The following is a 56645-nucleotide window of genomic DNA, read 5'->3' on the forward strand; positions in this document are numbered from 1 at the left end:
GGGGGGTGTTGTTCGGGCCCTTTTTCCCCCCCCCTGCAACAGGGTGGGGGGGGGGGCGCCCGCGCCCGCGTCTTGGTGTTGGGGGGGGGGGGGGGTGGCGGCGGCCGCCCCGGGCGGAGCCCGGACCGGCAGGTTGTTGGGGGGGGGGGGGTGGTGGTTTGTCCCCGCCACATTGTAACCGCGGTCGGGCAGGAGCAGCATCGTGCCCTTGTAGCTGTTGCCATCGCGGCTCCAGTCGGCCGGGTTCATCGCCATGCCCGAGCCGGAACCGAAGGTTTCACCGAACTTGTCACGCTGATTGGCCGGAATTCGCCCAACGCCGACCAGCCCCTTGTTGACGAGCGTTGCACCGCTGATCGCAACCGAATTATCGGCAAAGGCTGCGGCCGGAAGTATGGCCATGGAGGTTGCAAGCAACCGCAACAGGATTGATGGCAGATGGCGCATGGAAAAATCCTTTGGCAAGACAGTGTGGCGGGTGGTCTCGGGGTCGATCTTGGGAAGAGACCGCCCCCCGGAATCGCGCATGGAGACCTTTCCGGTAGGGTCTAGAACCGGAATGTAATACGCTCATGACAGCGGCGACTGCCCTGGGTCCCGCTGGCCATCAGCCGGGCAACCCGGCTCAACAATATTTGCGCTACCAAGACGGCGCACACGCGATAGTATGGTCCGTGCAACGGGATGATCGACGGGAGCGGACGGAATGGCTGGAGTTTCGGTTCACGGAACGCAGGACGGTGCGGGCGTCGCGACTGCTGCCGTTCCGCCGCGTGCCCCCGTCGAGATCGAGCTGAAGCTGCGGGCGCCCGTGGGCATGCTCGATGAAATTCGCGCCTCCGCAGCGGTTCAGCAGGCCGCCCGCAACAAGGGCTTGATCCGGCGGCTTGATGCCACCTATTACGACACCTCCGATCACCGGCTGTTTGCGGCGGGATTGTCGCTGCGTGTCCGGCGTGAGGGCCGTCAACATGTGCAGACAGTCAAGCGGGCAGCGGATCACGGTTCTTTGCAACGCAATGAGTGGGAGACGGTGGTGAGCGGCATGGCGCCCGACCTTGCTCTGTTGCCGCTTGCCGACATCGGCGCGCCTTTGGACGGAATGACGGTGGATGAGCTGGCACCGGTTTTTGCGACCAGGGTCCGGCGGCATCTGCTGATGCTCGACCATCAGGACGCCCGGATCGAACTTGCGCTCGACGACGGCGTCATTGAATTCGGCGCGTCGCGTGTGCCGCTGTCGGAAGTCGAACTTGAGCTGAAGCAGGGGAAAGTCGCGGCGCTCTATCAGTTCGGTCTCAATCTGATGGATGTTGCGCCGCTTTGCCTGGAAACGCAGAGCAAATCGGCGCGGGGGTATGCGCTGGCGCTTGGCGATGAACCATCGGCGGTCAAGGCGGCACCGTCCGGCTTCGTCAGGTCTGATACGGTCGATGAGGCGATTGCCAAGCTTCTGACCAATTGCCAGCAGCAGATCGTGGCCAATCTTAGCGCCAGTCAAACCGGGCAGGAGCCGGAAGGCGTCCACCAGTTGCGCGTCGCGCTCCGGCGATTGCGCGTGGCGCTGCATTTTCTCTGCCGCGAGTTGCAGGCGCCGTCGCTGGACAACCTCAGCACCGAGGCAAAACTGTTCGGGCAGGCGCTGGGTCCCGCCCGAAACTGGGACGTTTTCCTGCATTCGACCCTCACAGAGATTGAGGAAGCCAACCTGCCGCACGTCAATATATCCGCCTTCCGTGCGGCATGCATGTCCTCCCACGATCAGGCCTACCAGGCCGTCCGGCGTATCATCGGCGATCCCAGGACCAACCGGTTCCTGTTGTCCCTGGGGCTGGTGATCGAACAGAGGAGCTGGCGCAACGATATTGCCAGCGAGGATTTGCGCATCCTGACCGAGCCGCTGGCGCAGTTTGCGGCGCGGGTGCTGGACCGGATAGAACGGCAGGTCCGCAGGCGAGGGCACGGCTTTCGCCATCTTCACGCCGATGCGCGCCATCGGCTGCGCCTTGGCCTGAAGCGCTTGCGCTATGCCGTGGAGTTTTTTCTGCCGCTCTATTCCAGTCGGCCGGTGACCGCAAAATACCTGAAGCGCCTGTCGCGGCTGCAGGACCTTCTGGGTGAGGCGAACGATATCAAGAGCGCGCATGAGCTCATGGATACGCTCGACCATGATTCTCTCGGCGCGGAGGCAAACCGGGCCGTCGGGGCCATCATCGGCTGGCAGGGGCACCGCCAGGCGGCGGGCGGCAAACAGCTGATCGGCAGATGGCGGGCGTTCAAGGACACCGCGCCGTTCTGGGCACCACGGCCCTAGAATTTTTCCTGCACCAGTTCCTGCAGCGCGGCGGCACTGACCGGCTTGCCGTAAAACCATCCCTGACCGTCGATCGGCGTTTGCAGTTCGGCGAAGTAGTCCCGCTGCGTGGCTGTCTCGATGCCTTCGACAACGATTCCGAGGTTGAGGACACGGGCCATGTCGATGATCTGCGGGACAATCGAGACCGTCACCGAACCGGTTCCGATCGTCTGGGTGAATGACTTGTCGATCTTGATGCCATCGACATTGAGGTTGCCGAGATAGGCGAGGCTGGAATAGCCGGTGCCGAAATCATCGATGTAGATGTGGTGGCCGCGCGCGCGAAGTGTCCGGATGGCGTCGACCGCAGCGTCGGCATTGGCCGTTGATCGCTCGGTAATTTCAAGGCCGAGCTGTTCGCTTCCGATATTGGCCTGCCGCAGGCGCTGTTCCAGCGCCGAAGCAAATGCCGGATCGACAAGGTCGGCAGCGGATATGTTGACGTTGATGCGGAAGGTCCGGTCCGCTTGCAGGAAGGCATCCATATCGGCCAGAACGCGGTCGAGGACATAGAGCGTGATGCGCTTGATCAGCCCTTCGTCTTCGGCTACCGGAATGAAGATGTCCGGCGAGATGGTGTCCTTGCCATCCGTCCAGCGCACCAGTGCCTCGGCACTGCGCGGCGTGTTCGTCCCGATATCGAAAATGGGCTGGTACACGACGGTAAGACGCCGCTTGTCGAGGGCCTGGGCCAGTCTGGCGCCGAGCGAAAGGCGCTTGCGCTGCAGAAGGAGGATGATGAGGGCGAGCGCCCCGCCCAGGGTGCCGCCAAGGCCGGTGATGCTGGCCTCGATGGGGAACGCATCCTCCTCCAGGTCCTTGACATGGGCCTGCAGGGAAACGCATGCCCGTTCGCCGCAGAGATTGCGAAAGACGATATCGCCATCCCGCCCGGCACCCTCCGGCAGTTTTTCACGCCGCTTTCCCGCATTCAGCCCGCCGAACATCGCGACGGGGTTTTGCGCGCCGGGCGGCTTGAACAGGATGCCGAAACTATAGTTCGGATCTGTCATGGCGTCGAATGCGGTGGGGTCGAGCACGACATTCGCATTCCCCCTGCCGATGATGGGCGCCGGGGTGTTGGAAATGGCCAGCGGCGTATTGGCGTAGACAAGCGTGCCGTCATTCGTTGCAAGATCCGGCTTGGCAAGTGGGGTGGGCTTGGCTGAACCGAAGACGGCGGAACAATGAAATGCGCCATCCCGCACGCGTCCGATGTCCTTCAGATACTTCGTATCGAAAAGCACATCGCGCAGGTGGTTGATCTCATCGTTCGAACAGAATGGAAAACCGGTTTCATTTGCCTTGGACAGGATCGTATCAGCCTCGGCGAAAACGAAGTCGGCGCGTTTCAGCAGCTGGTTCGACAGGGACAGCATGTGCCCGCGGTCGCTGCGGATGATGACAAGCCTGCCGATCCACGATCCGGCGAGGCTTCCCAGCACAATGAGAGCAATGGCCAGAGTAATTTGCGGCACAATCCGCCATTTAAAGGATCGTATTACTGGCATTCGCGTGATCTCATCCGCACTATATTTGGGCGACTGTATCGCAGGCGGGATAACAAGTGGTAATGAACCAGATATTCTCTGCTCGGATTTCGGATGTATCAACCGCAACTGTTGCCGGGAGCGTGAGATCCCGATGCCGCTGCTACAGCATGTCCCGCAGCAGCTTTGCAGTGTGCGCGGCTCCGTTCAGATCGAGACGATGGCTGCCCGGTTTGGGCTGTGCGAGCGATGCCTCGATGGTCTCGCCGAGCAGGCGCCCGGTCAAGCCGTTTTCAGGCAGGGCCACGGCCAGCCCAAGCGCCGCGAGGCGGTTTGCCCGCACTGTCTGTTCGGTTTCGCCGCCCGCGGTGAATGGCACGAGGATTGAACGGCATTGCGCGCGCAGCACGTCGCAGACCGTATTGTACCCGGCTTGCGATATGGAAAGCGCCGCGCCGCGCAGCAGGGAAGGGAAGTCCTTGCGGAAACGCACCACGCTGACATTGTCGGGCACGGCGTGTGAAAGTGCCGCAAAATCGGCTTCCGGCAGATTGGGCCCGGTTATCAGGCACCAGCGGCCGCGATGGCTCGAGGTCCTCGCCGCTTCGAGGGCCGCGCGGATCAGATCAAGGCCGACGGCGCCGCCGCCGGCGGAAACGACGATGTCGAAGCTTTCCGCCGGGGGAGCGGCAACAGGCGCGGCCACGAGGCCGGTATAGATGATCTTGCCGGCGATCTCGGAGGCCAGCGGAAATGTCTCGGGCAGGGTGACGAAATCCGGGTCGCCATGGACGAGCACATGATCGAAATGCGCCTTGATCAGCGCAACGGTTTCCTCATCCCGTCCGGGTTTGGACCGTTCCTGCAATATATCCCGCACGGAGGTCAGGAGTTTGGGCCGGGGGGAGGTGGCCGCTATGGCGTCGAGCAGCGGCAGCAGTTCGAAGCGCATTTGCCTGCGGCCAAAGGGAAAGGCCTCGATGATGACGATATCGGGCCGGACGGCATGAAATGTCTCGAGCAGCAAATCCCGGCGGCGGTGGAGAAAGTCCTCGTCAACCGGGTTGCCGTGCTCGTCGGCCAAGCCGGAAAACCCGGCATTGCTGGCGACAACAGCGGGCAGGGCCACGGATTTGATGTCGGGGCCCGGAAATCCCGGAACAGGCAATCCGCCGGTGATGACCGTCACATCGAATGCATCGCGGGCCAGCGCTGCGGCAATGCGGCTGACGCGCGCGAGGTGGCCGATGCCGAGAAGATGCTGGACATAGAAGAGCACACGGGGAGCGGTCATTCCGTCCTTTGCCATTCGGTTTCAAACAGGTTGGTCAATTGCTGGATACTGGAAATATGGTCGAAGTGCTCGCGCACGCGCGCTTCGGCCGCCTGGCCGAGACGGTGGCGCAGGTCCGGCGCGCGGATTGCTTCCTCCAGCGCCCGGGCCAGGGATTCCGGATCTTCCGGAGGCACGACAAAACCGTTTTCCCGGTCGGTCAGCAGTTCCGGAACGCCGGAAATATTGGTGGAGATGCAGACAAGATTCTGGCTTGAGGCTTCCACGAGAACATTGGGCAGGCCGTCGCGGTCACCATCCGCAGCAATGCGGCAGGCCAGAGCGAAAATATCGGCGCGGCGATAATGCTCCAGCACCTCTTCCTGTGCGAGCGCGCCTTTCCAGGTGATGCGATCGGCAATACCAAGTTTCTGCGCCAGCGGTTTGAGCCTGGCCAGCTGGTCGCCGCCCCCGATATGGACAAACGTCCAGTTGAGATCACCGGGCAAGGCCGCCAGTGCGCGCATGAGGACGTCATAGCCCTTCTTTTCCACCGCGCGTCCGACGCTCAGGATCTGCACCGGGTCTGCCGGGTTCGAACCGTTGCGGCTGGATCGCGCGCCGGTGAAATGGCCGAACCGCGCCAGATCGAGACCGTGATAGCTCAGGTGCACCTGCTCCCGGCGATCGGTCAGCCCACGCATGTGTTCATAGCCGCTGCGGGTGCAGGTGACGCTCCAGCGGGCCTCCGCCAGCTTTTCCGTCAGTTCCCAGTCCGGCGAAGTCCAGATGTCCTTGGCGTGGGCCGAGCACGTCCACGGCACGCCGGTCATGATGCTGGCATAGGCGGTCACCGAAGCGGGCGTGTGGATGAAGTGCGCGTGCAGCCATTCTCCCGCATCGGGCCATTCATGGGCAAGCACAAGGGCCTGGCCCAGGCGGCGGAACCGGTTGCGGGTGACATCGCGGCGCAAATCGGTCCAGAAGCGCCGCAGCAGCGGTTTGAAGCCCGGCTTCGACCAGCCGGCAAACAGTGCACGCAGCACCCGCAGAGGCTCCTCGTGCAGATATTCCGGCAGATAGACGACCCGCGCCCTGATCTCGTCATGGATGGGATGGCGCTTCTTGTCCGTCGGCTTGCGCATCGAAATGAGCGTCAGGTCGAAACCGGCGCGTTCCAGCCCGAGCAATTCCTGGGCGATAAAGGTTTCCGACAGGCGCGGATAACCCTTCAGCACCACCAGTGTTTTACGGCGTATGGGCAAAATCGGCTCTTTACTCGGCAACGGCCAAAGGTTGTTCTTGCTGACGCTCATCCAGCCAATCGCCGACAATCGTCGAGATATGGACAAGCCCTTCCAAGCGCATGCCTTCGCCCTTGCCGCTTTTCGATGGCGGTGCCCGGTCAGGCAGACGCTTGAGCGCTTCGGCGAGCAGCTGGGGGTTTTCGGCCTCTTCCGGCAGGAGCATGTCGACAAGGCCGAGTTCCGAGGCGCGCTGGGCCCGGATCAACTGTTCCTCGCGCGGTTGGATGCGCGGGACGATCAGTGCCGGCTTGTCGAACGACAGGATCTCGCAATAGGTGTTGTAGCCGCCCATGGCCACGACCGCCTTCGCACCGGCAATCAGCTCTTCCATGCGGTTGTCGAACTCGATGACCTCGATATAGGGGATCTTGCCGCCCTTTTTCACCAGCTTGGCCCGTTGCTTGGCGGGCATGTAGGGCCCAAGCACGATAAAGGCCTTGTGTGTCAGTGTCGGGTCCTGCTGGTAGGCATGAATGACGTTGTGGACGAGGTCGGCGCCATCGCCGCCGCCGCCGGTCGTCACCAGGATGTAATCGCCCTCCGGCACATGCACCGAGGCTTTGTCGTGGGACAGGCTGCGCTGCAGGAAGCCGACAAACTCCATCTTGTTGCGCACGCCGGCCGGCACGTCGAGATCAACCAGCGGATCGTAGAAATCCGGCGGGCCATAGACCCACACATTGTCGTAATACTGGTCGATCTTCTGCATCACATTGGCTTTTTTCCATTCGGCCTCGAGCAGATGCGGCGCGTCCATGACTTCACGCAGGCCCAGCACAAGCGTCGTGCCGCGCGACTTGAGATAGGCCAGGGTTTCCTCGACCTCGCCTTTCAGGCCCATGGGCTCCTTGTCGACGATGAAAATATCCGGCTGAAACGTTTCAGCGGTGTGCCGGATGATCGACTGGCGCATTTTCAAGGTTTCATGCAGATCGATGTGCCGGGCAAGCGACGTGTACTCGCCGTTGCGCAGCTTGATCACGCTTGGAACCTTCACGAAGTCAACGCGGGCGCGATAATCGAATGCCCCGGCGATGGTCGCGCCGGAAATGATGAGTATATTGAGCCCGCGATAGTCCTCGACAAGCGAGTGGGCGATGGTCCTGCAGCGCCTGAGATGGCCGAGGCCAAACGTATCATGGCTGTACATGAGGATCCGAGCATCTTCAAAACGCCGCATCATGGTCAAAACCTCTTTGAGACGAATAGCTTTGGCAGGTTTAGCTGCACAGCACATTCGGGACGGCTGGGAGAATGCAAATCCATTGGTATGTCAACTTTCCACTTATCTGTAGGGGTCTGCGGCGTCGCGCAACCCATCTCCCAGAAAATTGAATGCCAAAATAACAAGAATGACCGGAATCATTGGGAAAAGTAGCCAGGGATAAAAAGCGATTACACTGACACTGCGGGCTTCGGTCAGGAGAATACCCCAGCTGGTGATGGGCGGACGAAGGCCGAGACCGAGAAAACTCAGCGCCGTCTCACCCAGAATCATGCCCGGGATGGATATGGTTGCCGTTGCAATCAGGTGTGACATGAATCCCGGAACGAGGTGACGCCCGATGATACGTCCGCTTTTTGCTCCCATCAACTGGGCCGCCAGAACATAATCCTCTTCGCGCAACGCCAGAATTTTGGAGCGCACCGCACGGGCGAGGCCCGTCCAGTCCAGCAGACCAAGAATGAGCGTGATACCGAAGTAGATGATGATCGGGCTCCATGTCACCGGCATGATGGCGGCAAGCGCCATCCATAGAGGCAGACTAGGCAATGATTGCAATACCTCGATGACGCGCTGAACGAGCAGGTCGAACCAGCCGCCATGGTATCCCGCGAGCCCGCCGATGATGATGCCGAGGACGAAGCTGATGGTGATGCCGATAAGACCGATGGTCAGGGAAATGCGCGCGCCGTAGATAATCCGGGAAAGCACATCGCGGCCCAGCCGGTCGGTTCCCAGAAGGAACAGCTGCCCGCCCTTGGCCGGGCAGACCAGATGGACATTGGTCGCAATCTGGCCCCAGAAGCGATAATCGTCGCCGCGGCAGAAGAAGCGCAGCGGTTGCACATCGCTCTTGTTGTCCGTGTATACGCGTTTCAGCGATTCCATGTTCAGGGTCATTTCACGGCCATAGACATACGGTCCGATCAGCTTCCCGTCATGGAACAGGCGGACCCGCTGCGGCGGGGCATGGATGAAATCAACATTGCGTGTGTGCAGGTTATAGGGCGCCAGAAACTCGGCAATGATGATCATGCCGTAGAGTGCGATCAGGAAAATGCCGGACGCCAGTGCAAGGCGGTGGCGTCTGAATTTCCACCACATCAGCCGCAATTGCGATGCGAGATGAACCTTGGCCTGAGCCTCGGTCATCGTCTCGATCGACATCGGATCGAATGGTGCGCTTGAGACGTAGTGCTGCAGGGGCGCGCCGGGGAGCGGGAGTTGTGCTGTCACTTCGTGCTCCTGCCCTGCAACCGGATGCGTGGATCAAGAAAGGCCAGGGCAATGTCGGATATGAGCACACCGATCACCGTGAGAAACGCCAGGAACATGAGGAACGAACCGGCAAGATACATGTCCTGGCTCTGCAATGCCTTGATCAGCATGGGCCCGGTCGTTTCGAGCGACAGGACAATGGCGGTAATTTCCGCACCGGAAATGATATGCGGCAGGATCGAGCCGATATCGGCCACGAAGAAATTCAACGCCATGCGCAAGGGATATTTGACCAGGGTGCGGAAGGGATGCAGCCCCTTGGCCCGCGCCGTCATCACATATTGCTTCTGAAGCTCGTCGAGCAGGTTGGCGCGCAGGCGTCTGATCATGCCGGCCGTCCCGGCCGTTCCAACGATAATGACGGGAATCCACAGATGGGCGAGGATTGATCGCGCCTTTTCCCAGCTCATGGGCTCACTGAGATATTTCTGATCCATGAGATGGCCGATCGATGTGCCAAACCAGATATTGGCGAAATACATCAGGATCAGGGCCAGCATGAAGTTGGGTATGGCGATACCGAGCAAGCCGAAAAGCGTCAGCCCATAATCGCTCCAGCTGTACTGATGCGTTGCCGAATACATGCCGATGGGAAAGGCGAGCAGCCAGGTCACCAGAATTGTGACGAATGAAACGAGAACAGTCAGCCACAACCGGTCGCCTACGACAGCGGTGACCGGCAACTGATACTCAAAGGAGTAGCCGAAGTCTCCCTGCAGCATGCCGCCCAGCCAGTGGAAATAGCGCAGAACCGGCGGCTGGTCGAAGCCATATTGGTGGCGAAGCTGTTCCAGATCCTGCAGGTTGACGGTTTCGCCCTGCGCCTGCATTTCGGCGATCTGGCTTTCAAAGAAGTTGCCGGGCGGCAAATCGATGATGACGAAAACCAGCGCCGAAATAATCAGCAGCGTGGGCACCATCGCGGCAATGCGCCATAGGATATATCGCAGCACGTCTACGTCCCCCCGCTCATCCAGAAAGTATCGGGCATGTAAACCCCGAGCCAACAGGTCGGATCAAAGCCGTAGAGACCTTTTTCGGGAACATTCTGCAAGTGCGAGGAGCGCAGAATGGGTTGCAACGTGCCGTTGACCAACCCTATCGAAAACACCTGATCGGTGTAGATGGCCAGCATCTTGTGCCATATGTCCGCACGCTCGGCCGAATGGGCCGATTTCCGCCATTGGTTTTGCAGGGCGACGAGTTCCTGTGCTTCCGGCAGGTCGGGTGCCTGGCCGCTCTGCCCGAGCGACAGGTAATGCATGCCCCAAAGCGGCCATTGCCATTGATCGTCGGTGGTCGGCGCCAGCTGTCCCGGATTCATGTCCGGTGTTGCCACGCCATTGGCGATGCCAAACCAGATGGACATCATGATCCGGCCTGCCTTGGCGCGGCTGCGGAAGATATCGCGCTGGGAGGTTCTGGTGAACAGCGCCAGGCCGATCTTGCGCCAATGATCCACTATGAGCTCGAGAACATCGGAATCCAGCGTACTCTCGCCCGGCGTTTCGATGGTGATTTCCGCAAGGCGGCCATCGGGGAGCAGGCGGATGCCATCATCGTTGCGCCTGTGCATGCCCACTTCGTCCAGGAGCGCATTGGCCTTGTCCGGATCGAATTCAATCCATGCCTTGGCATAATCCGGTCTGAACAGCGGGCTTTCCGGCAGCACCGTGTCGGCGCTTGGTGTTCCCAGGCCGTAAAACACCGCCATGTTGATTTCATGCCTGTCGATGGCAAGCGACAGCGCGCGCCGGAAGCGCACATCGCGAAAAAGCGATCGCCATCCCTCATCCGCGCAATTGAGATTGGGCAGGATTGCGACCCGTGAACCCCGGGTCAATTTCCACAGGTCGACCTTCACCGGATAGCGCTTTTCGGCATCCTTGAGGAAGGTGTAGTCGGCAAAATCGATGCCGGTGGCCTGCAGCTCGCTTTCGCCCGCACCCGCCTTTGCCGGAATGATCGGCGATGAGCTGATGTTCAGAATGAAGCGGTCGATATAGGGCAGCTGCCGTCCGTTCTCGTCGACGCGATGGAAGAACGGGTTGCGCTCGAACACGAACTGTTCGGCCGGAGGGGTTGTCATGTTCCGCCAGGGATCGAGCACCGGCAGTTCGGGGTTTTCCGGACGGTACTGGCGCGCCATCTTGATGTGAAGATCGGCCCACTTCTTGACCCGGTTTTCTTTCATCAGGGCGGCAAGGCGGAACTTGTCCTGATAGTCCTTGTGGAATTGTTTCAGATAGAGCGACGGGCCAACCACAACCAGGGCTTGCGGGGCCGCCAGGCTGGGCAGGAAATCAGGATTCGGTGACTCCCAGGAATAGCGCACGGTCAGCGGATCGAGGACCTCGAACTTAGGCAACTTCCCGTCGATGCGCAGCTCCAGCGCGCCGCCAGCGGGCGTCAGGTCCGAATTCAGAAGAACATCGTTCCACCAGTAACTGAAATCATCGGTTGTCAGCGGCGAACCGTCGGACCATTTGTGCCCCTCGCGCAGTCTGAAGGTGAAAACGGTGTCGTTTTCCGATTCGAACGATTCGAGCACATCAGGCCGCAGAACGAGATGTTCGTCATATCCCACCAGACGGGCATAGCCGTAGATGGTCATGAACCGGATATCTTTCTGGCTGCCGATGATGGTGCGCAGCGTTCCGCCGTACTGTCCGGGGACGCGGCCCATTTCCTTCAGGTTGATAATCCGCGGCCGTTTGGGAATACGCTGGGCAAGCGGCGGCAGGCTGGTGGCACGCAGCCGGTCCTCGAGAAACTCCGGTTCGCGTTCGCGATCGGCCGCTTTGACCGAGACCGGAACCACGGTGGCGGCAAGGGCGCCCAGGACTGTCCGCCGCGTCACCACGAGCGTAGTTCCCGTGTATCGACATTGCGCCGCGCCAGCACCACGTGACCATTGCCGAGATCGGCGGGCGAGAGCGGATCATCGCTGTCGCCGCTGGAGAATTTCGGTCCCCAGGCACGTTCATCCGAGGCACCGCTGGCCTTGAGCGTCTTGAAATCCAGCGGCCGGTCGAGGTCCGGAAACGGGACGGCGGCCAGAAGCGCTTTCGTGTAGGGATGGACGGGATCGCGCAGGATAATTTCGCGGGGCGCAATCTCGACAATGCGCCCGGCACACATCACGGCGATACGATCGGCCATGTAATCAACCACCGCAAGATTATGGGAAATGAACAGATAGGTCAGGCCCAGCTCCTTCTGCAGGTCCTTCAGGAGGTTGAGGATCTGCGCCTGAACCGAAACGTCGAGCGCCGAAACCGGCTCATCGCAGATCAGCAATTGCGGTCCGAGCGCCAGTGCCCGTGCAATGCCGATGCGCTGGCGCTGGCCGCCGGAGAAGCTGTGCGGGTAACGGTTGAGGTACCGCTGGTCAAGACCGATCGCCTGCATCAGCGCGCGCACCGTTTCCAGACGATAGGCGCGATCCCCGCGCCCGTGAATTTCCAGGGGCTCGCTGAGGATGTTCTGTACGGTCATGCGCGGCGACAGCGACGAAACCGGATCCTGGAACACCATCTGGATTTTGGTGCGCAATTCCAGAAGCTTGGCGCCCTGCGCGGCAAGCACGTCGATTTTGCCCCGGCCGTCATCGAAGGTCACCGAGCCGCCATCCGGGGTTACTGCCCGCATCAGGATTTTGCTGACGGTGGTCTTGCCGCTGCCGCTCTCGCCGACGAGGCCAAGACATTCACCACGCCGGATATCGAAGCTGACACCGTCGACGGCGCGTATGCGGGTCTTGTCCTGCTTGCCGAAAAGACCGGATTTGCGGATGCCGTAGCTCTTGGTGAGGTTTCGCACGGATACAAGCACGTCAGGGGCCGTTTCCTCGTGCTTTCTCTTTCCCCACAACGCGCCGGAATTGACCGGTACTTCACGCAATGCCTTCAGGCGTTCCCCGGGTTTCATGTCGAAATGCGGTATGGCAGCCATCAGCCCCTTCAGGTAACGATGCTGCGGGTTGCGGAAAATGGCGTCGACCGGCCCGGCTTCCATGATTTCGCCGTGGTAGATCACCACCACCTCGTCGGCCATGTTGGCCACGACACCGAGGTCATGGGTGATCAGCAGCATGGCCATATTGAGCTTGTGCTGGAGATTGCGCAGCAGTTCCAGGATCTGCGCCTGGATGGTGACGTCGAGTGCCGTTGTCGGTTCGTCCGCAATGAGCAGGGCAGGGCGGCAGATCAGCGCCATGGCAATCATCGCCCGCTGCCGCATGCCGCCCGACAATTCAAACGGGTACATGTCATAGGTGCGTTTGGGATTGGAGAACCCGACCAGCCCCAGCATTTCCTCGGTCTGCGAACGGCGTTCGGATTTGGTCGCCTTGGTGTGGATGGCCAGGACTTCGCTGATCTGGTTGCCGACGGTGTGCAGCGGCGAGAGCGACGTCATGGGTTCCTGAAATATCTTGGCCATGCGGCTGCCGCGCAGGGCTCTTATTTCGGGTCCGTCCCGCTCCAATTGCAGAATATCGGTGGTTTTGCCGTCGATCGGGTCCGTAAACAGGATTTTGCCGGTTACGGCGGCCGTGTTGGGCAGAATGCCCATGACGGACTGGCTGATGACGGATTTTCCCGATCCGGATTCACCCACCAATGCCGTTACTTTTCCCGGAAGGATGCGCAGATTCGCACCCTTGACGACATGCATACGCCCGCCCAGCATCGAAAACGAAATGCCGAGATTCTCGATACGCAACAGATCAGACCCCGACGTCATGCCAGTTTTTCATTCCCCCAGAGCGTTTTTATTATCGCCATTACGATTAAGACTATCGCACGATATACAGTGAGTCTAGCTAGGTCGTGCACTCATAAATCTGATCGAAATGGCGCCTGAAACGGCAAGAAGATGCAAGGAGAGATGCGAAGGGCGGGGCCTTTCCCCCGGCCGAGCGGCTCGACACTGCAGCTTGCAGCCGTTTCGGCGTCCGAAGGATATGGTCCATTTGCCCGGCTACGTCGTCGCAAAGCCTTAAAAATGAACCACATTTCCCTCGTCTTTGCTCCTCGTATCCGAACAAATGGCCACATACCATTTCAATCAGATTTATGAGTGTACGACCTAGGTCACACGCCGATGACATCACTCTGGCATTTCAGGGTTATTTTTGTGTGGGCGGGCTCTAGAGCACGGGGCAGAACTGCGCGTCCATGACGTCTTCGCAGCGCGGCGAACGGCGGAAATCGTCGTAATAGAGTGTCCATTCCTTGTCGTCGGCGGCACGGTACGGGCCAAATTTGAAATATTGATTCTTGCCCAGTCCCTTGTCGGCATGGCCGATATGGCCCTTGACCGTCACGATCCATTTGTTGTTGGCAAAAATCTCGACATGACCCGAGCCGTCAGGTCCGGGCTTCGTGTAGATCGCAAAGTCGATCCAGCCCGAATCCGGCGTCGGCAGCTTGTTGCCGCGATCCGTCACCGTCATGGCGCTGGTGCAGGTGGAGAATTGTTTGCCGTTCTCGGCGGACCAGTTCGAATCGGTCGCCACAAGGGCGCGCATCTGGTTGGTTTCAGGGCGCAGCCACACCGGTGTCTGCCCGCCGGCGCACGCCGGATCCGCCGCGATCCCGTTCTTTTTGGCCGGCGCGATATAATTGGTCTCGATGGTGGCGAACAGCTTTCCCTGGTTGAGCCGCAGCGCCAGAAAGGGACTGAAATCGCCGACCGCCTTCGGCCCGATCTCGCGTTTCCACTGGGCAATCAGATAGCGGTGATCGTCGCTGGGAATGGGATCGGCAAATTTGACGGCAAACCCGTACCAGACCCCCTGGTTGTAGGGCACGCGCTTGTCGGTCTTTTCCCAGATTTCCGCCCGCTCACTGCAATTGTGCTTCGTGCCCGGACACAGCGGCTTGACGCTCAGCTTGAGGGCGCCGCCGCCATTGCGCGTGACCTCGGATTGAAATTCAACCGTTCCTGCGCTCTGCTCGAAATTCTTGCGGTAGTAGAGGCCGCCGGCCGGCGAAAAGTCCTGACCATCAAAACGGTCGATGAGCACGTCGCTCCTTGGCTCTGCGCCGGCTTGGGATGAGAGAGTCATACTTGCAGCCAGGGCAGCCATCAGAACGGTCTTTCGCTTCATTGCATGAACTTCTCCAGAAGGGGCCTCTGATCCAGTGTTTTCGCATCGCGGTGCAGCAGCATGACCTGTTCCGCTTCCGACAGGCCGTCATAGGCCACTTCATCAAAGGCATCTTCCGCCACGACAGTAGCCGATTGTTTGGGCAGGAGAACAGTGACCTTTTGCCCGACGCCGCGCAATTTTTCTTCGCCGAGGGTTGTCCAGTCGCCGCCGCAATAGTTGGCGAACGCCTGGCTGGCGACGATTTCGCGCGAATACTTCTTGGTCAGGCCCTGCAGCCGCTGCACCTCATTGACGGCGGAACCGAAGGCGGAAAAGGTCAGGCGGTCCTTCAGGCCGACATTGCCGAACATGACATTGCCCACATGCAGGCCGATGCCGTAGCGGATGTCGCTGAGGCCGTCCTTGCGCCGGTCGCGATTGAGCTCCGCCACGCGGGCCTGTGCCTTGAAGACAGCCGAAAGAGCCGCCTGACAGGCAACCTTTGAAGCGTCCTTGTGTCGGCCGCAGGGGTAGACCGCAAGAAAACCGTCCCCCATGAAACTGAGGATTTCACCGCCGCCGCGGTTGAATGGCGCGGCGATCGCATCGAAGAAATGATTGAGTGTATCGATATAGGCCTGACGGCCTTCCCGTTCGGCCAGCATGGTCGACTGGCGCATGTCGCCCATCACCAGGGCCGCCCGGATCGTTTCGCCGTCACCCCGGCGAATCTGGCCGTTGAGAACGCGCTTGCCGGCATTGCCGCCGAGATAGGTGGTCAGCATGTTGTCGGCGAGCTTGCCGAGAACCGCCATTTTGGCAGCAACGGCCAGATGGTTCTGCAGCTTCAGCAGTGCACCGATCATGCTTTCGCTGAAACCCGCGCTGCTGTCCGTTGACCAGGAGCCCATCATGCCCTGTGTCGACTCGCCGCTGAAAGGCTGCACGAACGCCAGATAATCCGTCACGCCCTGCTTCTTCAGCTCGTCAAAGATGGGGAATTCATGCGGCCCGTCCGCATCGATGCGCCGCCGCACATGTTCAAGGTTGTTGCACAGCAGATAATAATAGGGGCTGAGCAGAAAGCGTTCGGGTTTCTCGCCCGCATTGTGGCGATAGCCTTCCACCACGAGCCCGCTGGAGCGCTGCCAGGTAAAGCCAAGCGCATCGTAAAGCGGGTGCAGCATGGAGAACGTCAGGTGGACGCGGGCAATCGGCAGGCCCGCCGCGGCAATGCGTTCACAAAAACCGCGTATGATTGTCTCAAGATTCTCGCCGGCGAGAGAAGAACGTGTGAGCCAGTCTGCGACCTTGTCGAGAAGTATGGTGGAAACATCCGTTTGCGTGCTCATCACTCGTCCTTGTCCTTGCGAACCGCGTCCAGCTTCGATGCGCTGTTCCGTGATCGGCCGGGCACATGAAAAATCATACCCAAAACAAGCAGATACGGAGACAAGATGAGCGAACCGGACAAGGGTGTCAACGCTGGCAGCGGGGTCGCCGGCAACAATCGCAATGCCCGGTTCTGTTCAAATGGATGGCTGGCTGGCGGTTCTCTATCGATCCTGATTGCGTGCTGGCACTGAAATGGGCATGTCACCGATCTGAAACAATAGAGGCGCCGGGGTTAATTCACCGGATCGGCACGCACTCCTGACAACCTCCTGTCAGCAGCGCGCCAGACCGGGCTTGCCGTCGCATCAACTGTTTGTGACAGGCCGGACGCCGCCGGCCTTGCTTGACAGCGGTGGCTGGAGCAGCCATCTAAACCGGACGAATTCCGGGCCGCCACTGCGCCCTCAACCGCATCCGCTCACGCGGCGTGCTTCGCAAAGAAGAGATCGCCTTGGCCGTTTCCTCCTCTCCCTTCTCCGACCTTTCCGCCAAAATCGACGCGCGCACCGCCCAGGCGGGGGTGATCGGGCTGGGCTATGTCGGGCTGCCGCTCGCCATCACCCTTGCCCAGAGCGGGTTTTCGGTGACCGGCTTTGATATCGATCCGAAGAAGATTGTCGCCCTCGACGCCGGCCATTCCTATATCGAGGCGGTCACGGACGCGTCGCTCGGTGCGCAAACGGCGCAGAACCGGTTCCGGTCGACAAGCGATTTTGCCCGGCTCGCCCAGTGCGACGTGATCGTCATCTGCGTACCGACACCGCTGACGAAACATCGCGATCCCGACCTGTCCTTCGTCGAGGCAACCTGCCGCTCGATTGCCGCGGCGCTCCGGCCCGGCCAGCTTGTCGTGCTTGAATCGACGACCTATCCCGGAACAACCGATGATGTGGTCAAAACGATTCTGGAAAAGACCGGTCTCAAATCCGGCAAGGACTTCTTCCTCGGCTTTTCCCCGGAGCGGGAAGATCCCGGCAATCGCGATTTCCAGACCTCGACCATACCGAAAATCGTTGCGGGCGATGGCGAGGAAGCCAGCCGGCTGATGCAGGCTTTCTACGGTGCCGCGGTCAAGACGGTTGTTCCCGTCTCGTCCAACGCCACGGCCGAGGCGGTCAAGCTGACCGAGAACATCTTCCGGGCGGTGAACATCGCGCTCGTCAACGAACTGAAAACCGTCTACGCCGCCATGGGCATCGACATCTGGGAGGTCATCGAGGCGGCCAAGACAAAGCCCTTCGGCTACATGCCGTTTTATCCCGGCCCCGGCCTCGGGGGCCACTGCATCCCGATCGATCCGTTCTATCTCACCTGGAAATCGCGCGAGTACGAGCTGCCGACCCGCTTCATCGAGCTGGCAGGCGAGATCAACTCCGCCATGCCGCGTTATGTGGTCGGCAAACTGGCCGAAGCACTGGATATCCGGGCGGGCAAGGCGCTCAGCCGCTCACGCGTGCTGGTTCTCGGGCTTGCCTACAAGAAGAACGTGCCTGATATCCGTGAAAGCCCGTCGCTGCGCCTCATTGAAATCATCGAGGAGCGCGGCGGCCATGCGGACTATCACGACCCGTTTGTCAGCGAGATACCGTCGACCCGCGAATATATGGCGCTGAAAGGCCGTGCGTCCGTGCCTCTGGATGAAAAAACGGTGAAATCCTACGATGCCGTTCTGGTTTCGACCGACCATGACGACGTGGATTATGCGGCGCTGGCCGAATGGTCGCCGCTGATCGTCGATACGCGCAACATTTTCACCAGGCGCGGGCTCGCCGCCGGGCATATTGTGAAATCCTAGGATCAGGACAGCTTGGCCTTGAGATTGCTGGCCGCCATGGCATAGCCGCCCGATGCCCCGTCGATGAAGTGCATGTGATTGCGCGACATGGGGGTCGGGACAAGACAGGTCATCAGGGCAGAATCCTGCCGGTGCAGGCCGAAGCGGGCGATGCCTGCCTTCGATGCCTTTTCCAGCAGCGCCTCAATGCGCTGCAACCGGGCCGGATCGATATCAATCGTCATTTTCAGACCATCGTCGAATTTGCGAAAATCCGAGTTCCGCGCGACGTCGCGCTTGTATTGTTTCGGATCAAATTTCCCCCAATGCAGGCCAAGCCTGTCCATCGCAACGGTCAGGGCGATCTGGGCGAGTATCGCGATTTTGCGAAGAAGGCGTTGCCCCCTGGGGGCTGTGGCGCGTGCCTCCGTCTCCACACCGCTGGTATTGAATGCAATGGGTGGTCCATCCGCCGGCAAGGGATGCGCGCCGCGATTCTGTTCGGCGGCAATCGCAACGATGTCGGCAACAAGCTGCTGGAATGCCGCCGTTGCGCCGGCGTCGCCGGGAATGGCGATGATGGACAGGATTTCGCCATTGCGTGCCACTATCGGATTCCACCGGCAGGAAAGCCCCGTCAGATCCGGGCGCGATCCGGAGGGGCCGGCGGCGATGGCATATTTGCCGGCTTTCATCTGCGCCTCGGCCCAGCTGCTGCCGCCGCCCGTAAACATCGCGTAGAAGACTTCGGGACTGGCGCTGAACCGGGCAACGCGCACGTCAAGGCCCTGCGCCTTGATCTCGCTCATCGGCACGAGGGCGGCACGCAGGGTCAGTTGCAGGTCCTCACGCACCCACGCCTGAACCGAGGCAAGCGCTTCACGCGCCTGCACGGCCGCGGAGGCCGGAATGGCGACAAGCGCGCCATCGCCGCCGAAGACGAAGGGGTAGTTGTGCCTGCCCAGAGCATTGAGCAGGGCGGAGATGACGCTTGCGCCTGCCATGTTCACGGCCTTGTAACGCCCGGCTTCGATCGCCCCGGTCGAGCCGACAATATCGGCCACTGCCAGTATCCAGTCGTTGGGGAGCGGCCGATAATTGCCCGCATCCGCTACGCCTTCGAAGTCAACGAAGACGGGAAGCGAGTCGAAGAAATCGTCGTTTGCAATGGCACCCATGCAAGGCAATTAGCACATTGTGCAGGAACAGGCGACCGGCAGGATGAATGTACGGCGATGAAGCGGGAATAACGGGTCTTGCCGGCAACCGGTGCGGGGCCGCCTCCCGGCCAAAGGCAAGCGCGCCAACCATGCGCGCAGCGGTTGTGGATACACCTGGCGCGATCGCAACAGCAGGGCGCCTGTGCCCGAATTTTGCGGTAAAATGACCGAAAACATTGGAAAATGTGCGTCAAAGGAGACACGTGTTTTCTGGTTTGTCAGGCTTGATACCGATAATCAAAGCTTAGCAGGCAAGTTCAACCATAAATTGCCTTTTGCAGCAATTATGTGAAAAACTGCAAATACAATTGTTCATCGTCTTGTCTGCCTGCCTGTCTCGTGCGAGCATGAAGGGGCTTTTAATCCCATGCGATGAAAAGCCATCTGAAATCCAGAAGAATACCGTTGCGGAAGCCGGCACTTTGCGGGCCAAGAGGAATGACTTGTATCCAATGCTGCTTGAACTGGCCCATTTTCCCGATTTTCAAAAGGGCCTGTTCAAGGACGTGGTGGCTTCGGACACGCTTGCAATGCTGCACGAGGTCAAACAGCAGACTGGCTGCCGCCACATTGCCCATGTCGGGCACCCGGAACCCCGGCCTGGCAGCGATGTGGTCGATGAAAATGTCCCGCTTCTGATGACCTATCCGGTCAGCTGGATGTTGCGCTATTTTGCCAAGGACTATCTCAAGATCGATCCGGTGATGCAGGGGATGACGTTGTTCCAGCCGCGTGCCGATGCGCCCGGCACGATCTGCAACCTGACTGCCGATGCCATCCCTTCGCCAGCCGTAAAACGCTATCTGATGGACGCGGAACGGCGCGGGCTTGGCAACCTGTATCTTGCGATTTGCGCGACGAATGCCTTCGGCTTCCGCGGGATCACGCTCTTCACCTTCGACGTCGAAAAGGCTGAGCAGGGTGCCTTTGTCGAGCGCAGGCGCAAACAGTTATCGGCAGCTTCGGCGCGTATCCACAACGCCCTGCACGGCACCCGCAATCCGGCCCTTGCCGCGATCATCTCCAATCTGTTGACCAGACGCGAGATCGACTGCCTGTTCTGGGCAGCCAATGGCAAGACGGATGGCGAGATCGGCGAGATTCTCAATATCGCGCGCTGGACGGTGGTCACCTATCTGCAGAACGCCAAGAACAAGCTGGGCTGTTCCAACAGAACATCGACCGTGGCGACGGCGCTTGCTCTCGGCGTGATCGACATACCCACCGTTGCCAAGGCCTATCTGTAGGAAGGCGGTTATTGCGCCTTTGCCGATGCCGACAATTGCGGCAGGCGCGCATTCTCGAAGGCCTGGGCCAGCAATGCGGTGTTTTGCGCGGGACTATGCCCCGTTTCGGCAAACCGCAAATGGTGCAGATCGATCTCGGTGCTTTCGGAAGACAGCGTCAGCCGGAAATAGGCATTGACCCCCATATTGCTGAACTCGAGATCGAGCATCACTTTCGGCGCGGTGTTCCAGTCCAGCGCATATTCACCGCCAAGACCGAACGTCAACGTATCGGGATAGAATGTCAGTTCCGTCGCTGAATTGACGATATCGGCAATGTTGCCGAACAGTTCACAGCGTATGAAGGCAATATAGTCGGCAACATCCACAAGACGAAGATCATGGATGACCTCTGTCAGGTGGTTTGAAATGATATCAACTCGGGCAACCGAATATTGCGTTCTTTTCATCTGCTGTTTACCCGATTGGAAACGGTTTTATTATTTACGTCGTACATTAACGAATTGGATCAGTTCTGCCACGGCTTTGTAGAATTCTGGTGCAATGGCATTGTTCACTTGCACTTGCTTGTACAACGCGCGCGCCAGTTGCACATTCTCGAAAACCGGTATGTCATTGGCCGCGGCGATCTCCCTGATTTTGAGAGCGATCAGATCCTGCCCCTTGGCAACCACGATAGGGGCCGGATCTTTCGCCGGGCTGTAGCGTAGAGCAACGGAGAAGTGTGTCGGATTTGCGACGATCAGCGTGGCCGTCGGAACCGAGGCAATCATACGCTGGCGCGCCCGGTCACGGCCGAGCGAGCGCAACCGGGCCTTCAGCAGCGGATCGCCCTCTGCCTGCTTGTGCTCGTCCTTGATCTCCTGCTTGGTCATGCGCAGTTCGCTGCGCCAGTGAATACGGGCCCAGGCAAGGTCGAAGGCTGCGAGCGCGGTCACCGCAATCGTCACGGATGCCAGAAGCCGGGTGATGTTGCTGCGGATGAGCTCGGGCAGCTGGCTGGGTTCGGTGATGATCGTGTCGACGAAGAAATGGCTGCTGCGGAAGAACATCATGAAAACGATGATGCTGGCCGCCGCGAACTTGAAGACCGACTTGAGGAATTCTATGCGGCCCGACGCGCCGAAGATGCGTGTCCAGCCCTTTGCAATGGATACGCGCGAAAACTGCGGCTGGATACGGTCAAAGACCATGCGCGGCGCATTCTGCAGCACCGATGCGAGGATGCCGGCGGTGGGAATGATGATGAAGACGGGAAGCAAGGCCGCACCCACGGCCAGGCCGACGATGCCGAACAATTGCCGGGCATCCTGCGCGCTGTTGAGCCGCCATTCCTCGGGCTTGTCAAGCAGGGCCGAGAGGAACGCCACCAGTTTCGAGCCGCTGGGCACGGCGACGAAAACCATGATGACGAGAAAGGCGGCGATGGAGGCAAGGATCGGCGCTTCGCGCGAGACGGGCAGATTGCCCTTCTCGACCGCATCACTGATTTTCTTCTCAGTTGCTTCCTCGGTTTTACTCTCTTTGTCGGGCCCGTCCGACATGCTCTAGCAGGCCCTGCCGATCATGTTTCGGATTCTTGCGGTTCGAGCTTGAGCTCGCCGCGTTCGGCCAGGGCAATGGCGGTGCGGGCAATGGCGCGGCGCGCTTCCGTGACCGTGTTGGCATTGATGTTGGTCTGGCTGGACAATTCGGTTTCGACCATGCGCCGTCCGCGTGTCGACAGGGACTGGAGGATGAGTTCCTGCAGGCGCGGCTCGCAGCCATGCAATGCTGATGTGACCACATCCGTCTGGATTTCATCGAAGAGGATGAGGCGCGCGCGCTGCGATATGCGCACGATATCCTCGAAGGTGAAGAGCTTGGCCTTGATCTTGGCAAGGTCTTCCGCGCCCAGATCGGTGAGGCTCGCCAGCAGTTCGTCGATCTCCGATTTTTCCAGCTGGTTGATGATGTTGGCAACGGTGCCGTGATGGCTCTTCTCGGAACCCGAATTGTCTTTTCCGGTGACCTCGCGCTGCAGGATGCTTTCCAGCATCGCGATCGTCGAAGGACCCACCTTGCGGATATGCAGCGTGCGCTGAATGATGGCACCACGTTCCTGCGGCGCAAAGCCGATCAGCAGCCGGGCCGCGATATCGGAAGGCAGGCGCGAAATCACATAGGCCGTCACCTGGGGATGCTGCGTTGACAGATAGGCTTGCAGCACGTCGAGCGGCACGCGCGGCAGGATATCCCACACGGATTCCTGCGTCAGCAGTTCGGGGCGGCGGTTCTCGATGACCGCGCTGGCCTCTTCCGCCGACAGCGTTTCACGCAGCAGCCCTTCAAAGCGCATGCCGGCTTCCGAAACCGGCGCGCCGTCGGCAAAGGCGTTCTCGAATTCCTTGACCAGCTCTTCGAAGTCGCCGGGGGTGATCGGCTCGAGCTTGCGGGCATGGCCGGCAAGCGAGCGCAGATCGTCCGCATTGAAATGCTTGAGAAGCCGCGAGGCGGATGGCCGCCCGATCGCCACAAGCAATGCGGCCACCTTTTCCGGGCCGCTCAGGTCCTGGATGGTGCTTTCGCCCTGAGGTGTGTCTTGATCGCTCATGCGGTCTGGCTTCTCGTGCTTGTAGGGGGGAAGGCGGCGCGGCGGCGGATGACTTAACTGCCGCTGCCGATGACTTCGGTGAGGCTGACGCCGAAGCGCGAGGAGTCGTCCTCGAGGACGATGACTTCACCGCGTGCGATCACCCGCCCGTTGACGACGATATCGACGGGATCGCCGATCTGCTTGTCGAGGGTCACGACAGCACCGCGGCCGAGCTTCATCAGATTGGCCACCGGCATCGACGTGCTGCCGAGAACAACCTGGACGTCGACGGGAATGCCCATGATGAGATCGATGTTCGGCTTCGATCCCGCAGGTTTGCGGCTTGGTTGCGGTTCATCGCGCTTGAGATCTTCGATTGCCTCGTTGAGCTCGTCTTCGATGGAATTCTTGTCGGAAATGGCCATGATGGGAAATCCCGTTCACACTGGGTTAAAGGACGGCATTCGCCACGTCAGCACTGCGGACGATGCGATTGACGAACACGGGCAGGACTTTCGCCGGAGCCGCGGGCTGGTTGTGGATAGGCGTGCCCTGACGGATCTCGGTCTGGGCTGCCGGAACCGGCTGCTGCGCAAAGGCGGGTGCGGCAGCGCGCTGGGCGGCATCGACGGCCGGGAAGGGGCGCACATTGTCCTTGAACTCGTTCTTGGCGCGTTCAACCATGCGGATGGTGCGCGTCATGTCCGAACGGGCGCGGTCGGAATCCTTGAGCTTGGCCTCCAGACGCACGCTTTCGTCCCGGCAGGTTTCACGCTCGTTCTGCAGGAAGAGCAGCGCCTGCTCGAGGCTCCGGGCCGAACCGGCCACCTGTTGCGCCATGGCGCGGCTCATGGCCGTCAGCCGGTTGGCCTTGCGCAGGGCAACGAGGAAGACCGCAAGCCCGGTTGCGATCAGGGCGGCGGAAATGAGATTAGCCAGCAGCAAGCTCATCGAGCAGGTCCTCTTCTTCATTGATAGGATCGGTGATGCGCACGGTGAATGCCGTGCCGGTCTTGCCCAGACGGCATTTGTAAAGTGCCTGTTTGCCGCTGCGCAGGCGTACCTGATTGATCGCATCCTTGGGCAGCTGCAGGATCTGGCCGGGTTTCAAAAGGGTGATCTGTTCCAGCGTCATGGACCCCTGCTGGATGAAGGCCTCAATGTCGATATGGGCCCGGCTCACCTCGAGGCGCAGCTTCTTTGCCCAGGTCGGATCGGAGTGGTGTGCCGGCTGTTGCAGCATCCGCGCGATGGCGTCCTGCATGGGACGGAAGCTCGAACGCGGCATCATGATGATGATCTGGCCGCTGTGTCCGCCAACCTTGAGCAGCATCGTGCAGCATATCATGCGCGTATCGGTCACCGAGGCAACCGAGAAATGCGCGGCTTCCGTCAGTTCGGCGATCTGGAACAGCGTGTCGCTGCCGCCCGAGAACATGTGATCCAGCGATGCGGTGACGTCGGTGAAGATCTGGCGGGCGATGCCAAGGTCGACCGAGGTCATCGGGCGATGCGGCTGGTGGTCCTGGCTGGCGCCGGACCCGAACAGGGCATCGACCCCGCAATCGACAAAGGCACGGTCGGCAGCCAGCAGCAGGCGCGATGCCCATTTGACGACCTGCACGGTTCCGATCAGTCCCGAGCGCATCAGGGTGCTGGCAATGGCATCCTTCTCGATTGATTCCATGCGCACGAATTCGGCGGCAATGGTGACGTCGGACTGGCTGGTTATTTTGCCGGCAAACGTCGTTGCAAGGTCGCGAAACACCGCCTCGAGGGATTTGAGATCGTCCACCGACATGCCGGCGGCGCGCAGGATGCTTTCCGCAAGCACGTCCGGTCTTTTCTGTTCTGTCTCGACATCCATTGTTCAGCCTACGCCGCTTGCTGCATCGGAACGGTGGAGATGGTTTCCTGCTCGACCACATCGATGGACGGACGATCATAGGCCGAAATCGTCTTGCGTCCATATTCGAGCGCGATCTGCGGCAGGGCGCCGTTCATGTAGGCGAGCAGTGTCTGCTTGACGATCATGTATAGCCGGTTCTGCTTCTCGCGCGTCGTCTTGATCTTGGTGGCAATCGGGCCGACCACACCATAGGAAAGAAAGATACCGGCGAAGGTGCCGACCAGCGCCGCGCCGATCAGATGACCCAGCACTTCCGGCGATTCATTGAGGGCGCCCATGGCCTTGATCACGCCCAGCACCGCAGCAACGATGCCGAGTGCCGGCAAACCTTCCGAAATGGCCACCATGGCATGGTAGGGCTTGAGCTTGTCGCGGGAGATCGTGTGGATTTCCTCATCCATCAGCGCCTCGATTTCGTGCGAGCGCGCATTGCCGATGATGATCAGGCGGCAGTAGTCGCAGATGAACTGCGTCAGATCATGGTTCTTCAGAACGCTCGGAAATGCCTGGAAAATCAGCGATTCATTGGGATTGTCGATGTGGACTTCCACCTCGTTGCGCGACTTGGCGCGCAGTTCCCGCATCAAAGCGTAGAGGACGCCGAGCACATCGAGGTAGTCGCGCTGCTTGGGAACCTTGTTGGAGAAAGCCTCCATGCAGGCGCGTCCGGTATCCTTGACCGCCGAAAACGGATTGGCGACCAGGAATGTACCGAGCGCGGAGCCGCCGATGATGACGAATTCCCACGGCTGCATGAGAACACTCACATGCCCGCCCATGGCAATGAAGCCGCCAAGGAGACATCCCATCGTTACCACAAGTCCAACAAGGATTCCCAAAGCGCTCTCCTGCAAATATTGCCAGCAGCCGAGGAGTAGCAAGTCCGGCTTGCGTGAACCTTGCATGGAGACGCAGGTTTGTAGTCGGGGTGAAATTGCGCGGACAGCTTCAGGCAAGCTTGCTTTGGCACAGATAGGCGAAAGCCGTGGGAGTGCTGTTGCCATGATCAACACGATGACCAGTTATAAATTGATCTCGTCGAACCTGACGCGTTCGCTGACGAGGGTGGCCGCCGAACCGGTCGTGCAGCGCGACACGGACTACTACCTGAAGAATATCGGCAAGGTCAAAACCATTGACGATTTTATGAAGGACGACCGGCTGTATAAATACGCCCTGAAGGCTGTCGGGCTTGAGGACATGGCTTTCGCCAAGGCCTTTATCCGCAAAGTTCTCACCGAAGGTACCGGCAAGGACAGCTTTGCCAACAAACTGACGGACAAGCGCTACCTGGAGTTTGCCACGACGTTCGATTTCGCCAAACTGGGTGACAAGGCGACCAGCCAGCCCGCCGTGCTCAAGCCGGTGACGGACAAATATGCCCGCCAGACGCTGGAGCAGGAAGCCGGGCAGGACAATGAAGGCGTGCGGCTTGCCCTGTATTTTGCCCGCAAGGCGCCCACGATCACCAATGCCTATGAAATCCTCGGCGACAAGGCACTGCTCAAGGTCTTCCAGACAACCTTTTCCATCCCGACGCAGGCGTCCAACATGGATATCGACCGGCAGGCAAAGATGGTCACCGACAAGCTCGATCTCGCATCTCTCAAGGATCCGGCAAAGCTTGAGAAATTCCTCACCCGGTTTACGGCTATGTATGAAATGAACAATCCCTCGACTGCCTCCACCATTCCCTCGCTGCTTTTCGGCGGGGATACCACAATCGGCATTTCGCAAAACATCCTGACGATCTTGCAGTCGTTCAAGCTGGGTGGCCGCTGATGGAAAACTCGATCTATGTCGGCCTGTCCTCGCAGATATCGCTGGAGCGCCGCCTGGATGCCCTGGCGCACAATGTGGCGAACATGTCGACGCCGGGTTTTCGCGCCACGGGCATGAAATTCGAAACCATGGTGTCGAAGGCGGCCGAGGACTCGAGTTTCGTTTCGGCCGGTCAGAGCTATATCAAGACGGACGCAGGGCCGATCACCCAGACCGGCAATCCCCTGGATATCGCCGCAAAGGGCGACGTATGGTTTTCGCTGCAGACACCGGCCGGGCAGGTTTTCACCCGCGACGGCCGCATGCAGATGACAACGACCGGCGAGCTGCGCTCGGTCAAGGGTTACCCCATCCTGGATGCGGGCGGCCAGCCCCTGGTCATTGACCCCAATGGCGGTCCGCCGCAGATTTCCGCCGATGGGGCGGTCTATCAGAACAAGCGCCAGCTGGGCTCCATTGGCCTGTTCACGATCAGCCCCAATGCCAAGCTGACCTATTTCGACAATTCGGCTGTTATTCCGAGCATTACCGCGCAGCCGACCATCGACAATCCGCATGCGGGCGTTGTTCAGGGCGCCATCGAGGGATCAAATGTCGATGCGATCGGCGAAATGACCCGGCTCATGAGCGTTACCCGGGCTTTCGAGCGGGTCGATGCCTTGCTGCGCGGCAATGAAGGCACCTTCTCCGAAGCCATCAAGACGCTTGGATCGAAGACCTGATGCACCGTCTCCTTGAACCGGCGGGATAAGCATGCAGGATCTTGAAGCAGCCCTGCCGACGATGAGTACCGGGACGGGCAGTCTCGAGGCGCTGGCAAGGCTTGTCTCGCAGGTCGTGACGGCTCCGGCTCCCGTGGCCGTCGGCGGCTATGTGAATGAGGTGTCGCGCTCCGCCATCGGCGTGCGCGGCATTTCGGAACAGGCGCAGCTCGGCGACATGGTGACCATCCGCAGCGACAACCGGCTGCACCCGGCCGAAGTCGTGCGGATCGAGCAGTCGCGCGTCCTGGTCAAGCCGTTCGATGACCGGATCGTGCCGTCGCTCGGAACGCCCGTCTTCCCCGAGGGGCCCTTTCGCATTGCCCCGGCGCCCGACTGGAAGGGGCGGGTCATCAACGCCCTCGGTCTTCCGCTCGACGGCAAGGGTTTGCTCACCGCAGGCAATAATTCCAAGCCCGTGGATTGTCCGGCTCCGCTCGCCATGAATCGCAGCCGCGTCGAAATCGGCCTGCGCACCGGCGTCAATGTCGTCGACGTCTTTGCGCCGATGTGTTTCGGCCAGCGCATGGGTGTCTTTGCCGGGTCCGGCGTCGGCAAATCCACGCTGCTGGCCATGATGACCAAGGCGACGGATTTCGACACGGTTGTCCTGGCGCTGACGGGCGAACGCGGCCGCGAAGTGCGCGACATGCTCGAAGACACCATGGCCGGCAAGCTTGGCAAGACGGTCACTGTTGTTTCGACCGGCGACGAAAGTCCGATGATGCGCCGGCTTGCCCCCAATACGGCAACGGCCATCGCCGAATATTTTCGCGATCTGGGCGACAATGTTCTTCTGATCGTGGATTCCGTGACGCGTTTTGCCCATGCGGCGCGCGAAATCGCCATTGCTGCGGGTGAACCGCCGGTTTCGCGCGGCTATCCGCCGAGCGTGTTCAGCCAGTTGCCGCGCCTGCTTGAGCGCGCCGGCCCCGGATTGTCGGACAGCGGTACGATTACCGGCATTTATGCCGTTCTGGTCGATGGCGACGATCACAATGATCCGGTGTCCGATGCGATCCGCGGCACGCTGGACGGGCACATCGTGCTCGACCGCGCCATCGCTGCGCAGGGCCGTTTCCCGGCCATGGATATTCTCGGTTCCATTTCGCGCCTGGCGCAGCACAACTGGTCGCCGGAACAGGCGAAACTCGCCACCAGCATGCGCAGCCTCATTTCGCGGTTCGAAGAGACCCGCGACCTGCGGATGATCGGCGCCTATCAGGAGGGGGGTGATCCCCTGCTCGATCAGGCCGTTCATCTGGTTCCACGCATTTACGACGCTATGCAGCAGACACCGGCCACGCCGCTTTCGCTGGATCCCTACAGCGATCTGGCAGCGGCGCTTCGGCCAAAGGAGGGGGCATGACAAAACAGAAGACCACGGGCCTGGCGCCTGAAAGCGATCCGGCAACGGAAATTCCCGCGCCCCGCCAGCGCGACAAGCGCTTTGACGGCTATATCAAGGGCGCGGGATTTGTCCTTGCAACCATCTGCGCCATCCTGCCCTTCGTGATGTACTACGACATCTGGGAAGCGCGGCCCAAGCCGGAAGCCACCGGCAAAACCGTTCGCGACCCCCTGGACCGGACGAACCAGAAGGTCGTGCGCAAGAACAACGGCACCGAAGTGTCGCTGTCGAGAACGAAAACCGGCGACGTGGACCTCATGACCACGGCAACCACGTCGGCGCTCACCGGCGATCGTCTGGCGGGGATCAATGCCGCCAGCAAACAGCCGTTTCCCGACAAGCCGGTGTTCCTGGTGCGCGAAGTGGTCGGCGGTCTGGTGATGATCGAAGACAATACCGGCTACTGGTTTGTCGAGAAGGGATCGCCCTTGCCGGATGGAAGCACCCTGGTTGCGATCGAGCGCGGCAATGGCAACGGTTCGTGGCAGATCAAGACATCCGACGGCGAAGTGATCAGCCGAACCAATTGATCAAATGCCTCTTTGTCCATGCATAAGTTCCGTGGCTGTCGTCGCCGCAAGTCTCACGCAAGATTGACCGCATAGAGTGATCTCAATTGATTGGTCCGGGACGCGAGGCAGGCACATGCAGGGGATTCATCTGTTCGAATTGGCATCACGTCAGGCCGAGTGGCTGTCCGTCAGGCAGGCCGCGGTTTCCGGCAATGTCGCCAATGCCAATACGCCGGGTTTCAAGGCGCGGGACGTGGAGCCGTTCAAGGACGTGTTGCAGCAGACCCAGCTGACCATGGCGGCGACAAATGCAAAGCACCTTGAAATCAATGCATCCGGCATCGCCGCCACCGCGCTGCGCAAGAATGAAGTGACGGAACAGAACCATTCGAAGAACACGGTCAGCCTCGAAGCGGAAATGGTCAAGTCCGGCGAGATCAATCGCCAGTTCGCGCTCAACACCAGCATCGTGAAGGCGTTTCACCGCATGATGCTCTCCGCAGTAAAGGGCTGAAACAGATGTCAGATCCGCTCCAGGCCGCGCTCAAGGTTGCCGCTTCCGGCCTCAATGCCCAATCGACCCGTCTGCGCATCGTCTCCGAGAACCTGGCCAACGCCCAGTCGACCGGCAAGACGGCGGGCAGCGATCCATACCGCCGCAAGACCGTTTCCTTTGCCACCGAGCTCGACCGCAGCAGCGGCGTCGAGACCGTGCGCATCGCGGAAGTCGGGCATGACGTTTCCGCCTTTACCGAAGAATATGATCCAAGCCACCCGGCCGCCAACACCAAGGGCATGGTCAAATATCCAAACGTGAACATGGTCGTCGAAATGGCGGACATGCGCGAAGCCAACCGCTCCTACGAAGCCAATCTCCAGGTGGTCAAGCAAGCACGTGAACTGATTGCCATGACCGTCGATCTCTTAAGGAACTCCTGATGATAGACCAGCTTCTCAGTGTATCCACCCGCAACGCTCTTTCCAAACTATCGGAAACCGTCAATCAGACATCCATGCCCGGTGCCGCTTCGCCGGCGACAGCCGCAACCGGTCAGCCTTCCTTTGACAACGTTCTGTCGCAGCTCACCGGCAAACTCCAGAATGCCGAAGCGGTTTCGCTCAAGAGCATGACCGGCGACGTGCCGACGCGTGACGTCGTCAACGCGGTCATGGATGCGGAAAAATCGCTCCAGACGGCCATCGCCATTCGCGACAAGATCGTCCAGGCCTATCTCGAAATCAGCCGTATGCCGATTTAAGGAATCAGAATGAAAGCGCTCACCATTGCTGCGACCGGCATGAATGCCCAGCAGCTCAATCTGGAAGTGATTGCCAACAACATCGCCAATATCAACACGACCGGGTTCAAGCGCGCAAAGGCCGAGTTCTCGGACTTGCTGTATCAGACGGAGCGCAGCGCCGGTGTACCGAACATGGCAAACCAGAGCATCATTCCCGAGGGCGCGATGGTCGGGCTCGGCGTGCAGACCTCGGCCGTCCGCAACCTGCATATTCAGGGCGGGCTCAATCAGACGGGCAATCCCTTCGACGTGGCGCTCAAGGGCCGCGGCTGGTTCCAGATCCAGAACACCGCGGGCGAAACGCTCTATACCCGCGCCGGGGCATTCAACACCAATGCGACGGGGCAGCTCGTAACGCTCAACGGCGATCTGGTCGAGCCCAACATTGTTGTTCCGACCAACACCATCGAAGTGAAAATCACCGATTCCGGCCAGGTTTTTGCCAAGCAATCCGACCAGATTCCGATGATCAATCTCGGCCAGCTGACCATTGCCAATTTTGCCAATGAAGCCGGTCTCGAACCGCTTGGCGACAACCTCTACAAGCAGACCGATGCGTCGGGTGCTCCGGTTGTCGGCGTTCCCGGTGATCCCGGTTTCGGTACGCTGAAGCAGGCCTATCTGGAAAATTCCAACGTCGACCCCGTCAAGGAAATCACCGATCTGATCACGGCCCAGCGGGCCTATGAAATGAATTCGAAAGTCATCCAGGCAGCCGATGAAATGGCATCGGTCGTGTCGAAGAACCTGCGCTGAGGACGATCATGACGGCGGCAAAGATCATCGGGAACTGGGCTCTTCGCGTGCTGGCATTCAGCCTGTGCGCGCTGGTCTTTTCCGTCGCCGCCCGCGCCGAGCGCATTGCATTCCTGGTGCCTTCCCAGATCATCTATCCCGGCCAGACCATCGGCAATGCGGGATTGACGGAAAAGTATTTTACGATCCGTGCCTCCGCCGCCGCGCAATATGTGCTGTCGCCGGATCAACTCGTCGGCAAGATATCGCGCCGGACACTGCTGCCGGGGCAGCCCATCCTCCTGTCTTCGGTCAATGAGCCCGACATGGTGCAGCGCGGGGTTCCGGCGGTACTGGTCTATGATACCGGTGCGCTCGTCATCACGGCGCGGGGCACGCCGCTGGAGCCGGGCCGCGTCGGTGATTTCATCAAGGTGCGCAATATCGACAGCGGCATCACCGTAACGGGCACCATCCTCGCCGATGGGCGTATACAGGTAGGCATGCAATGATGCGGCGTTTCGCGATTGTTCTGTTGGCCGTCCTTGCATCGACCGCACTGCATGCGGGCGAATCTTCGCCCAAGGAAAGAGGCTACAAGACGCCGGCCCAGGCCCAGGCTGCCTGGCAGAAGGACGTCGACGACGGGCGCTGGGGCGGACCGGCTTCCCAGTTCAGCGACGGCGGAGTCATCGCACGGCTCAAGGATATCGCCGCCATTCAGGGCGTGCGTGAAAACCAGCTCGTCGGCTATGGTCTCGTCGTCGGATTGAGCGGAACCGGCGACAGCCTGCGCAATGCGCCGTTCACCGAGCAATCCATGCGCGCCATGCTCGATAATCTCGGCATCAGCCCGCCGGCCGGTGCATCGCGTTCGAAGAATATTGCGGCCGTCATCGTCACCGCCAATCTGCCGCCCTTTGCCGGGCGCGGCTCGCGGATCGACATCACCGTTTCCTCGCTGGGTGACGCCACGTCGCTGTCCGGCGGCACGCTGGTCATGACGCCGCTGGCCGCTGCCGATGGCCAGGTCTATGCGGCGGCTCAAGGCAACCTGATCGTGTCCGGCTTCACGGCATCCGGTAACGCCGCCACCGTTACGCAGGGTACGCCGACCAGCGGACGTATTCCCAACGGCGCCCTGGTTGAAAGGGAGGTTTCCGGAAATTTCGGCCAGGACGGCGAACTTCTCGTCGAGCTGCGGCAACCGGATTTCACCACGGTCGTGCGCATCACCGATACGATCAATGCCTTTGCCAAACGGCGGTACAATCAGCCTGTTGCCAAGGAGCGCGACGCCAAGTCGATCCGTCTGCGCAAGCCCAAGGATATCACGGCGGCCCGCTTCCTCGCGGAGATCGAAGGTCTGCCGGTGCCGACCGACGAGGTGGCGCGGGTCGTCGTCGACGAGCGCACCGGGACCGTAGTCATCGGCGAGAAGGTGCGGATATCGCGGGTCGCCATCAGCCATGGCACGCTTTCCGTCAAGGTCACCGAGACGCCGACGATCATTCAGCCGGAACCGTTCAGTGACGGCGTGACGGCGGTCGAACCGAACACCAACATCCAGGTTCGGCAAACCTCCAAAATCGGCGTTCTTGGCGGAACCGATCTTGAAAGCCTGGTGAAGGGTCTCAATCAGATCGGCGTGAAGCCGCAGGGCATCATCGCCATCCTTCAGGGCATCAAGACGGCCGGCGCATTGCATGCGGAGCTGGTGGTCCAATGAGTGTTGCCATGAACGCACGACGGAAAATCACGGCATCCTCCAAGGCTGCTGCATTCTTGCTGGCAATCTCCCTGCTGCCATCCGCCACCATGGCGCAGGATGCGGCCCCCAAGGATGAAACCGGGCAGGAAATCGGCCGCTATTGCACCAACATCACCGACAAGGCGGCCGATGCGCGCTATGCCATGCAGACGCGCGAACTGGAGCAGCTGCGGGCGGATATCGACAGCCGCATCCAGGAGCTGGAGGCCAAGCGCAAGGAATATGAGGTCTGGCTGAAACGGCGTGACGCGTTCATCGACAAGGCCGAGGATTCGCTGGTGGGCATCATTTCCAAGATGCGGCCGGATGCGGCTGCGGCCCAGATGGCGCTGATGGGCGACGAGCCGGCAGCCGCGCTGCTGCTGAAGCTCAATCCCCGTGTCTCCAGCGTTATCCTGAATGAAATGCCCGCGGAAAAATCCTCGCGTCTTGCCCGCGTGATTGTCGGATCCCGTGTGGTCACAAACAAAGAAAGAACCGCACAATGAAGAAAGCGGCATCCCTGTTTGCCATCGCCAGTGCCGTTGCCCTTTCGGGATGCGCCGACAATTTTCGTGATCTGAACCGCACACCACAGATGTCGCCGGTGGGCGCGGGCGTCGGGCAAAGCTTCAGCGTTTCGGATCCATCCTATTATCCGTCCCAGCCGCAGCCGAAACGCTATTCGCTCTGGCAGGACCGCGCGGCCGGGTTCTTCCGCGATCCGCGCGCCACCAATCCGGGCGACGTTTTGACCGTCAACATTCTGATCGACGAAAAGGCGACGTTCGACAACAAGAACAGCCGTTCGCGCGTCGCCTCATCCGATGTCGGCGGCAAGGCGGATATCAGCGGCAGCGGCTTCTCCGCCGGCAATATCGGCGGCAATCTCGATCTGAAATCCGATAGCCGCACCAAGGGCGAGGGCAAGATCGAGCGGTCGGAAAAGATCGTGCTGAGGGTTGCGGCCATCGTCACCAATATTCTGCCCAACGGCAATCTGGTCATCCGCGGCTCGCAGGAGGTGCGCGTCAATTATGAATTGCGCGTGCTGAATGTCGCCGGCGTCGTACGGCCGCGTGACATTTCCGGCGACAATGTCATTTCCTACGAGAAGATCGCCGAGGCGCGCATTTCCTATGGCGGCCGCGGGCGCCAGAGCGAAACGCAGCAGCCGGCATGGGGTCAGCAGATCCTCGATCAAGTATCGCCGATCTGACCGATATGAGCACGCTCGCCGAAGACACGACACCCGCCCCGAAAGCACCATCCAGCGTGGCGGTCATTGCTGCGGTGGCGGTCCTCACGCTCGTCGCGGCGGCGGGCGGCTGGTTTCTTGGAACACAGCTCGGCCTGAGCGTGCCGGCCGGTCAGGCCGCCGGGGCGGGCGAGAAGACGCGCCCCGCCGGTACCGACCTGCCATCCGGCAATGTCGTGGCGCTCAAACCGATCCTGACCAACGTGAAAATCCCGCAGGATGTCTGGATCAGGCTGGAAGCGGGCATCGTGGCCAAGCCCGGCGAGAAAATATCCGATGAAATGGCGGCAACCGTAGCCGGCGACTTCATGGCCTTCCTGCGCACCGTCAATCTCATGCAGCTGCGCGGGGCGGCGGGGCTGGAATATCTGCGCATGGATCTGCAGGAGAGGGCGCGGATGCGTTCCGAAGGCAAGATCGAGAAAGTGTACATCTGGGCATTGGTGATGGAATGAAACGGCGTCTTCTGACACCCCTGCTGCTGCTTGTACTCGGCGGAACCGCCGTGGCCCAGACGCCCTCGCTCCTGGACGGGCTGATCCCGCAGGGCAGCGCGTCGACCAGCGGCCAGATCATCCAGATGCTGGCGGTGCTGACGGTGCTTTCCATCGCGCCGGGCATCCTGATCATGGCCACGAGTTTTACCCGCTTCGCCATTGCCTTCTCCATGCTGCGTTCCGGCCTCGGCCTGCAGACAACGCCGGCCAATCTCGTGATGATCAGCCTTGCACTGTTCATGACCTTTTATGTCATGGCGCCGGTTTTCGACCGGGCGTGGCAGAACGGCGTGCAGCCGCTGGTGAACAACCAGATCACCCAGGATGTGGCGATCCGCGAGATCATGTCGCCGTTCCGTGAATTCATGCTGCGGCAGGTGCGCGACAAGGATTTGCGGCTGTTCGAGGATCTGGCGGACGAATCCTTCCGCACCAAGGCCAATGAGGCCATTGATATGCGTATCCTCGTGCCCGCCTTCATGATTTCCGAGCTGCGCCGCGGTTTCGAGATCGGCTTTCTCATCGTCCTGCCGTTCCTGGTCATCGACCTGATCGTCGCGACGCTCACCATGTCCATGGGCATGATGATGCTGCCGCCGACCGTGCTGTCGCTGCCGTTCAAGATCCTGTTCTTCGTGCTGATCGACGGCTGGAATATTCTGGTCGGCAGTTTGATACGATCGTTTTCGTAACCATGATGAAAATTAATCTTGGCCGTTATTGAAACCGTAACAATTCTGGCGTACTCCTGCTCGTCATAACAGGTGACCGCTTCGGTTACAGGCATCATGCCGCTCTGTTAGGTCGGTTCTGATCCGACATGTCCCCATCACATGTATCTTTTATAGGGGCTTTTTCCATGGCCAGCATTCTTACCAACGCGTCAGCAATGACCGCGCTTCAGACACTTACTGCAACCGGCAAAAACCTTGCCACCACTCAGAACCGCATTGCAACGGGCCTGAAGATCTCCGAAGCTTCCGACAACGCCGCTTACTGGTCGATTGCCACGACAATGCGTTCGGACAACGGTGCCAACTCGGTTATCCAGGACGCTCTCGGTCTCGGCAGCTCCAAGATCGATACTGCCTATTCCGCAATGAACAAGGCCATTGATTCGGTAAACACCATCAAGAACCTGGTTCTGGCTTCCAAGAATGCCAGCGCTGAAGACCGCGCCAAGAACCAGCTGCTGATCAACTCGGCTATCGGCGCCCTGAAGGAGAACGCAGGCGCTTCCTACGCCGGTTCCAACCTGCTCACCACCGACCAGGCTGTCGACGCTGCTCCTGCAACGGCAAACTTCAGCACGATCGCTTCCTACAGCCGCAGCTCGACCGGCGTCGTAACGACCGGCTCGATCGACGTTGCGCTTGCCAATACCCGTCTTATCGACACGGGCGGCACCGCTGCAACGAAGACAGGCATTCTCGACAAGCAGTTTGCTGTTACCAACGCAGCAGCCGCACCTGTCACAACGCAGACCTCGATCCTGACGATCGACGTTTCGGCTGCAGGCGTCGACAACACGGCGATTGACGGCATGCTGACCGGTATCGAAGCTGCTGCCAAGGGCCTGGCTTCCGGTGCTTCGCAGCTCGGTGCTGCCAAGACCCGTATCGACAGCCAGAAGTCGTTCATCAGCGCGCTTTCGGATGCCGTTGATCGTGGTATCGGCACGCTGGTCGATGCTGACATGAACAAGGAATCGGCTCGTCTGTCGGCTCTGCAGGTTCAGCAGCAGCTCGGCGTTCAGGCGCTGTCGATTGCCAATGCAAGCAACCAGACCATCCAGCAGCTGTTCCGCTAAGGATGACGATCCCTCGGGATCGGTACTGAATTGGGCCACGCCTCGTGCGTGGCCTTTTTCTTTTCCACTTCGCAGCACGCTCTAACTTCGCGCAAGCTTCGGCCTCTATGGTCGGACGACGCAAGCGTGGTGGGCATCGATGGAAAAGAATATCAGACAGTCTCTGGAGCAGTTTCTGGGTGCCATGAAAAAGCTTGGCGCGCGGCGGCTCATCGGGCTCGCCCTCGTCGGCGTCACCCTGTTCGCCACCATTCTTGTCTCCAGCATTTATCTCAACCGCCCGCAATATGAGACGCTGTATGTCGGCCTCAGCCGCGACGACGTCAACCGCATGGGCATGGCCCTCGGCGAAGCGGGGATAGCGTTCGATGTGAAGGCCGACGGCACGTCCGTGCTCGTCCCGTTCGGCAAGGCGGACCAGGCCCGCATGTATCTGGCCGAGAAGGGGCTGCCGACCAGCAACAATGCCGGTTACGAACTCTTCGACAATATGGGCTCGCTGGGCCTTACCTCGTTCATGCAGGAAATCACCCGGGTGCGTGCACTCGAAGGCGAAATTTCCCGGACAATCCAGGCGATCCGCGGCATCAAGGCCGCCCGCGTGCATATTGTTCTGCCGGAAAAGGGCAGCTTCCGCCGCGGCGATCAGGCACCCTCCGCTTCCGTGGTGATCCGCACCGAGGGCGGGTTTTCGATGGAGTCGGCGCAGTCGATCCGCCAGCTTGTCGCAGCCGCCGTGCCGCAGCTGACTGCCTCCGAAGTCACCGTGCTCGATACGAACGGGCGGCTCCTGGCATCCAAGGATGATGGCTCGAATGCCGGTGCCGTCATGTCGGCGACGCTGGAGCAGAATGTTTCGGCCTCGGTCGATGACAACATCCGCAAGGCGCTGGCACCCTATCTCGGCATCGGCCATTTCCAGACAAGCGTCCAGGTGGCGCTCGACACGGACAAGCGCCAGACCAACGAAACCGTGTTCGATCCGGAATCAAAGGTTGAGCGGTCCGTGCGTGTCGTGCGCGAAAGCGGCGATTCGAAGAACTCGAAGAGCGACAACGCGACCGGTGTGGAACAGAACATCCCGCAGGAAGAAATCCAGAGCAAGAACGGCGACAGCTCGACCGAAAAGACCGACAAGCGCGAAGAGCTGACCAATTACGAGGTCAATTCCAAGACGATCTCGACGGTCAGCGACAGCTATCAGATCAAGCGCCTGTCGATCGCCGTCGTCATCGACCAGGCGCGGTTGCTGGCAACCGCAGGCGTCACACCGGTTCCGGACAAATTCGTCGAACAGCAGATCGCCAAGATCACCCAACTGGTGGCAACCGCGGCCGGCCTCGACCAGAAGCGTGGGGACGTCATCAACGTGACCGCGCTGAACTTCATGGAAGCAACCGACGATCAGCTGCAGCCGGCCGCCACGCCGCTGTCGGAAACGATGTCACGGCAGGCGGGCAGCTTCGTCAATGCCGCTGCATTGATCGTCGCCGTGGGTCTGATCCTGTGGTTCGGCGTTCGCCCGCTGATGCGCGAAATGACCAAGCCGCAGGATGCGCTGCAGCTGGCGGCCGGTACGGACGTGGCTGTTCCCGATTTCACCGCCGCATCGCGGCCGCAGCCGGCGCTGGCCGCCAATGCCGACCAGAGCCTGCCCTATGACGACCTGAGCGAGCTGCGGCGGCGCATGCGCGTTCCCGCGCAGAACCGGCTGGAACAGATGATCGACATGGATGAAGAGCGCGTGGCGGCGATCTTGAAGCAATGGGTTCACGAGGCAGCTTGATATGGCCCGATCGATTGCCAGTATGCTCACCGACTTCACGCCGAAACATGTGCCCGATGACCGGGTGACGGTTTTTGCCGCCGCGACGCGTGAGCGCGTTGAAACATTGGTGGATGACGCGGTTCCCGAAGATGTTGTCGATCTCATCGATATCGAGCTGAAGATCAAGGAAACCTTCGAGCTCGGCCGCGCCGAGGGGCAGGCGGAGGCCTCCGTGCTCTTCGATGCGGAAAAACTGCGGCTGGAGCGGGATTTTCAGGAACAGCTGGCGGCGGCGGAAGCGGATTTCATGGATCGGATCGGAACCCGCCTGTACGAACAGGTGGAAGCGGGGCTGGCGGTCATATCAGCGGGACTGTCGAGCAGTCTTGCAACCGTTCTTTCCCCTTTGGTTGAAAAGAATCTGCGTGACCGCGCTGTTACCGGCTTTGTCGGGGAAATCGAGCGGCTGACACAGGGCCTGGAGGGCGTGATGATCGACATTTCCGGGCCGCCGCACCTCATCGATGCTTTGCGCAATCGCCCGGGGATTGATCTCATGCGCTTCACGTTCATCCGGTCCGATCAGCCGGAGCTGTCGATGAAACTCGACGACGTGGTTGTCGAAACGCGGCTTGGTCACCTGATTGATGCGGTGAAGGATACGATCCGATGAATATCGACCCGGAAACCCGCCGCGAAATCGTCATTGTCCGGCGCGGCCGCAATGACGGCGAAGACAGCCACCATGGCGGGGTCTGGAAGATCGCCTATGCGGATTTCATGACCGCGATGATGGCCTTCTTCCTGGTCATGTGGCTCATCAATGCCGCCAATGAGGAAACCAAGGCGGCCGTTGCCAGCTATTTCAATCCGGTCAAGCTGATGGACCGGCAGGCGCGGCCGAAGGGCATTGAAGCCACGGACAATCAGGAAGGCAAGGTTCGCTTCGAACGCCCCAATTCGACCGATGCGGAAACCAAGAGCGCGCGCAACGAAAAGGAACTGCAAGCCAAGCCGGAGACGGAAGAGCGGCAGATGTTCAAGGACCCCTATGCGGTGCTTGCGGAAATCGCCACGGATTCCGGCGTGTTGCAGAACCGGTCAGCCAAGGGTGACGGCGGGTCCAACAATGCCGGCCCATCCACGGGCGCGCAGGGCGGTGACGCCTATCGCGATCCGTTCAATCCCAACTATTGGTCGACCCATGTGGAGGATGATCTCTTTCCGCTGACCGACAGTCCCGCCGTGCCGCCGCCCTCGCAGGAGCAGCTGGAAAAGCGGGCTGCGGGCGTGGAAGACAAGGCCGGTGCGCAGGCGCCGACGGCCGATGCAAAGCCGATGGATACGGCCAATGCCGCCCAGCAGGCGAACCAGCAGAAGCTGGAAAAGACCGCGGCCAAGCCCGCCGACGCCAGCGTAACCGTTGATCCGGCGAAGGGCGACAAGCAGCCGGATTCGGCGCAGCTTGCTTCGGCGCGCGAGCTTGCCTCGGAAATTTCGAAGAAGACCGGCACTGCCGCCGATGAAAAGGCGCCTGACATCACCGTGGTGCCCACCGACGAGGGTGTCCTGATCCAGCTGACCGACAAGGTCGACTACGGCATGTTCGCCATCGGATCGGCAAAGCCGGACAAGCGGGTGGTGCAGGTTCTCGAGCAGATCGCCAAGATTATCGCGGCGCGCAAGGGCGACGTCATCATCAGCGGCCACACCGACGCGCGCCCCTTCAAGAGCGATACGTATGACAACTGGCGGTTGTCATCGGCGCGCGCGCACATGGCCTATTACATGCTGACGCGCGGCGGCCTCGATGCCAAGCGCATCCTGCGCGTGGAAGGCTATGCCGACCGCGATCCCAAGGTGCCGGCCGATCCCTACGCGGCTCAGAACCGGCGTATCGACATCTTTTTGAAAACGGCCAAGAGATGATGTGGGGCTCCCGTCTGCGATGGCTGTTGATCGGTTTTGTGAGCCTGCCTCTTGGCATGGCCCGGGCCGACATGCTGTCGCCGGAACCCTATCTGCTGGTGCGCTCCATGCGGATGCTGCAGGATCAGGTGGCCTCCGGCAAGCCGGAAGCCCTGCCCATGCTCAACCGGGTGCTGGGCCATATTGCAGCGCAGCTCCAGGCGGCCAATCCGGATGTCTGGCAAAAGCCGGCCAACGCCTACGCCATTCTCATCTATCTCCTGAATGGCGGCAATCCGCAGGTCGTGCGCACCATCCTCACCACGACGAAACTGGATGGCATCAGTCCCAAGCTGGTCGCAGGTTCGCTGGCCTATGCGGATGGCAACCCGCTTGGCATCGTTGAAAACTTCAGCGAGGAGCTGCCGCCGGATGTGCCGAGCGAACTGATCGCTTCCATCTCGCTGGTGACCGCAGCACAGCTCGCCGCCATCGATGTACCGACAGCGCTGAAGCGCCTGGATTACATCCGCTTGACGGCGCCGGGAACCCTGCTGGAAGAGGCTGCCCTTCGGCGCGGCCTGATGATGGCCGCCAATCTGGGTGACAAGGACAAGGTCAGGCTGCTGGCCCGCAATTATCTGCAGCGCTTTGCCCTTTCACCCTATTCGGAGGACTTCTTCCGCCAGCTGGTCGATGCGGTCATGGTCCTCAAGGCCAAGATCAGCAATGACGAGATCGAGGAAATGGCGTCGCTGGCCTGGACCGGTGCCCGCATGCCCTTTTACCTGCGCATAGCCCGCGGTGCGATCGTCGGCGGCGACATGCAGCGCGCCCGCTTCATGTCGGAAAAAGCCGAAGCGCTGGCCCAGTCGCTCAAGGCGGATGACACGCAGGCACGGCTCTATCTCGGGATCAGCAATGTCGGCACGGAGAAGACCGACGATGCGATGAAAATGCTCTTGGAATTGCCGCGCGACCGCCTGCATGAACGCGATGTCAAACTGCTGGAAGCAGCGGCGGCGATGGGGGGTAAAATCCTCGAGCAGCCATCCGCGGATGTTGCGGAAACACCGCAGCGATCCGTTGTGAGAGCCGGTGCCGCACCAACGGACGCCAGGGCAAAGACCGGTGCACCCAAACCGGCCATCGCGGTTGATCCGATGATCGATGAAACACGCAAGAAGCTTGACGCAATCGATGCGCTTCTAGGGAAGGCCAGGAAATGACCATCGGACCGGATATGCCGCTCAGATCACTCAAGGACGCCATTGTCGGGGAGACAGGCAAGGGAAACCGCCTGCCCGACAGGAAAGCGGCCAAGGGCAAGGACGACGCGGTTGACTTCAAGTCCATGCTGGAGGCAAAGCCGCTCCGCCTGCCGTCCGAGGCGGGCGACGGGATCGCGCCGGATGACGTTGCCGCGATGGATGACGAACCGGAGGTTGAAGCGGACGACGAGCAGGCAAGCACTGGCCCGTCCGCGCAGGCCATGTTCGGCCAGTCCATCCTCGCCCTGGAACAGCTGCTTGACCGGCAGGCATCGGCCGGCGGCGGTCAGCCCGGACGTGAGAACAAACCGCTGCGGGCACTGGACGCCAATGCCCTGACCGACGGGGAAACGGCGCTCGATACCGGCGAAAATGGTAAAGACGAACCGCCTGCGCCTGCGTCTCTGGCCGACAGGAAAGCCGCTGCGGACGCGGTTGACAAGCCGGCTGTAAAAGCCGCTGCCAATCCTGATACCAAGGCTCAGCCGGACAAGGCCGATGGCCCGCAGCCGCAGCCTGCCGAAGCAGCGGCGGCCGATGCGCCCAAGGCCCGCGTCAGTGCAAAGCAGGCTCCCGAACAGGCGCAGCCGCCCGCCGTCAGCACCCCGGCTCCGGTTGCCCAGCCGGCCCCCGCCGCCGATCCGCGCGTCACCCTGACAACGCTTGCCGAGGCGGCGCCAGCAGCGCCGCAGAGCCGCCCCGCCATCGCGGATGTCCAGATCATCTCGGATCACAGCACCAGTGCGGCACGAACGCTGGTGATCCAGTTGCAGCCGGTCGAACTCGGTACGGTCACGGCCCGCCTGCGTCTGACCGGCGAAGGCATGCATATCCAGCTCATGGCGGAAAGCAAGGCGGCAGCCGAGCACCTCGCGCGCGACCACGAAGCCCTTGGCAAGGCCCTGCAGCGCGCCGGTGTTGCCGATGACGCATCCGCCGTCACCATTTCCGTGATCGATCGCAGTGGAGCCGTGGCAAGCACACAACCGGGCCAGCAGGCCATGACCGGCCAGGACCAGCCGGCCGGGAGCCGGGGACAGGCCAACACCGGCTCGCAGGGAACGCAGGGCGACCGCTCGTCCGGGCAGCAGCATTTTGGAGACAGCAGACCCGATGAAAGCGATGACAAGACTGCCAAAACCATGGCTGATCGCACTGTGTCTCGCGGCCTGGTCGTGTAGCAGTCTGCTGACCGCGCACGCTGCGCATGCCGACAATCTCTGCGAGCGCGAAATGCACCGGGCGTCGAGCAAATACGACATCCCGATCGGCATTCTCTATGCGGTTGGATTGACCGAGACCGGGCGCAAGGACTCGCTGCAGCCCTACGCCATGAACATCGAAGGCAAAGCGGTTTTCATGCCGTCAGCCGCGGCCGCCGTGATGAAATTCAACGAAGCACATGGCCAGGGTGCCAAGCTCATCGACCTCGGTTGCATGCAGATCAATCACTATTTCCATGCCAGCGCCTTTCCCTCCGTGGGGGCAATGCTGGACCCGGCAACCAACGTCGATTACGCCGCGCGCTTTCTCAAACAGCTCCGGGCACGCGAAGGCAACTGGACCATGGCCGTGGCACGCTACCATGCGGGTCCCAACAACAATCCGGCACAGAAGCAGTATGTGTGCCGGGTCATGGAAAACATGGTGGCTTCGGGCTTCGGAAACTGGACGCAAAAGGCGCGAATGTTCTGCGATAAGTGAGGGCGTTAATGATCGGTAATAAAACGTGAATTTGTTGACGCGGTCATCTTTCGTTAAGGTATGACCGGTAGACATTCAGCCATGCGAGTCGCATCGCGTTTCCCTCCCGTTTCCCCTTCGGACTCCCCATTTCAGACTCCCAATTAATTGCGGTCAATTAGTTGGGGATTGTCGGCGAGTCATCGACCCCGCTAGGTGTGTGTTGTGTGGGGTTTTTACTGATTCGGAAGGTGGGGCCGTGATTGTAGTCGTCGACGAACGAAGTCTGGTGACGAGTGGGTATTCGGCGTGGTTTGCCCGCGAGGGCATTACAACAACAGGGTTCGCTCCCGATGATTTCGGTGACTGGGTTTCGACCGTCCAGCAGAGCGACATTATGGCGGTTGAGGGGGTTCTGATAGGGGGATGTGCGAACCGCAGCCAGTTTCCCCACAAGATTCGTGAGCGCTGCTCGGCGCCGGTCATTGCGGTCAACGAAACGCAGTCGCTCGAACACACGCTTGAACTCTTCCAGGCCGGTGTTGATGATGTGGTCCGCAAGCCGATGCATGTGCGGGAAATTCTCGCCCGCATCAACGCGATCCGCCGGCGCTACGGCAACGGCGATACGGGCACGCAGGTCGGTCCGATCCGCGTCTTCTCCGACGGCCGTGATCCGCAGGTCAACGGGGTCGAGTTTTCGCTGCCGCGGCGCGAACGCCGCATCCTGGAATATCTGATCGCCAACCGCGGGCGGCGCCTGAACAAGGCGCAGATATTCAGCGCGATCTACGGCATTTTCGACAGTGAGGTCGAGGAAAGCGTGGTCGAGAGCCACATCAGCAAGCTGCGCAAGAAACTGCGCGAGCAGCTGGGCCACGATCCGATCGATTCCAAGCGGTTCCTCGGTTACTGCATCAATCTCGATTGAGCCTCCACCGCTCCGCCGCCGGCGGGGCGTTCAGCAAGTTCTCGAAACATTCAAGGCGTCAGGTTCACGCAAGCATCGTCAGGTTACGATTCGCAACGGAATCATCGCGCAAGGAGACGGAAATGAGCCTCTATGGAATGATGCGGACGGGTGTATCGGGCATGAACGCCCAGGCAAATCGCCTGTCGACCGTGTCCGACAACATCGCCAATTCCAGCACCACCGGTTACAAGCGCGCCAGCACCCAGTTTGCCTCGCTGGTTCTGCCAAGCTCGGGCGGCTCCTACAATTCCGGCGGCGTCGAAACGGTTGTGCGTCACCATATTTCCGACGATGGTTCGCTGCGCTTCACCACCTCGTCGACAGACCTCGCGCTCAAGGGCAACGGGTTCTTCGTGGTCAATGACAGCAGCGGCACGCCATACCTGACACGCGCCGGTTCGTTCGTGCCGGATGCGCAGGGCAATCTGGTCAATGCGGCCGGCTACTATCTCATGGGCAATCCGATCGTGAACGGCCAGACCAATTCGGTCATCAACGGCTACCAGGGGCTCGAGAAGATCAACGTCAAGCAGAACGATCTTGTCGCCGATCCAAGCCGCAAGGGCACGTTCACGGCCAACCTGCCGGCGGGTTCCGCCGTTGTCGCTGCCGCCGACCTTCCGTCCAATGCGGCCGCCAATACCGCTGGGACGGCAAAATACACCGCCAAGACATCGCTTCAGAGTTTTGACAATCTCGGCAATCTGGTCGTTCTCGATGTTTACTTCACCAAGACGGGTGAAGATCCGGTCACCAAGAACGCCACGTGGGAGGCCACGGTTTACAACAAGGCCGATGCGGCGGCCAGCGGCGGCTTCCCCTATTCGAAGGCGCCCCTGGCCAGCGAAACCTTCAATTTCGATGGCGCAACCGGCAAGATGACGTCGGCCGACAAATCCCTTTCGGTGCAGATTCCCAACGGCCAGATGCTCGAGATCGACATGTCGGCCACCAAGCAGCTGGCAGGCGATTATACGCCGATCGAGGCGAAGATCGACGGCAGCACCCCGAGCCCGATCGAGAATGTCGATATCGCGGCAGACGGCACCGTCGTTGCCCGCTACAAGAACGGCGCGCAGCGCGCCATCTACCAGATCGCGCTGGCTGACGTTCCCAGCCCCGACAATCTGCTTGTCCTGTCCGGCAATGTGTATGCGACCAGCGCCAACTCCGGCGATGTGCAGTTCGGCAGGCCCGGCAAGGGCAGCTTCGGAACACTGACATCCGGCGCGCTGGAAGAATCGAACGCGGATATCGCGCAGGAACTGACTGAGATGATTGAGGCGCAGAGAAGCTACACGGCCAATTCCAAGGTCTTCCAGACCGGTGCGGATTTGATGGACGTGCTGGTCAATCTGAAGAGGTAGCATCCCAAATGTTGATTGGACCTAAGGCATGTCACTAAGCTCGGCGCTCCTTACCGCTCAGAGTGCTCTGACGACGACGTCGAAACAGACAGCGTTGGTATCCCGCAATCTTGCGGGTGCCAACGATCCCAATTTTACGCGCCGCATCGGCTCCGTCGTCAGCGGCCCCAACGGATCGACCTATCTGTCCGTCAGCCGCTCGGCCGACGATGCGCTCCTGTCCAAATATATCGAGACGAACAGCCAGTACGGCTCGTCCTCGACGCTGAAGAGCGGCCTTGACAGGCTTTCCGGCATTTACTCCGCCAACAACGCATCCGGTTCGCCGAGCGCTCTTCTGGGCGACCTGCGCGATTCCCTGCAGCTTTATGCATCGCAGCCGGGCAACAACTCCGTCGGTGAAGCGGCGGTGTCCAAGGCCGTCAACCTGGCCAATGCCCTGAACAAGGGAACAAGCGACATCCAGACGCTGCGCCAGGATGCCGACAACGACATCAAGGATTCCGTCAGCAATCTGAACGCGCTGCTGGCAAAGTTCGAAACAATCAACAACCGGGTGGTCAACGGAACCCGCTCGGGCGCCGATGTGTCGGATTTCCTCGATCAGCGCGATGGCCTGCTCAAGGAAATTTCCGGTGAGATCGGCATCACGACGATGGTGCGCGGCGACAATGATGTCGTGATTTTCGCCGAGTCCGGGGTCACCCTGTTCGAAGGATCGCCCCGCAAGGTCAGTTTCACGCCGACCGCCGCATTTGCCGCGGGAACCACCGGCAACCAGGTCTATGTGGACGGCGTGCCGCTGTCGCACGATACGTTCCAGCAGCCCTATGGCACGGGACGGCTGAGCGGCCTGCTGCAGCTGCGCGACCAGACCGCGCCTGCCTACCAGAACCAGCTCGACGAGATCGCGCGCAGTCTTGTCAGCATGTTTGCCGAAAAAGACCAGAAGACACCGCCGACCCTGCCGGACGTTCCGGGACTTTTCACCTATTCCGGCGCGCCGGCCATGCCTGCGGACGGAACGATATCGCCCGGCCTCGCCGGGACCATCAAGGTCTCCTCGGCCTATATCCAGTCGCAAGGCGGCAGCCCGACGCTCCTGCGTGACGGCGGCACCAATCCGGCCAATCCGGATTATGTGCAGAACACTTCGGGATCGGCTGGCTTTTCATCCCGCCTGCAGGGGCTGATCGGTGCCATCAATGCACCGCGCAGCTACGATGCGAATGCCGGCATCACCGGCCAGAAGAACCTCCTGGACTATTCCGCCGCCTCGATCAGTTCGCTTGAAACCAAGCGCAAGGCTGCCACGGAGACCAATACCTACAACGGCGTACTGGCATCGCGGGCCGAAGACGCGATCTCCAATGCGTCGGGTGTGAACATCGATGTCGAGATGCAGTCGATGCTGCAGCTTGAACACTCCTATCAGGCGTCGGCCCGGATTCTCTCCGCCGTGGATGCCATGTTGAACGAACTCCTGAACGCGGTGAAATAGCGATGAAAACCCAATCGATTTCATCTTACATGCTGGCCAATTCCACCCGGAATATCCTGGCCAAGGCGCAGGCCGACCTGATCAAGGCAAAGGAAGAGTCGACCACCGGATTCGTGTCCGACACCGGTCTCGCACTCGGCAGCCGGACGGGCCAGTCCATCTCCCTGCGCAAGGAGTTCGACCGGTTGACGGTTCTGACCGAAACCAACAACCTGATCGGCCAGCGCATGACGACATCGCAGAATGCGCTTGGCAATATGGTCAAGGGCGCGACGGATTTTCTCGGCACCGTGACCGCGCTGCGCGGTTCGTCCGACGGTCATTCGGTTGCCCTGGACAAGGCGAAAAGCGGTCTGCAGACCATGACCGGCCTCGCCAACACCAACTACAATGGCGAGTATGTCTTTGCCGGCGTGAACACGGACGTGCAGCCGATGGACGACTACTACGCCGCCGGCAGTCCGGCGCGCGCAGCCATCCAGACAGCTTTCCAGACGCAGTTCGGCTTTCCCATGACCGATCCGCAGGTGAAGAACATCACCGCCGATCAGATGAAGACCTTCCTCGACACCACGATGACCGCCCAGTTCAGCGCCGGCTCGTGGTCCAACAACTGGTCGTCCGCGTCAGACACCGTCGTCAAAAGCCGGATCGCGCCGACGGAGCTGGCCGAGACTTCGGTCAGTGCCAACAATGCCGGGTTCCGGCAGATGGCGTTGAGCTACACCATGGTTGCCGAACTGAGCAATATCGGCTTGAACCAGGGCGCTTTCGATGCGGTCATGGATAAGGCGATCTCCACGACAACCCAGGCCGTCACCTCGCTGACCGGCGCACAGGCGTTTCTGGGTGATGCCCAGGCGCGGACCAAGGATGCGACGGATCGCCTGACCGTGCAGATCAAGGTGCTCAACAGCTCCGTTCTCGATCTGGAGGCCGTCGATCCCTATGAGGCGGCGAACCGCGTGCATGCACTCTCCACGCAGATCGAGGCTTCTTACGCCCTGACCGTCAAGCTGCAGAGCCTGAGCCTGCTCAACTACCTGAAATAGCTGTAGCGGGCGCGGTTGCCGTGCCCGTCTGCGCCGATACCGGAAAGACATATGTACCAGGCCCGATACAACGACATCATGGATGACGGCGCTGCCAGCGCCAAGGAGCGCGAACGCTCGCTGTTCGACCAGTCGATCATGATGCTGGAGGAAGCGCGCGACGAGGGCGCCTATTCCTTCAAGGGCATCGAAGCGGTGCATTTCACCTCGCGCCTGTGGGTGATCGTGATCGAAGATCTCGGCAGCCCGGAAAACGGCCTGCCGCCGCAATTGCGGGCATCGCTGATCTCGATCGGCATCTATATCCTCAAGGAGCTTGAAGAGATCCGCCAGGGCCGGTCGACCGACTATGACGGCATTATCGAGATCACCAGAACCATTCGGGACGGGATCTGAACACCATGAAAATCACCCTGCGCGCCGGCGAGAAAGTCTATATCAACGGTGCTATCCTTTGCGCAGACCGCAAGGTTTCCCTCGAGTTTCTCAACGATGTGACGTTCCTGCTCGAGAGCCACGTCCTGCAGGCGGACGAGACGACGACGCCGCTGCGCCAGCTCTATTACGCCGCACAGATCATGCTGATCAATCCGCTGATCAGGCATGAAGCCAGCGTCACCTTCAAGCGCATGCTGGCAAACCTGCTGGCCACCTTCGAAAATCCGCTGATGCTCAAGGAGCTGAAGCTGATCGACGAGATCGTCTGCAACGATCGGGTGTTCGAGGCGCTCAAGGCCATACGGCTGCTCTATCCGCTGGAGGCGCAAATCCTCTCCGGCGAGCTTGAAACCATTCATCCCACCCATTCGGATCAACCAAACCGGCCGGAGGCAATCGCATGACCACCACATCTTCCGTAGGATCGTCGACCGGCACCACTCCGGACACGTCCAAGACCGGCGGGCCGAGCGTCGACTACCAGTCCTTCCTGAAGCTGCTCGTCGCGCAGATGAAGAACCAGGACCCGACGCAGCCGATGGACGGCACGCAATACGTCGCGCAGCTCGCCCAGTTCTCCAACGTCGAGCAGGCGACGCTGATGAACAAGAAACTCGACCAGATTCTTGCCAGCGCCTCGCTTTCCCAGGCGGATGGCATTATCGGCAAGACCGTCACCAGCGCCGACGGCAAGGTCACCGGCGTGGTGGAATCGGTCAAGATCTACAGCGACGGCATGATCGCCACGCTCAAGGGCGGGGCTACACTGCCGATCACCGCCGGCATCGTCGTCAGTTGACAGCCCGCCGCCGACCATGAATGAGGCCGATGCGCTCGACATCGTCAACCAGGCGATCTGGACGGTGATTGTCGCCGCCGGCCCGGCCGTCGGCGCCGCCATGCTGGCGGGCGTCATCATTGCCCTGTTTCAGGCCCTGACCCAAATCCAGGAAGTCACGCTGACCTTCGTGCCGAAGATCATCGTCATTCTCGCTGTGCTTGCGCTGACCGCCCCCTTCGTCGGCTCGCAGATCAACACGCTGACCCTGCTCACCTATTCGCGGATCGAAAAGGGCTTTTGAGCTGTTCGTGCGTGGTTCGACAGGCTCACCATGAGGGAATCCAGCGCTCTGCAAAAATGCAACCTCCCTCATCCTGAGCTTGTCGAAGGGCGCACGACAGCTTTGCAACGCATCCCTCATTACAAAAAATCACGCCAACTTATCCACCACATCCCAACCCGCATTATTCTCATCCCTGTCCTTTCCGGCGGGAATGCTTCCGGAAACTTTCGAAAGTCGGGAAAGGACCGGCGCTTCGGCCTCGCAGGGAAGAAAACCTGTGCGGCCGGAGAGGGAGCGTTCAATGATGCCGCATTGAGCGAAACCGGTTGCCGGGGCGGGTGGTCCCCAGGATCGCAAGCATAGCATACCAGAATACCCAAGACCCGCGTTCCAAGGGACCGCCCGTCTTTCCCACCTTTCAACAGCCAGACGCGAAAGCGGGCGTGGCAACCGGTCAGCGTGGCCGCTTTGGCTTCGCGTAAGCTTCGCTCCCTATGCTTGCTGTGATCATAGGAGAATGCTGTGCAACAGGCTGCCGTAAAGAAACTGGGCGACAAGGGCTATCTGACCGGCAGCGATGTCGGGCTGGCGCTTGGCATCGTCATCATTCTGACCGTGCTCTTTCTGCCCGTCTCGCCGATGGTGCTCGATATCGGCCTCGCCTTTTCCATTGCGCTCTCGGTTCTCATTCTCATGGTGTCCCTGTGGATCCAGCGCCCGCTCGATTTCTCGGCATTCCCGACGGTCCTGCTGATTGCCACCATGATGCGCCTGTCGCTCAACATCGCGACAACCCGCGTCATCCTCACCCACGGCGATGAAGGCTATGCCGCCGCCGGGCAGGTGATCCACGGTTTCTCCCAGTTCGTCATGGGCGGCGACTTCGTCATCGGTCTCGTGGTCTTTGCCATCCTGATCATCGTCAATTTCCTCGTCATCACCAAGGGCGCCACGCGCATCGCGGAAGTCGGCGCACGGTTCACGCTCGATGCCATTCCCGGCAAGCAGATGGCAATCGATGCGGATCTTTCCTCCGGCCTGATCGACGAAAAGGAAGCGCAGCACCGCCGCCGCGAGCTGGAAGAGGAAAGCGCCTTTTTCGGCTCGATGGACGGTGCGTCGAAATTCGTGCGCGGCGATGCCATCGCCGGCCTGATCATCACCGCCGTCAATATTTTCGGCGGCATCATCATCGGCGTCACCCGCCACGGCATGGAAGTCAGCCAGGCGGCCGACGTCTTCACCAAGCTTTCCGTCGGTGACGGTCTGGTCACGCAGATTCCGGCGCTGATCGTCTCGCTGGCCGCAGGCCTGCTGGTGTCCAAGGGCGGCACGCGCGGTTCCACCGACAAGGCCGTCTTCGGCCAGCTCGGGGCCTATCCCAAGGCTCTGTTCGTTGCCGCGCTGCTGCTGTTCGTGCTGGGTGTCCTGCCGGGTCTGCCTTCCTTTCCCTTCTTCGTTCTCGCCTTTGGTCTCGTCGCCATCGGCATTGCCGTTCCGCGCAAGATCGCCCGGGTGGCGGCGGCGGCCGTGGCCGAACAGAACCAGAGGAAGAAAGAGGCGGAGGACGAGGATCGCAATTCCGTCCGCGCCTCGCTCGAAACGGCGCAGATCGAACTGTGCCTCGGCAAGCAGCTGTCGACCCGCCTGATGGCCTCGCAGCTGGAACTGGCGCACCGCGTCAACAAGATGCGCAAGAAGTTCGCCACCGAATACGGCTTCGTGGTTCCCGAGATCAAGGTCACCGATGACTTCCTCATCCCGCCGAAGGTGTACCGCATCAAGATCCACGGCACCGTTGTGGTCTCGCAGGAGCTGCGCGTCGGTGAAATCCTGGTCATCCCCGGCGACCGGCCCATTCCCGAAATTCCCGGCGAAGAGGTGCGGGAACCGGCCTTCGGCATGAAGGCCTATTCGGTGCCGGAAACCTTTGCCGCCGATCTGAAGCGCGACAACTACATGACCGTCGACAATCTCTCGGTGCTGCTGACGCACCTGAGCGAGATCGTCCGCAACAACCTGGCGCAGCTCCTGTCTTACAAGGACATGCGCGCGCTGCTCGACCGGCTCGGTCCGGAATACCGCAAGCTGCTTGACGATATCTGCCCCGTGCACCTGTCCTATTCCGGCCTGCAGGCCGTGCTCAAGCTGCTGCTTTCGGAGCGCGTGTCGATCCGCAATCTCAACCTGATCCTGGAAGCCATCGCGGAAGTCGCGCCGCATATCCGCCGGGCGGAAATGATCGTCGAGCATGTGCGCATGCGCATGTCGCAGCAGATCTGCGGCGATCTGGCTGATAATGGCGTGCTCAGCGTGCTGCGCCTCGGCAACCGCTGGGACATGGTTTTCCACCAGAGCCTCAAGCGCGATGCCAAGGGCGAAATCGTCGAGTTCGACATCGATCCGCGCCTGCTCGAACAGTTCGGCACCGAAGCCAGCACCGCCATCCGCAAGCATCTGGACGCGGGCGAGCGCTTCGTGCTTGTCGCGTCGCCGGAAGCGCGCCCCTACATCCGCATGATCATCGAGCGGCTGTTCGCCACGCTGTCCGTGCTGTCCCATGTGGAGATTGCCCGTGGCGTCGAAGTGCGTTCGCTCGGCACGATCTCGTGAGGCCTTGATCGATGCTGCAGAACCTGGCGCTCAGCGATATGGTGATCGCCGCCTTTCTGGTGTTCGCCCGCGTCGGCTCGTGCCTTCTGATCATGCCGGGCATTTCCAGTCCGCGCATTCCCATGCAGATAAGGCTGTTTCTCGCCCTGACCTGTTCGCTGATGGTGGTGCCGCTGGTGTTCAAGCAGATGGCGCCGGTGGCCAATGCCGCGCCGCTGGTGCTGATGCGCATCATCCTTATCGAAGCCGTCGTGGGCGCGCTGATCGGTATCCTGGCGCGCATGTATTTCTGGGCCCTGCAGTTCATGGCCAACACCATCGCCATGGCGACGGGCTATTCCGGCGCGCCGGGGGCGGGCATCGAATCGGAGGAGCCGCAGGCGGCCATCGCCACCATCGTCACCTTGTCGGCACTGCTCATGTTCTTCGTGATGGATCTGCATCTCGAGGTGCTGCGCGCCCTGCTTTCATCCTATTCGGCCATTCCGGTGGATGGGGTATTCCAGCCCGCGACCGCCATGGTCAACCTCACCGATACGCTGTCCAAGGCGTTCTTCAGCACCATCCGCATCGCCGCGCCGTTCATTGTCTTCGCCATTGTGGTGAATATTGCGGTCGGGCTGATCAACAAGCTGACACCGACCATTCCCGTCTACTTCATCTCCATGCCGTTCGTTCTCGCCGGAGGCTTGATGCTTCTCTATTTCAGCATGCCGGATCTCCTGCGCTTCTTCACCAGCGAGGCCGGCACTTACCTACGGAACTTCTGACATGAGCATCAGGCCGGGTTCGCGCCAATCCCTGCGCGGAATGATCAAACTGCAGCGGCTGACCAAGGCCCGGCACGAGATGGCGCTGGCGCGCCTGAATGCGCAGTCCTCGGCCATCGCGGAAGAGAATACGGCACTGTTCAGGATGCAGAATGACCGCTTCGAGAACGGCGCGGGGATCGTCCCGCCCGATCTCGTCATGAAACGGCTGGAAACCAACAAGGCGAAGCAGGCGGGCCTGTCCGAACAGATGGTGCGGGAAAAGCGCGATCTTTTGGCGGTGTCGCGCACCATCGATATTCTGTGCGACCGCCTGCGCCAGCTGGAACAGGCGATGGAACGGGCTGCTGCTGCCGAGGAAATCGAGGAATATGTCATCCATACAATCGTTGGCGGCACAAGCCTCCCGTAAGTTTGGCGCGGTAAGGTACGAAGCATGAAACACGATGGGACAGTGACCGATGGCCATTAATCCACCTTCCGATCTGGTGCTGGATGTTGCCAATGCAGCCGATCCGGCAACCCTGCAGGCGTCGGTCGAGAAGCTTCGCAGCCTTGCCGCGGCGCGCGTCGAAGCCCAGACACGGCTGTCGCGCGAGACATTCGCGTCCATCCAGCAGGCCGGGACACCAACGGTTTCCATCGGCAGCACCAGCGCGCCGGGCGCACCGAACCCCGCCTACAAGAAATTCGAGTCGTTCATGCTGCAGTCCTTTGTCGAATCCATGTTCACCGGCGACAACCAGGCTGTGTTCGGCAAGGGCATTGCCGGTGATTACTGGAAATCGATGATGGCGGAGGCGGTGGCCAAGCAGATGGCCGATGCCGGCGGCATCGGCGTGGCGCGGATGCTGGAACAGCAAAGCGCCAACAAGGCGAAAAGCGCGGCGGCGAGCGCCGCGCCTGCGGTCTCCGGCGATCAGACCCCGGACCCGAATGTCATTTTGTACCAGATCGAACGGCAACTCATTCACAAGCAATTGAAGACGACGAAACCTCTTGACGCGATCAAACGGGGCTGATGCCGGCAAGATTGGAGGAAATGAATATGGATATAGTCAACGATAATGAAGAGAACGGCACCGTGATCGAACACGCTCCCCTTGTACCCGAGGTCGAACCGGCGCTTGAGCCTGTGCTCTTTGCCATCAAGCGCCTCGAAGAGGTCGTCGAGCGCGAAACCAAACTGCTGCTCGATGGCGAGACCATCGATCTTGCCGAAATCAACTCGCACAAGAGCCGTGGCCTGCGCGATTTCAACAAGGCGATGAACAAGGCCGCGAAAACCGCCGGCGTACCGGCGCTGAAATCGCTGCAGCCGGTGCTGGATGCCTTGAAGCAGAAGCTGGACCGCAATTGTGATGCCATCAAGCTGCATCTGCGTGCCGTGACCGAGCTGACCGGCCTCATCCGGGATGCGCTGGAAACGCAGGAAGCCGACGGCACCTATACCGCCCAGCAAATGAGGAACGGGCAAGGCGCATGATCCGTATTGTCCTGATCGGTCTCTGGATCTGCGGCGTGGCGCTGGGATCGCTGTATTTTGCCGTGTGGCAGAATTCGGCGACGGCGGCTGTGTCGTCGCAGAGCAAGGATGTGCTCGATTTCGGCAAGACCGACAGTTTCAGTGTCCCGATCATTCTGGACGGGGCAGTGGAAGGCTATATCGTGGTTCAGCTCGGCTATACGCTCGACAGCCGCGTCAAGGCCTCCGTCACCGTGCCCGTTGCGCCGTTTATCAATGATGAAATCTTCCGCCAGTTCTATGGCCGCTTTTCCGATGTGAAAGACGTGCAGAAGGTTGAATTTGCCAGCGTCAAGCAATCGGTCATCGACGGGGTCAACGCCAAATTCCCCGAACCGCTGGTGCGCGATCTTCTGGTCGAACAGTTCAACTACATCACCGCCAAGGAAATCCGCGACCAGAACACCAAGGGCCTGCAGCGGCAGGCGCCCGCGGCACCCTGATCCACCTCACAGGGAATAGTATTTTCCGGCAAGCGCGCTGAGGACCGCTTCGCTCAGCGGTGTCACATTCGCATCCTCGACGAAGCGCACGCCGAAGTCGCCGTCCCGGTGCCAGACAATCTCGGTCATCAGCGCCCCGCGATGCTGGTCGTCGAACAGCCAGAAGCGGTTGGGAATGGTGCAGGGCCCCACGGTGCGGATGCGGGCGCCGCCGCCGGCAATGTTGTGAAAGTGGCACTCGGTCAGAAACTGGCCTTCAAGCGTTGCAAGCTTTCCTGAGCGCAGGCGTGTCCGCTTGCGTTCTTCAATACGCTTTTCCGTCTTGTGGCCGGATTCGGTTGGTGGCATCGATGGCTGGTCCAGCAAGGATTGATGGTCCGGCGCGAGTACGTATCCGGGATACATATTTCAAGCCGGTGGTTGTCCCTGATGGTCATAGTCTCAAACCATTGCAAAACCGTTATACCAAGTTGGCAAATGCGTGTGATGCGGACAGGCGCCTTGTCCCGGCGGGCAGGGTGCCTGTCCTTGATTGAGCCGGTGTCAGCGGCGCGGCAGGAGCTTCTGGACCTCGTCGGCCGCGTTGTTCAGGGCTTCCTGCGGTGTGGCCGACTGTTCGACGACCCGCGAGAGGTTGTCGACGATGGTCTGGGTCACCTTGACGCCATTGGTGCCGGGGAAGGCATACCAGGGGATCATGCGGTTCATCTGGTTGAGACCGGCCTGGAACAGCGGGTTCTGCTTGTAGAAATCGGCGAGATAGTCCGGCGACTTTGCTGCAAGTTCGTTGTTCGGCACATAGCCGGTGCCGGGAACCACCACCGAAGCGCCGTAGGGACCGGCGGCGAACTTGGCGAATTTCCACGCGGCCTGCTGCTTGGCGGCATCCTTGGTCAGGATGACGACGGCATTGCCGCCCGTGGGCAGATGACCCTTTTCCGGATTGAGCAGCGGCAGCGGGCCGGTGCGCAGGTCGAACTTCGTGCCGACATTCTTGATCGTGTTGCGCAGCGCGCCCGTGGTCTGGAAGGCAAAGCCCACCTTGCCGGCAACGAAGGCCTGTTCACCCGCCTGCTTGGTCAGGACAGGCATGCCGCCCTCCTTGACCAGACGGCTGACGAGGTTGAAGGCGGCGATGCCTTCCGGGCCGTTGAAGGCGACTTTCTTTTCATCCGGCGAAAGCATGGTGCCGCCGGCGCCGAACAGCAGGGCGGAGAACATCCAGTCATCGCCCTGCCAGCGGAAGTCGATGCCTTCATTGCCGTTGCCGAGCGCCTTGATCTTGGCACCCAAGGCAATGACCTCG

At 60.6% G+C, this 56645-nt stretch carries 59 protein-coding genes and 1 pseudogene (1 of these 60 running past the window's edge); 39 read left to right on the forward strand and 21 right to left on the reverse strand.

Annotation, left to right across the window (positions count from 1 at the left end):
* Window positions 1–402 (reverse strand): annotated as a pseudogene (locus RDL77_RS16875) (hypothetical protein); the annotation flags it as partial.
* A 304-nt stretch (window positions 403–706) separates the two neighbouring features.
* On the opposite strand from RDL77_RS16875, the gene RDL77_RS16880 reads away from it, so the two are divergent.
* Window positions 707–2314, forward strand: a complete 1608-nt coding sequence (locus RDL77_RS16880) for a CYTH and CHAD domain-containing protein (RefSeq protein WP_288193846.1) — start codon at window positions 707–709, stop codon at window positions 2312–2314.
* Here the strand turns inward: RDL77_RS16880 and RDL77_RS16885 are convergent.
* From RDL77_RS16885 to RDL77_RS16930, 10 genes are all read right to left on the reverse strand, one after another.
* Complete coding sequence (locus tag RDL77_RS16885) at window positions 2311–3867, reverse strand: EAL domain-containing protein (RefSeq protein WP_288193847.1); 1557 nt, start codon at window positions 3865–3867, stop codon at window positions 2311–2313. The genes RDL77_RS16880 and RDL77_RS16885 overlap by 4 nt on opposite strands.
* Before the next feature lie 142 nt (window positions 3868–4009).
* Complete coding sequence (locus RDL77_RS16890; RefSeq protein WP_288193849.1) at window positions 4010–5140, reverse strand: glycosyltransferase family protein; 1131 nt, start codon at window positions 5138–5140, stop codon at window positions 4010–4012.
* Window positions 5137–6384, reverse strand: coding sequence for a glycosyltransferase (locus tag RDL77_RS16895; RefSeq protein ID WP_288193850.1), 1248 nt, complete (start codon window positions 6382–6384; stop codon window positions 5137–5139). Before RDL77_RS16895 ends, RDL77_RS16890 begins: the two co-directional genes overlap by 4 nt.
* A gap of 10 nt (window positions 6385–6394) precedes the next feature.
* Window positions 6395–7609 carry a glycosyltransferase family protein gene (locus tag RDL77_RS16900; RefSeq protein ID WP_288193851.1) on the reverse strand — a complete coding sequence of 405 codons (1215 nt, stop codon included), beginning with the start codon at window positions 7607–7609 and terminating at the stop codon, window positions 6395–6397.
* A gap of 102 nt (window positions 7610–7711) precedes the next feature.
* Window positions 7712–8887, reverse strand: a complete 1176-nt coding sequence (locus RDL77_RS16905) for an ABC transporter permease (protein ID WP_223615493.1) — start codon at window positions 8885–8887, stop codon at window positions 7712–7714.
* On the reverse strand, window positions 8884–9882 hold the full coding sequence (locus RDL77_RS16910; RefSeq protein WP_223615492.1) for an ABC transporter permease: 999 nt from the start codon (window positions 9880–9882) through the stop codon (window positions 8884–8886). The genes RDL77_RS16905 and RDL77_RS16910 overlap by 4 nt, the downstream gene beginning before the upstream one ends.
* 2 nt (window positions 9883–9884) lie before the next feature.
* Complete coding sequence (locus RDL77_RS16915; RefSeq protein ID WP_288193855.1) at window positions 9885–11792, reverse strand: ABC transporter substrate-binding protein; 1908 nt, start codon at window positions 11790–11792, stop codon at window positions 9885–9887.
* Window positions 11786–13675: an ABC transporter ATP-binding protein gene (locus RDL77_RS16920; RefSeq protein ID WP_223615490.1), complete on the reverse strand. Its 1890-nt coding sequence runs from the start codon at window positions 13673–13675 to the stop codon at window positions 11786–11788. The genes RDL77_RS16915 and RDL77_RS16920 overlap by 7 nt, the downstream gene beginning before the upstream one ends.
* Before the next feature lie 406 nt (window positions 13676–14081).
* Window positions 14082–15044 carry a polysaccharide lyase gene (locus RDL77_RS16925; protein WP_288193856.1) on the reverse strand — a complete coding sequence of 321 codons (963 nt, stop codon included), beginning with the start codon at window positions 15042–15044 and terminating at the stop codon, window positions 14082–14084.
* On the reverse strand, window positions 15041–16378 hold the full coding sequence (locus RDL77_RS16930) for an adenylate/guanylate cyclase domain-containing protein (protein WP_288193857.1): 1338 nt from the start codon (window positions 16376–16378) through the stop codon (window positions 15041–15043). Before RDL77_RS16930 ends, RDL77_RS16925 begins: the two co-directional genes overlap by 4 nt.
* Window positions 16379–16483: 105 nt before the next feature.
* On the opposite strand from RDL77_RS16930, the gene RDL77_RS16935 reads away from it, so the two are divergent.
* Window positions 16484–16612: a hypothetical protein gene (locus RDL77_RS16935; RefSeq protein ID WP_288193858.1), complete on the forward strand. Its 129-nt coding sequence runs from the start codon at window positions 16484–16486 to the stop codon at window positions 16610–16612.
* Window positions 16613–16872: 260 nt separating this feature from the next.
* A complete protein-coding gene (locus RDL77_RS16940) occupies window positions 16873–18216 on the forward strand; it encodes a nucleotide sugar dehydrogenase (protein WP_288193859.1) in 1344 nt (447 codons plus the stop codon).
* 2 nt (window positions 18217–18218) lie between these two features.
* On the opposite strand, the gene RDL77_RS16945 is transcribed toward RDL77_RS16940, so the two are convergent.
* Complete coding sequence (locus RDL77_RS16945; protein WP_288193860.1) at window positions 18219–19373, reverse strand: DUF3095 domain-containing protein; 1155 nt, start codon at window positions 19371–19373, stop codon at window positions 18219–18221.
* A 494-nt stretch (window positions 19374–19867) separates the two neighbouring features.
* Between RDL77_RS16945 and RDL77_RS16950 the strand changes: the two genes are divergently transcribed.
* Window positions 19868–20662: a helix-turn-helix transcriptional regulator gene (locus RDL77_RS16950; protein WP_223615485.1), complete on the forward strand. Its 795-nt coding sequence runs from the start codon at window positions 19868–19870 to the stop codon at window positions 20660–20662.
* A gap of 8 nt (window positions 20663–20670) precedes the next feature.
* Here the strand turns inward: RDL77_RS16950 and RDL77_RS16955 are convergent, their stop codons facing one another.
* The 7 genes from RDL77_RS16955 to motA are packed head-to-tail and all read right to left on the reverse strand — an operon-like array spanning window position 20671 to window position 25985.
* Complete coding sequence (locus RDL77_RS16955) at window positions 20671–21111, reverse strand: hypothetical protein (protein ID WP_223615484.1); 441 nt, start codon at window positions 21109–21111, stop codon at window positions 20671–20673.
* 30 nt (window positions 21112–21141) lie between these two features.
* A complete protein-coding gene (locus tag RDL77_RS16960) occupies window positions 21142–22206 on the reverse strand; it encodes an EscU/YscU/HrcU family type III secretion system export apparatus switch protein (RefSeq protein ID WP_223615483.1) in 1065 nt (354 codons plus the stop codon).
* Window positions 22207–22226: 20 nt separating this feature from the next.
* The gene (locus tag RDL77_RS16965) at window positions 22227–23255 is read right to left on the reverse strand and encodes a flagellar motor switch protein FliG (protein ID WP_223615482.1); all 1029 of its coding nucleotides are present in this window, start codon (window positions 23253–23255) and stop codon (window positions 22227–22229) included.
* Window positions 23256–23308: 53 nt separating this feature from the next.
* Window positions 23309–23662: a flagellar motor switch protein FliN gene (gene fliN, locus RDL77_RS16970; protein ID WP_105735218.1), complete on the reverse strand. Its 354-nt coding sequence runs from the start codon at window positions 23660–23662 to the stop codon at window positions 23309–23311.
* Between the two features lie 25 nt (window positions 23663–23687).
* Window positions 23688–24188 carry a BAB2_0123 family type IV secretion system effector gene (locus RDL77_RS16975; RefSeq protein WP_288193861.1) on the reverse strand — a complete coding sequence of 167 codons (501 nt, stop codon included), beginning with the start codon at window positions 24186–24188 and terminating at the stop codon, window positions 23688–23690.
* Window positions 24169–25104 (reverse strand): FliM/FliN family flagellar motor switch protein, encoded by a 936-nt coding sequence (locus RDL77_RS16980; protein ID WP_288193862.1) that lies wholly within the window; start codon window positions 25102–25104, stop codon window positions 24169–24171. The genes RDL77_RS16975 and RDL77_RS16980 overlap by 20 nt, the downstream gene beginning before the upstream one ends.
* Window positions 25105–25112: 8 nt before the next feature.
* Complete coding sequence (gene motA, locus RDL77_RS16985) at window positions 25113–25985, reverse strand: flagellar motor stator protein MotA (protein ID WP_319025573.1); 873 nt, start codon at window positions 25983–25985, stop codon at window positions 25113–25115.
* 163 nt (window positions 25986–26148) lie between these two features.
* Here motA and RDL77_RS16990 point away from each other — a divergent pair, with 163 nt between their 5' ends.
* The 35 genes from RDL77_RS16990 to RDL77_RS17160 all read left to right on the forward strand — a co-directional run bounded on the left by RDL77_RS16990 (window position 26149) and on the right by RDL77_RS17160 (window position 55339).
* Window positions 26149–26928, forward strand: a complete 780-nt coding sequence (locus tag RDL77_RS16990) for a DUF1217 domain-containing protein (RefSeq protein WP_288193864.1) — start codon at window positions 26149–26151, stop codon at window positions 26926–26928.
* Entirely contained in the window at window positions 26925–27650 is a 726-nt protein-coding gene (gene flgF / locus RDL77_RS16995; protein ID WP_223615519.1) for a flagellar basal-body rod protein FlgF, read from the forward strand. The genes RDL77_RS16990 and flgF overlap by 4 nt, the downstream gene beginning before the upstream one ends.
* A 31-nt stretch (window positions 27651–27681) precedes the next feature.
* Window positions 27682–29058, forward strand: coding sequence for a flagellar protein export ATPase FliI (gene fliI / locus RDL77_RS17000; RefSeq protein WP_374042738.1), 1377 nt, complete (start codon window positions 27682–27684; stop codon window positions 29056–29058).
* On the forward strand, window positions 29055–29630 hold the full coding sequence (locus RDL77_RS17005) for a hypothetical protein (protein WP_223615477.1): 576 nt from the start codon (window positions 29055–29057) through the stop codon (window positions 29628–29630). The genes fliI and RDL77_RS17005 overlap by 4 nt, the downstream gene beginning before the upstream one ends.
* Window positions 29631–29745: 115 nt before the next feature.
* Entirely contained in the window at window positions 29746–30126 is a 381-nt protein-coding gene (gene flgB, locus RDL77_RS17010) for a flagellar basal body rod protein FlgB (RefSeq protein ID WP_105735211.1), read from the forward strand.
* A 5-nt stretch (window positions 30127–30131) separates the two neighbouring features.
* Complete coding sequence (gene flgC / locus RDL77_RS17015; RefSeq protein WP_105735210.1) at window positions 30132–30551, forward strand: flagellar basal body rod protein FlgC; 420 nt, start codon at window positions 30132–30134, stop codon at window positions 30549–30551.
* Window positions 30551–30871: a flagellar hook-basal body complex protein FliE gene (locus RDL77_RS17020; RefSeq protein ID WP_223615476.1), complete on the forward strand. Its 321-nt coding sequence runs from the start codon at window positions 30551–30553 to the stop codon at window positions 30869–30871. Before flgC ends, RDL77_RS17020 begins: the two co-directional genes overlap by 1 nt.
* A 9-nt stretch (window positions 30872–30880) precedes the next feature.
* Window positions 30881–31669 (forward strand): flagellar basal-body rod protein FlgG, encoded by a 789-nt coding sequence (gene flgG / locus RDL77_RS17025; protein WP_223615475.1) that lies wholly within the window; start codon window positions 30881–30883, stop codon window positions 31667–31669.
* An 8-nt stretch (window positions 31670–31677) separates the two neighbouring features.
* Entirely contained in the window at window positions 31678–32160 is a 483-nt protein-coding gene (gene flgA, locus RDL77_RS17030; RefSeq protein WP_223615474.1) for a flagellar basal body P-ring formation chaperone FlgA, read from the forward strand.
* Window positions 32157–33377 (forward strand): flagellar basal body P-ring protein FlgI, encoded by a 1221-nt coding sequence (locus RDL77_RS17035; protein ID WP_374042739.1) that lies wholly within the window; start codon window positions 32157–32159, stop codon window positions 33375–33377. Before flgA ends, RDL77_RS17035 begins: the two co-directional genes overlap by 4 nt.
* Window positions 33378–33466: 89 nt before the next feature.
* Entirely contained in the window at window positions 33467–33907 is a 441-nt protein-coding gene (locus RDL77_RS17040; RefSeq protein WP_308526413.1) for a MotE family protein, read from the forward strand.
* Entirely contained in the window at window positions 33904–34617 is a 714-nt protein-coding gene (flgH, locus tag RDL77_RS17045) for a flagellar basal body L-ring protein FlgH (RefSeq protein ID WP_223615473.1), read from the forward strand. The genes RDL77_RS17040 and flgH overlap by 4 nt, the downstream gene beginning before the upstream one ends.
* A gap of 5 nt (window positions 34618–34622) precedes the next feature.
* Window positions 34623–35111, forward strand: coding sequence for a flagellar basal body-associated FliL family protein (locus tag RDL77_RS17050; protein ID WP_288193890.1), 489 nt, complete (start codon window positions 34623–34625; stop codon window positions 35109–35111).
* Window positions 35108–35845, forward strand: a complete 738-nt coding sequence (gene fliP, locus RDL77_RS17055; protein ID WP_223615472.1) for a flagellar type III secretion system pore protein FliP — start codon at window positions 35108–35110, stop codon at window positions 35843–35845. Before RDL77_RS17050 ends, fliP begins: the two co-directional genes overlap by 4 nt.
* A gap of 167 nt (window positions 35846–36012) precedes the next feature.
* Window positions 36013–36963, forward strand: coding sequence for a flagellin (locus tag RDL77_RS17060; protein ID WP_223615471.1), 951 nt, complete (start codon window positions 36013–36015; stop codon window positions 36961–36963).
* 139 nt (window positions 36964–37102) lie between these two features.
* On the forward strand, window positions 37103–38749 hold the full coding sequence (fliF, locus tag RDL77_RS17065; protein ID WP_223615470.1) for a flagellar basal-body MS-ring/collar protein FliF: 1647 nt from the start codon (window positions 37103–37105) through the stop codon (window positions 38747–38749).
* Between the two features lies 1 nt (window position 38750).
* Window positions 38751–39404, forward strand: a complete 654-nt coding sequence (locus tag RDL77_RS17070; RefSeq protein WP_288193865.1) for a hypothetical protein — start codon at window positions 38751–38753, stop codon at window positions 39402–39404.
* Window positions 39401–40660 carry a MotB family protein gene (locus tag RDL77_RS17075; RefSeq protein ID WP_288193866.1) on the forward strand — a complete coding sequence of 420 codons (1260 nt, stop codon included), beginning with the start codon at window positions 39401–39403 and terminating at the stop codon, window positions 40658–40660. The genes RDL77_RS17070 and RDL77_RS17075 overlap by 4 nt, the downstream gene beginning before the upstream one ends.
* A 38-nt stretch (window positions 40661–40698) precedes the next feature.
* Window positions 40699–41868, forward strand: coding sequence for a chemotaxis protein MotC (locus tag RDL77_RS17080; protein ID WP_288193868.1), 1170 nt, complete (start codon window positions 40699–40701; stop codon window positions 41866–41868).
* On the forward strand, window positions 41865–43091 hold the full coding sequence (locus tag RDL77_RS17085) for a flagellar hook-length control protein FliK (RefSeq protein WP_288193869.1): 1227 nt from the start codon (window positions 41865–41867) through the stop codon (window positions 43089–43091). Before RDL77_RS17080 ends, RDL77_RS17085 begins: the two co-directional genes overlap by 4 nt.
* Window positions 43092–43143: 52 nt before the next feature.
* Entirely contained in the window at window positions 43144–43614 is a 471-nt protein-coding gene (locus RDL77_RS17090; protein WP_223615515.1) for a transglycosylase SLT domain-containing protein, read from the forward strand.
* 238 nt (window positions 43615–43852) lie between these two features.
* Entirely contained in the window at window positions 43853–44524 is a 672-nt protein-coding gene (gene ftcR, locus RDL77_RS17095) for a flagellar transcriptional regulator FtcR (protein ID WP_288193870.1), read from the forward strand.
* Window positions 44525–44646: 122 nt separating this feature from the next.
* A complete protein-coding gene (locus RDL77_RS17100; RefSeq protein WP_223615465.1) occupies window positions 44647–45933 on the forward strand; it encodes a flagellar hook protein FlgE in 1287 nt (428 codons plus the stop codon).
* 28 nt (window positions 45934–45961) lie between these two features.
* On the forward strand, window positions 45962–47434 hold the full coding sequence (gene flgK / locus RDL77_RS17105) for a flagellar hook-associated protein FlgK (protein ID WP_223615464.1): 1473 nt from the start codon (window positions 45962–45964) through the stop codon (window positions 47432–47434).
* 2 nt (window positions 47435–47436) lie between these two features.
* On the forward strand, window positions 47437–48486 hold the full coding sequence (locus RDL77_RS17110) for a flagellar hook-associated family protein (protein ID WP_288193872.1): 1050 nt from the start codon (window positions 47437–47439) through the stop codon (window positions 48484–48486).
* Window positions 48487–48537: 51 nt separating this feature from the next.
* Window positions 48538–48882: a flagellar biosynthesis regulator FlaF gene (flaF, locus tag RDL77_RS17115; protein ID WP_223615462.1), complete on the forward strand. Its 345-nt coding sequence runs from the start codon at window positions 48538–48540 to the stop codon at window positions 48880–48882.
* A gap of 5 nt (window positions 48883–48887) precedes the next feature.
* Window positions 48888–49328: a flagellar biosynthesis repressor FlbT gene (flbT, locus tag RDL77_RS17120; protein WP_223615461.1), complete on the forward strand. Its 441-nt coding sequence runs from the start codon at window positions 48888–48890 to the stop codon at window positions 49326–49328.
* On the forward strand, window positions 49325–49723 hold the full coding sequence (gene flgD, locus RDL77_RS17125; RefSeq protein WP_223615460.1) for a flagellar hook assembly protein FlgD: 399 nt from the start codon (window positions 49325–49327) through the stop codon (window positions 49721–49723). Before flbT ends, flgD begins: the two co-directional genes overlap by 4 nt.
* A 16-nt stretch (window positions 49724–49739) precedes the next feature.
* Window positions 49740–50006: a flagellar biosynthetic protein FliQ gene (locus RDL77_RS17130; RefSeq protein ID WP_105735188.1), complete on the forward strand. Its 267-nt coding sequence runs from the start codon at window positions 49740–49742 to the stop codon at window positions 50004–50006.
* Between the two features lie 504 nt (window positions 50007–50510).
* Window positions 50511–52601 carry a flagellar biosynthesis protein FlhA gene (flhA, locus tag RDL77_RS17135; protein ID WP_288193874.1) on the forward strand — a complete coding sequence of 697 codons (2091 nt, stop codon included), beginning with the start codon at window positions 50511–50513 and terminating at the stop codon, window positions 52599–52601.
* Between the two features lie 11 nt (window positions 52602–52612).
* A complete protein-coding gene (fliR, locus tag RDL77_RS17140) occupies window positions 52613–53371 on the forward strand; it encodes a flagellar biosynthetic protein FliR (RefSeq protein ID WP_223615458.1) in 759 nt (252 codons plus the stop codon).
* Between the two features lies 1 nt (window position 53372).
* Window positions 53373–53783, forward strand: a complete 411-nt coding sequence (locus RDL77_RS17145; protein ID WP_223615457.1) for a hypothetical protein — start codon at window positions 53373–53375, stop codon at window positions 53781–53783.
* 49 nt (window positions 53784–53832) lie between these two features.
* Window positions 53833–54393 carry a rod-binding protein gene (locus RDL77_RS17150; RefSeq protein ID WP_288193875.1) on the forward strand — a complete coding sequence of 187 codons (561 nt, stop codon included), beginning with the start codon at window positions 53833–53835 and terminating at the stop codon, window positions 54391–54393.
* A 26-nt stretch (window positions 54394–54419) separates the two neighbouring features.
* Window positions 54420–54857: a flagellar protein FlgN gene (locus tag RDL77_RS17155; protein ID WP_308526412.1), complete on the forward strand. Its 438-nt coding sequence runs from the start codon at window positions 54420–54422 to the stop codon at window positions 54855–54857.
* Entirely contained in the window at window positions 54854–55339 is a 486-nt protein-coding gene (locus RDL77_RS17160; protein WP_223615455.1) for a hypothetical protein, read from the forward strand. The genes RDL77_RS17155 and RDL77_RS17160 overlap by 4 nt, the downstream gene beginning before the upstream one ends.
* Window positions 55340–55345: 6 nt before the next feature.
* On the opposite strand, the gene RDL77_RS17165 is transcribed toward RDL77_RS17160, so the two are convergent.
* Together RDL77_RS17165 and RDL77_RS17170 are read right to left on the reverse strand one after the other, a co-directional pair.
* Window positions 55346–55687 carry a PilZ domain-containing protein gene (locus tag RDL77_RS17165; RefSeq protein ID WP_288193876.1) on the reverse strand — a complete coding sequence of 114 codons (342 nt, stop codon included), beginning with the start codon at window positions 55685–55687 and terminating at the stop codon, window positions 55346–55348.
* Between the two features lie 195 nt (window positions 55688–55882).
* Window positions 55883–56645: the 3' portion of an ABC transporter substrate-binding protein gene (locus RDL77_RS17170; protein ID WP_288193877.1), read on the reverse strand. It continues 503 nt past the right edge of the window; only the last 763 of its 1266 coding nucleotides appear in the window; its start codon lies beyond the right edge, outside the window; it ends in the stop codon at window positions 55883–55885.

This window comes from uncultured Phyllobacterium sp. (genome assembly GCF_902479695.1).
Lineage (GTDB): Bacteria > Pseudomonadota > Alphaproteobacteria > Rhizobiales > Rhizobiaceae > Phyllobacterium > Phyllobacterium calauticae.

Bases quoted from the DNA above. Each gene is read 5' to 3' on its own strand.
- RDL77_RS16880 (WP_288193846.1), top strand. From the start codon at position 707: ATGGCTGGAGTTTCGGTTCACGGAACGCAGGACGGTGCGGGCGTCGCG.
- RDL77_RS16885 (WP_288193847.1), bottom strand. From the start codon at position 3,867: ATGCCAGTAATACGATCCTTTAAATGGCGGATTGTGCCGCAAATTACT.
- RDL77_RS16890 (WP_288193849.1), bottom strand. From the start codon at position 5,140: ATGACCGCTCCCCGTGTGCTCTTCTATGTCCAGCATCTTCTCGGCATC.
- RDL77_RS16900 (WP_288193851.1), bottom strand. From the start codon at position 7,609: ATGATGCGGCGTTTTGAAGATGCTCGGATCCTCATGTACAGCCATGAT.
- RDL77_RS16920 (WP_223615490.1), bottom strand. From the start codon at position 13,675: ATGACGTCGGGGTCTGATCTGTTGCGTATCGAGAATCTCGGCATTTCG.
- RDL77_RS16925 (WP_288193856.1), bottom strand. From the start codon at position 15,044: ATGAAGCGAAAGACCGTTCTGATGGCTGCCCTGGCTGCAAGTATGACT.
- RDL77_RS16930 (WP_288193857.1), bottom strand. From the start codon at position 16,378: ATGAGCACGCAAACGGATGTTTCCACCATACTTCTCGACAAGGTCGCA.
- RDL77_RS16935 (WP_288193858.1), top strand. From the start codon at position 16,484: ATGAGCGAACCGGACAAGGGTGTCAACGCTGGCAGCGGGGTCGCCGGC.
- RDL77_RS16945 (WP_288193860.1), bottom strand. From the start codon at position 19,373: ATGGGTGCCATTGCAAACGACGATTTCTTCGACTCGCTTCCCGTCTTC.
- RDL77_RS16950 (WP_223615485.1), top strand. From the start codon at position 19,868: ATGCTGCTTGAACTGGCCCATTTTCCCGATTTTCAAAAGGGCCTGTTC.
- RDL77_RS16955 (WP_223615484.1), bottom strand. From the start codon at position 21,111: ATGAAAAGAACGCAATATTCGGTTGCCCGAGTTGATATCATTTCAAAC.
- RDL77_RS16960 (WP_223615483.1), bottom strand. From the start codon at position 22,206: ATGTCGGACGGGCCCGACAAAGAGAGTAAAACCGAGGAAGCAACTGAG.
- RDL77_RS16965 (WP_223615482.1), bottom strand. From the start codon at position 23,255: ATGAGCGATCAAGACACACCTCAGGGCGAAAGCACCATCCAGGACCTG.
- fliN (WP_105735218.1), bottom strand. From the start codon at position 23,662: ATGGCCATTTCCGACAAGAATTCCATCGAAGACGAGCTCAACGAGGCA.
- RDL77_RS16975 (WP_288193861.1), bottom strand. From the start codon at position 24,188: ATGAGCTTGCTGCTGGCTAATCTCATTTCCGCCGCCCTGATCGCAACC.
- RDL77_RS16980 (WP_288193862.1), bottom strand. From the start codon at position 25,104: ATGGATGTCGAGACAGAACAGAAAAGACCGGACGTGCTTGCGGAAAGC.
- RDL77_RS16990 (WP_288193864.1), top strand. From the start codon at position 26,149: ATGATCAACACGATGACCAGTTATAAATTGATCTCGTCGAACCTGACG.
- fliI (WP_374042738.1), top strand. From the start codon at position 27,682: ATGCAGGATCTTGAAGCAGCCCTGCCGACGATGAGTACCGGGACGGGC.
- RDL77_RS17005 (WP_223615477.1), top strand. From the start codon at position 29,055: ATGACAAAACAGAAGACCACGGGCCTGGCGCCTGAAAGCGATCCGGCA.
- flgB (WP_105735211.1), top strand. From the start codon at position 29,746: ATGCAGGGGATTCATCTGTTCGAATTGGCATCACGTCAGGCCGAGTGG.
- flgC (WP_105735210.1), top strand. From the start codon at position 30,132: ATGTCAGATCCGCTCCAGGCCGCGCTCAAGGTTGCCGCTTCCGGCCTC.
- RDL77_RS17020 (WP_223615476.1), top strand. From the start codon at position 30,551: ATGATAGACCAGCTTCTCAGTGTATCCACCCGCAACGCTCTTTCCAAA.
- flgG (WP_223615475.1), top strand. From the start codon at position 30,881: ATGAAAGCGCTCACCATTGCTGCGACCGGCATGAATGCCCAGCAGCTC.
- flgA (WP_223615474.1), top strand. From the start codon at position 31,678: ATGACGGCGGCAAAGATCATCGGGAACTGGGCTCTTCGCGTGCTGGCA.
- RDL77_RS17035 (WP_374042739.1), top strand. From the start codon at position 32,157: ATGATGCGGCGTTTCGCGATTGTTCTGTTGGCCGTCCTTGCATCGACC.
- RDL77_RS17040 (WP_308526413.1), top strand. From the start codon at position 33,467: ATGGCGCAGGATGCGGCCCCCAAGGATGAAACCGGGCAGGAAATCGGC.
- flgH (WP_223615473.1), top strand. From the start codon at position 33,904: ATGAAGAAAGCGGCATCCCTGTTTGCCATCGCCAGTGCCGTTGCCCTT.
- RDL77_RS17050 (WP_288193890.1), top strand. From the start codon at position 34,623: ATGAGCACGCTCGCCGAAGACACGACACCCGCCCCGAAAGCACCATCC.
- fliP (WP_223615472.1), top strand. From the start codon at position 35,108: ATGAAACGGCGTCTTCTGACACCCCTGCTGCTGCTTGTACTCGGCGGA.
- RDL77_RS17060 (WP_223615471.1), top strand. From the start codon at position 36,013: ATGGCCAGCATTCTTACCAACGCGTCAGCAATGACCGCGCTTCAGACA.
- fliF (WP_223615470.1), top strand. From the start codon at position 37,103: ATGGAAAAGAATATCAGACAGTCTCTGGAGCAGTTTCTGGGTGCCATG.
- RDL77_RS17070 (WP_288193865.1), top strand. From the start codon at position 38,751: ATGGCCCGATCGATTGCCAGTATGCTCACCGACTTCACGCCGAAACAT.
- RDL77_RS17075 (WP_288193866.1), top strand. From the start codon at position 39,401: ATGAATATCGACCCGGAAACCCGCCGCGAAATCGTCATTGTCCGGCGC.
- RDL77_RS17085 (WP_288193869.1), top strand. From the start codon at position 41,865: ATGACCATCGGACCGGATATGCCGCTCAGATCACTCAAGGACGCCATT.
- RDL77_RS17090 (WP_223615515.1), top strand. From the start codon at position 43,144: ATGCACCGGGCGTCGAGCAAATACGACATCCCGATCGGCATTCTCTAT.
- RDL77_RS17100 (WP_223615465.1), top strand. From the start codon at position 44,647: ATGAGCCTCTATGGAATGATGCGGACGGGTGTATCGGGCATGAACGCC.
- flgK (WP_223615464.1), top strand. From the start codon at position 45,962: ATGTCACTAAGCTCGGCGCTCCTTACCGCTCAGAGTGCTCTGACGACG.
- RDL77_RS17110 (WP_288193872.1), top strand. From the start codon at position 47,437: ATGAAAACCCAATCGATTTCATCTTACATGCTGGCCAATTCCACCCGG.
- flaF (WP_223615462.1), top strand. From the start codon at position 48,538: ATGTACCAGGCCCGATACAACGACATCATGGATGACGGCGCTGCCAGC.
- flbT (WP_223615461.1), top strand. From the start codon at position 48,888: ATGAAAATCACCCTGCGCGCCGGCGAGAAAGTCTATATCAACGGTGCT.
- flgD (WP_223615460.1), top strand. From the start codon at position 49,325: ATGACCACCACATCTTCCGTAGGATCGTCGACCGGCACCACTCCGGAC.
- RDL77_RS17130 (WP_105735188.1), top strand. From the start codon at position 49,740: ATGAATGAGGCCGATGCGCTCGACATCGTCAACCAGGCGATCTGGACG.
- fliR (WP_223615458.1), top strand. From the start codon at position 52,613: ATGCTGCAGAACCTGGCGCTCAGCGATATGGTGATCGCCGCCTTTCTG.
- RDL77_RS17145 (WP_223615457.1), top strand. From the start codon at position 53,373: ATGAGCATCAGGCCGGGTTCGCGCCAATCCCTGCGCGGAATGATCAAA.
- RDL77_RS17150 (WP_288193875.1), top strand. From the start codon at position 53,833: ATGGCCATTAATCCACCTTCCGATCTGGTGCTGGATGTTGCCAATGCA.
- RDL77_RS17155 (WP_308526412.1), top strand. From the start codon at position 54,420: ATGGATATAGTCAACGATAATGAAGAGAACGGCACCGTGATCGAACAC.
- RDL77_RS17160 (WP_223615455.1), top strand. From the start codon at position 54,854: ATGATCCGTATTGTCCTGATCGGTCTCTGGATCTGCGGCGTGGCGCTG.
- RDL77_RS17165 (WP_288193876.1), bottom strand. From the start codon at position 55,687: ATGCCACCAACCGAATCCGGCCACAAGACGGAAAAGCGTATTGAAGAA.